This is a genomic window from Umezawaea tangerina (assembly GCF_003002815.1).
Lineage (GTDB): Bacteria > Actinomycetota > Actinomycetes > Mycobacteriales > Pseudonocardiaceae > Umezawaea > Umezawaea tangerina.
This window is the reverse complement of the sequence record NZ_PVTF01000011.1, coordinates 112,714-169,632: the sequence shown is the minus strand read 5'-3', so window position 1 is coordinate 169,632 and position 56,919 is coordinate 112,714. Positions and strand designations below refer to the sequence as shown.

53 protein-coding genes (1 of these 53 only partly in view) are annotated in these 56,919 nt (G+C 73.3%); 26 read left to right on the top strand and 27 right to left on the bottom strand.

Annotated features, from left to right (window positions below):
* Positions 1-266: 266 nt before the first annotated feature.
* The gene (locus CLV43_RS33095) at positions 267-707 is read right to left on the bottom strand and encodes a hypothetical protein (protein WP_106192202.1); all 441 of its coding nucleotides are present in this window, start codon (positions 705-707) and stop codon (positions 267-269) included.
* A 37-nt stretch (positions 708-744) separates the two neighbouring features.
* The gene (locus CLV43_RS33090; RefSeq protein ID WP_106192201.1) at positions 745-972 is read right to left on the bottom strand and encodes a hypothetical protein; all 228 of its coding nucleotides are present in this window, start codon (positions 970-972) and stop codon (positions 745-747) included.
* Between the two features lie 273 nt (positions 973-1,245).
* On the opposite strand from CLV43_RS33090, the gene CLV43_RS33085 reads away from it, so the two are divergent.
* The 3 genes from CLV43_RS33085 to CLV43_RS33075 are packed head-to-tail and all read left to right on the top strand — an operon-like array spanning position 1,246 to position 3,820.
* Entirely contained in the window at positions 1,246-2,430 is a 1,185-nt protein-coding gene (locus CLV43_RS33085) for a sensor histidine kinase (protein ID WP_106192199.1), read from the top strand.
* Positions 2,427-3,086 (top strand): LuxR C-terminal-related transcriptional regulator, encoded by a 660-nt coding sequence (locus tag CLV43_RS33080; protein ID WP_106192198.1) that lies wholly within the window; start codon positions 2,427-2,429, stop codon positions 3,084-3,086. Before CLV43_RS33085 ends, CLV43_RS33080 begins: the two co-directional genes overlap by 4 nt.
* Before the next feature lie 5 nt (positions 3,087-3,091).
* Positions 3,092-3,820 carry a carbohydrate-binding protein gene (locus tag CLV43_RS33075; RefSeq protein ID WP_106192196.1) on the top strand — a complete coding sequence of 243 codons (729 nt, stop codon included), beginning with the start codon at positions 3,092-3,094 and terminating at the stop codon, positions 3,818-3,820.
* Positions 3,821-3,829: 9 nt separating this feature from the next.
* Here CLV43_RS33075 and CLV43_RS33070 read toward each other — a convergent pair whose 3' ends face one another.
* Positions 3,830-4,852, bottom strand: coding sequence for a DUF1996 domain-containing protein (locus CLV43_RS33070; RefSeq protein ID WP_211304672.1), 1,023 nt, complete (start codon positions 4,850-4,852; stop codon positions 3,830-3,832).
* Between the two features lie 143 nt (positions 4,853-4,995).
* On the opposite strand from CLV43_RS33070, the gene CLV43_RS33065 reads away from it, so the two are divergent.
* Entirely contained in the window at positions 4,996-5,799 is an 804-nt protein-coding gene (locus CLV43_RS33065) for a hypothetical protein (RefSeq protein ID WP_106192195.1), read from the top strand.
* Positions 5,800-5,809: 10 nt separating this feature from the next.
* On the opposite strand, the gene CLV43_RS33060 is transcribed toward CLV43_RS33065, so the two are convergent.
* Positions 5,810-6,382 carry a DinB family protein gene (locus CLV43_RS33060; RefSeq protein ID WP_106192193.1) on the bottom strand — a complete coding sequence of 191 codons (573 nt, stop codon included), beginning with the start codon at positions 6,380-6,382 and terminating at the stop codon, positions 5,810-5,812.
* 47 nt (positions 6,383-6,429) lie between these two features.
* Entirely contained in the window at positions 6,430-7,374 is a 945-nt protein-coding gene (locus tag CLV43_RS33055) for an SMP-30/gluconolactonase/LRE family protein (RefSeq protein ID WP_106192191.1), read from the bottom strand.
* Between the two features lie 366 nt (positions 7,375-7,740).
* Here CLV43_RS33055 and CLV43_RS33050 point away from each other — a divergent pair, with 366 nt between their 5' ends.
* A complete protein-coding gene (locus CLV43_RS33050; protein ID WP_106192190.1) occupies positions 7,741-8,433 on the top strand; it encodes an RraA family protein in 693 nt (230 codons plus the stop codon).
* Positions 8,434-8,608: 175 nt separating this feature from the next.
* Here CLV43_RS33050 and larE read toward each other — a convergent pair whose 3' ends face one another.
* The 9 genes from larE to CLV43_RS33005 all read right to left on the bottom strand — a co-directional run bounded on the left by larE (position 8,609) and on the right by CLV43_RS33005 (position 16,857).
* Complete coding sequence (gene larE / locus CLV43_RS33045) at positions 8,609-9,418, bottom strand: ATP-dependent sacrificial sulfur transferase LarE (protein ID WP_106192188.1); 810 nt, start codon at positions 9,416-9,418, stop codon at positions 8,609-8,611.
* Positions 9,418-10,566 carry a nickel pincer cofactor biosynthesis protein LarC gene (gene larC, locus CLV43_RS33040; RefSeq protein ID WP_245887156.1) on the bottom strand — a complete coding sequence of 383 codons (1,149 nt, stop codon included), beginning with the start codon at positions 10,564-10,566 and terminating at the stop codon, positions 9,418-9,420. Before larC ends, larE begins: the two co-directional genes overlap by 1 nt.
* Complete coding sequence (gene larB, locus CLV43_RS33035; protein ID WP_106192186.1) at positions 10,563-11,246, bottom strand: nickel pincer cofactor biosynthesis protein LarB; 684 nt, start codon at positions 11,244-11,246, stop codon at positions 10,563-10,565. Before larB ends, larC begins: the two co-directional genes overlap by 4 nt.
* A 12-nt stretch (positions 11,247-11,258) precedes the next feature.
* Positions 11,259-12,530 carry a nickel-dependent lactate racemase gene (larA, locus tag CLV43_RS33030; protein ID WP_106192184.1) on the bottom strand — a complete coding sequence of 424 codons (1,272 nt, stop codon included), beginning with the start codon at positions 12,528-12,530 and terminating at the stop codon, positions 11,259-11,261.
* Positions 12,530-13,381, bottom strand: a complete 852-nt coding sequence (locus CLV43_RS33025) for an amidohydrolase family protein (RefSeq protein ID WP_245887155.1) — start codon at positions 13,379-13,381, stop codon at positions 12,530-12,532. Before CLV43_RS33025 ends, larA begins: the two co-directional genes overlap by 1 nt.
* On the bottom strand, positions 13,378-14,223 hold the full coding sequence (locus CLV43_RS33020) for a fumarylacetoacetate hydrolase family protein (RefSeq protein WP_106192183.1): 846 nt from the start codon (positions 14,221-14,223) through the stop codon (positions 13,378-13,380). The genes CLV43_RS33025 and CLV43_RS33020 overlap by 4 nt, the downstream gene beginning before the upstream one ends.
* 50 nt (positions 14,224-14,273) lie before the next feature.
* A complete protein-coding gene (locus CLV43_RS33015) occupies positions 14,274-15,239 on the bottom strand; it encodes an aldo/keto reductase (protein WP_106192181.1) in 966 nt (321 codons plus the stop codon).
* A 17-nt stretch (positions 15,240-15,256) separates the two neighbouring features.
* Positions 15,257-16,009 (bottom strand): SDR family NAD(P)-dependent oxidoreductase, encoded by a 753-nt coding sequence (locus CLV43_RS33010; RefSeq protein ID WP_106192179.1) that lies wholly within the window; start codon positions 16,007-16,009, stop codon positions 15,257-15,259.
* An 86-nt stretch (positions 16,010-16,095) separates the two neighbouring features.
* Positions 16,096-16,857, bottom strand: a complete 762-nt coding sequence (locus CLV43_RS33005; RefSeq protein ID WP_106192178.1) for a FadR/GntR family transcriptional regulator — start codon at positions 16,855-16,857, stop codon at positions 16,096-16,098.
* A 142-nt stretch (positions 16,858-16,999) separates the two neighbouring features.
* On the opposite strand from CLV43_RS33005, the gene CLV43_RS33000 reads away from it, so the two are divergent.
* The 5 genes from CLV43_RS33000 to CLV43_RS32980 are packed head-to-tail and all read left to right on the top strand — an operon-like array spanning position 17,000 to position 21,628.
* The gene (locus CLV43_RS33000; RefSeq protein ID WP_106192176.1) at positions 17,000-18,271 is read left to right on the top strand and encodes an ABC transporter substrate-binding protein; all 1,272 of its coding nucleotides are present in this window, start codon (positions 17,000-17,002) and stop codon (positions 18,269-18,271) included.
* A gap of 5 nt (positions 18,272-18,276) precedes the next feature.
* Positions 18,277-19,236, top strand: coding sequence for a carbohydrate ABC transporter permease (locus tag CLV43_RS32995; RefSeq protein ID WP_245887154.1), 960 nt, complete (start codon positions 18,277-18,279; stop codon positions 19,234-19,236).
* Positions 19,236-20,063 (top strand): carbohydrate ABC transporter permease, encoded by an 828-nt coding sequence (locus CLV43_RS32990; protein WP_106192174.1) that lies wholly within the window; start codon positions 19,236-19,238, stop codon positions 20,061-20,063. Before CLV43_RS32995 ends, CLV43_RS32990 begins: the two co-directional genes overlap by 1 nt.
* 1 nt (position 20,064) lies before the next feature.
* Positions 20,065-21,246: a mandelate racemase/muconate lactonizing enzyme family protein gene (locus CLV43_RS32985; RefSeq protein WP_106192172.1), complete on the top strand. Its 1,182-nt coding sequence runs from the start codon at positions 20,065-20,067 to the stop codon at positions 21,244-21,246.
* Between the two features lie 22 nt (positions 21,247-21,268).
* Entirely contained in the window at positions 21,269-21,628 is a 360-nt protein-coding gene (locus CLV43_RS32980; protein ID WP_106192171.1) for an L-rhamnose mutarotase, read from the top strand.
* 58 nt (positions 21,629-21,686) lie between these two features.
* On the opposite strand, the gene CLV43_RS32975 is transcribed toward CLV43_RS32980, so the two are convergent.
* Positions 21,687-22,424 carry a FadR/GntR family transcriptional regulator gene (locus CLV43_RS32975; RefSeq protein WP_106192169.1) on the bottom strand — a complete coding sequence of 246 codons (738 nt, stop codon included), beginning with the start codon at positions 22,422-22,424 and terminating at the stop codon, positions 21,687-21,689.
* 280 nt (positions 22,425-22,704) lie between these two features.
* Here CLV43_RS32975 and CLV43_RS32970 point away from each other — a divergent pair, with 280 nt between their 5' ends.
* The 5 genes from CLV43_RS32970 (at position 22,705) to chvE (ending at position 28,910) form a co-directional block, all read left to right on the top strand.
* A complete protein-coding gene (locus CLV43_RS32970; RefSeq protein WP_106192167.1) occupies positions 22,705-24,012 on the top strand; it encodes an enolase C-terminal domain-like protein in 1,308 nt (435 codons plus the stop codon).
* Between the two features lie 38 nt (positions 24,013-24,050).
* Positions 24,051-25,106: a sugar ABC transporter substrate-binding protein gene (locus CLV43_RS32965; protein ID WP_106192166.1), complete on the top strand. Its 1,056-nt coding sequence runs from the start codon at positions 24,051-24,053 to the stop codon at positions 25,104-25,106.
* Positions 25,107-25,125: 19 nt separating this feature from the next.
* Positions 25,126-26,631, top strand: coding sequence for a sugar ABC transporter ATP-binding protein (locus tag CLV43_RS32960; protein ID WP_106192164.1), 1,506 nt, complete (start codon positions 25,126-25,128; stop codon positions 26,629-26,631).
* On the top strand, positions 26,624-27,667 hold the full coding sequence (locus CLV43_RS32955; protein WP_211304671.1) for an ABC transporter permease: 1,044 nt from the start codon (positions 26,624-26,626) through the stop codon (positions 27,665-27,667). Before CLV43_RS32960 ends, CLV43_RS32955 begins: the two co-directional genes overlap by 8 nt.
* 109 nt (positions 27,668-27,776) lie before the next feature.
* Complete coding sequence (chvE, locus tag CLV43_RS32950) at positions 27,777-28,910, top strand: multiple monosaccharide ABC transporter substrate-binding protein (protein ID WP_170156124.1); 1,134 nt, start codon at positions 27,777-27,779, stop codon at positions 28,908-28,910.
* 94 nt (positions 28,911-29,004) lie between these two features.
* Here the strand turns inward: chvE and CLV43_RS32945 are convergent, their stop codons facing one another.
* Positions 29,005-29,928 carry an alpha/beta hydrolase gene (locus CLV43_RS32945; RefSeq protein ID WP_106192161.1) on the bottom strand — a complete coding sequence of 308 codons (924 nt, stop codon included), beginning with the start codon at positions 29,926-29,928 and terminating at the stop codon, positions 29,005-29,007.
* 87 nt (positions 29,929-30,015) lie between these two features.
* Here CLV43_RS32945 and CLV43_RS32940 point away from each other — a divergent pair, with 87 nt between their 5' ends.
* The 4 genes from CLV43_RS32940 (at position 30,016) to CLV43_RS32925 (ending at position 37,067) form a co-directional block, all read left to right on the top strand.
* The gene (locus tag CLV43_RS32940; protein WP_245887153.1) at positions 30,016-30,504 is read left to right on the top strand and encodes a MarR family winged helix-turn-helix transcriptional regulator; all 489 of its coding nucleotides are present in this window, start codon (positions 30,016-30,018) and stop codon (positions 30,502-30,504) included.
* A gap of 109 nt (positions 30,505-30,613) precedes the next feature.
* Positions 30,614-30,916 carry a hypothetical protein gene (locus CLV43_RS48065; protein WP_170156123.1) on the top strand — a complete coding sequence of 101 codons (303 nt, stop codon included), beginning with the start codon at positions 30,614-30,616 and terminating at the stop codon, positions 30,914-30,916.
* A 412-nt stretch (positions 30,917-31,328) separates the two neighbouring features.
* The gene (locus tag CLV43_RS32930) at positions 31,329-33,644 is read left to right on the top strand and encodes a beta-L-arabinofuranosidase domain-containing protein (protein ID WP_106192156.1); all 2,316 of its coding nucleotides are present in this window, start codon (positions 31,329-31,331) and stop codon (positions 33,642-33,644) included.
* Between the two features lie 309 nt (positions 33,645-33,953).
* Complete coding sequence (locus CLV43_RS32925; protein ID WP_106192154.1) at positions 33,954-37,067, top strand: ATP-binding protein; 3,114 nt, start codon at positions 33,954-33,956, stop codon at positions 37,065-37,067.
* Positions 37,068-37,070: 3 nt separating this feature from the next.
* Here the strand turns inward: CLV43_RS32925 and CLV43_RS32920 are convergent, their stop codons facing one another.
* From CLV43_RS32920 to CLV43_RS32900, 5 genes are read right to left on the bottom strand one after another with little or no spacing between them, the layout of a single operon-like run.
* Positions 37,071-38,198, bottom strand: a complete 1,128-nt coding sequence (locus tag CLV43_RS32920) for an FAD-dependent monooxygenase (protein ID WP_106192153.1) — start codon at positions 38,196-38,198, stop codon at positions 37,071-37,073.
* Positions 38,199-38,250: 52 nt separating this feature from the next.
* Positions 38,251-39,201 carry an amidohydrolase family protein gene (locus tag CLV43_RS32915; RefSeq protein ID WP_211304670.1) on the bottom strand — a complete coding sequence of 317 codons (951 nt, stop codon included), beginning with the start codon at positions 39,199-39,201 and terminating at the stop codon, positions 38,251-38,253.
* Between the two features lie 8 nt (positions 39,202-39,209).
* Positions 39,210-39,806 (bottom strand): NADPH-dependent FMN reductase, encoded by a 597-nt coding sequence (locus tag CLV43_RS32910; RefSeq protein WP_106192151.1) that lies wholly within the window; start codon positions 39,804-39,806, stop codon positions 39,210-39,212.
* Positions 39,807-39,839: 33 nt separating this feature from the next.
* On the bottom strand, positions 39,840-40,724 hold the full coding sequence (locus tag CLV43_RS32905; protein ID WP_106192149.1) for a cyclase family protein: 885 nt from the start codon (positions 40,722-40,724) through the stop codon (positions 39,840-39,842).
* Positions 40,725-40,731: 7 nt separating this feature from the next.
* Positions 40,732-42,066, bottom strand: coding sequence for an MFS transporter (locus CLV43_RS32900; protein WP_146174987.1), 1,335 nt, complete (start codon positions 42,064-42,066; stop codon positions 40,732-40,734).
* Positions 42,067-42,167: 101 nt separating this feature from the next.
* On the opposite strand from CLV43_RS32900, the gene CLV43_RS32895 reads away from it, so the two are divergent.
* Both CLV43_RS32895 and CLV43_RS32890 read left to right on the top strand, forming a co-directional pair.
* The gene (locus CLV43_RS32895; protein ID WP_106192479.1) at positions 42,168-42,950 is read left to right on the top strand and encodes an IclR family transcriptional regulator; all 783 of its coding nucleotides are present in this window, start codon (positions 42,168-42,170) and stop codon (positions 42,948-42,950) included.
* A gap of 190 nt (positions 42,951-43,140) precedes the next feature.
* Positions 43,141-44,076: a cyclase family protein gene (locus CLV43_RS32890; protein ID WP_106192146.1), complete on the top strand. Its 936-nt coding sequence runs from the start codon at positions 43,141-43,143 to the stop codon at positions 44,074-44,076.
* On the opposite strand, the gene CLV43_RS32885 is transcribed toward CLV43_RS32890, so the two are convergent.
* The gene (locus CLV43_RS32885) at positions 44,009-46,993 is read right to left on the bottom strand and encodes an AfsR/SARP family transcriptional regulator (protein WP_170156122.1); all 2,985 of its coding nucleotides are present in this window, start codon (positions 46,991-46,993) and stop codon (positions 44,009-44,011) included. The two genes, CLV43_RS32890 and CLV43_RS32885, sit on opposite strands and share 68 nt — an antisense overlap.
* Positions 46,994-47,102: 109 nt before the next feature.
* On the opposite strand from CLV43_RS32885, the gene CLV43_RS48060 reads away from it, so the two are divergent.
* The gene (locus CLV43_RS48060; RefSeq protein WP_170156121.1) at positions 47,103-47,276 is read left to right on the top strand and encodes a hypothetical protein; all 174 of its coding nucleotides are present in this window, start codon (positions 47,103-47,105) and stop codon (positions 47,274-47,276) included.
* 31 nt (positions 47,277-47,307) lie between these two features.
* Here the strand turns inward: CLV43_RS48060 and CLV43_RS32880 are convergent, their stop codons facing one another.
* Together CLV43_RS32880 and CLV43_RS32875 are read right to left on the bottom strand one after the other, a co-directional pair.
* The gene (locus CLV43_RS32880; protein ID WP_170156120.1) at positions 47,308-48,801 is read right to left on the bottom strand and encodes an alpha/beta fold hydrolase; all 1,494 of its coding nucleotides are present in this window, start codon (positions 48,799-48,801) and stop codon (positions 47,308-47,310) included.
* A 261-nt stretch (positions 48,802-49,062) separates the two neighbouring features.
* Positions 49,063-50,070 carry a helix-turn-helix transcriptional regulator gene (locus CLV43_RS32875; protein ID WP_106192142.1) on the bottom strand — a complete coding sequence of 336 codons (1,008 nt, stop codon included), beginning with the start codon at positions 50,068-50,070 and terminating at the stop codon, positions 49,063-49,065.
* Between the two features lie 53 nt (positions 50,071-50,123).
* On the opposite strand from CLV43_RS32875, the gene CLV43_RS32870 reads away from it, so the two are divergent.
* Both CLV43_RS32870 and CLV43_RS32865 read left to right on the top strand, forming a co-directional pair.
* The gene (locus tag CLV43_RS32870; RefSeq protein WP_106192140.1) at positions 50,124-51,248 is read left to right on the top strand and encodes an epoxide hydrolase family protein; all 1,125 of its coding nucleotides are present in this window, start codon (positions 50,124-50,126) and stop codon (positions 51,246-51,248) included.
* 163 nt (positions 51,249-51,411) lie between these two features.
* Complete coding sequence (locus tag CLV43_RS32865) at positions 51,412-52,545, top strand: hypothetical protein (RefSeq protein ID WP_106192138.1); 1,134 nt, start codon at positions 51,412-51,414, stop codon at positions 52,543-52,545.
* A 58-nt stretch (positions 52,546-52,603) separates the two neighbouring features.
* Here CLV43_RS32865 and msrA read toward each other — a convergent pair whose 3' ends face one another.
* The gene (gene msrA / locus CLV43_RS32860) at positions 52,604-53,101 is read right to left on the bottom strand and encodes a peptide-methionine (S)-S-oxide reductase MsrA (RefSeq protein ID WP_106192137.1); all 498 of its coding nucleotides are present in this window, start codon (positions 53,099-53,101) and stop codon (positions 52,604-52,606) included.
* 198 nt (positions 53,102-53,299) lie between these two features.
* Between msrA and CLV43_RS32855 the strand changes: the two genes are divergently transcribed.
* On the top strand, positions 53,300-54,511 hold the full coding sequence (locus CLV43_RS32855) for a PP2C family protein-serine/threonine phosphatase (protein WP_245887152.1): 1,212 nt from the start codon (positions 53,300-53,302) through the stop codon (positions 54,509-54,511).
* A gap of 157 nt (positions 54,512-54,668) precedes the next feature.
* Positions 54,669-55,796 carry a glycosyltransferase gene (locus CLV43_RS32850; protein ID WP_106192135.1) on the top strand — a complete coding sequence of 376 codons (1,128 nt, stop codon included), beginning with the start codon at positions 54,669-54,671 and terminating at the stop codon, positions 55,794-55,796.
* Here CLV43_RS32850 and CLV43_RS32845 read toward each other — a convergent pair.
* Together CLV43_RS32845 and CLV43_RS32840 are read right to left on the bottom strand one after the other, a co-directional pair.
* Positions 55,793-56,677 carry a patatin-like phospholipase family protein gene (locus CLV43_RS32845; RefSeq protein ID WP_106192133.1) on the bottom strand — a complete coding sequence of 295 codons (885 nt, stop codon included), beginning with the start codon at positions 56,675-56,677 and terminating at the stop codon, positions 55,793-55,795. The two genes, CLV43_RS32850 and CLV43_RS32845, sit on opposite strands and share 4 nt — an antisense overlap.
* Positions 56,678-56,742: 65 nt before the next feature.
* Positions 56,743-56,919, bottom strand: the end of a protein-coding gene (locus CLV43_RS32840) for an amidohydrolase family protein (protein ID WP_106192132.1). It continues 807 nt past the right edge of the window; 177 of the gene's 984 nt are visible here — the last part of the coding sequence; its start codon lies beyond the right edge, outside the window — the gene reads right to left on this strand; it ends in the stop codon at positions 56,743-56,745.

The following is a 56,919-nucleotide window of genomic DNA, read 5'->3' as shown; positions in this document are numbered from 1 at the left end:
CCCGGTGACGGGTCACAAGCATTCGGATGGGCCACAACCACCAGGTGGCGAAGAGATGCCGCCGTGCACCTGGCGACGGGCCGCGCCCCCAAAGTCGGGACGGATTCCGATGCGCCGCAAGGAATGCACCCGACTTGTCACACCGGTGACCCGTAGTGGTGGCCGAGCCGAAGTCCCGGCAGAGGATCGTGGAGATCCAGGGACTGCTCGCCAAGAGCGAGAACGACGGGTGCCCGTCGCGCGACGGACACCCGCGGGCAGGTGGGTCAGCGGCGCCCGGTGGCCAGGACGACGAGGAACTGGCCGCCGCCCGGCTCGACGTTCGCGGTCACCGGCAACCCCGGTGCGAGCCGGGAGAACCGGTCCACCAACCACTCCGCCGCCTCGTCTGCGTCCTGCCGGGTCGGGCAGCGGGCCACCATCTCGCGGCCACCCTTGCGCTCCAGCCGCCCGGCGACGGTGATCAGCGGCGCGGGCTCGACCACGTGCAGGCGGTCCGGCCAGGCGATGACCACCTTGACCGCGCCCTTGCGCGTGTTGCACCCGCGGTGCGCGAGCCGTTCGGCGACCTTCGCCTTCCGGTCGGCGGTCCGGGCGTCGACGCTGGGCCCCCGCGGGTCGTTCACCGACATGTCGGGGTCCACCGGTTCGTCGCACACCCAGCAGCGCCAGCCGTCGCGTTCGGCCACATCATCGAGGAGACTCACCCCCGCAAACTAGCCTGCGCGGCGTCGCGGGCGCGGGTCAGGCCTGTCCGGCGGCGGGGCGCCGACCGCGCCGCTTCGCCGTGTAGGGCAGCACGAACAGGTACAGACCGGTGAGCAGCAGCAGGGCCAGGGGGAGCAACGGCAGGTAGGACACCCAGACCAGCGGTTCCGCCTGCGCCAGTGCGACGAAGGTGGCGACGACGGTCACCGTGAAGATGACCGACAGCCAGCGGTGGACCTGCCTGACCCGCTTGTTCCAGTTCACGACGATCTCCTTCGAGACGTGCGGCCCACGGCGTCGTGCCGGGGCGGCGACGGTGCTCTGTCCGAGATCAAGCTAGGTGCGGCCGCGGCAGGGGTGCTTCTCGATTCCTGACCGGTTGCACCGCGAGCGGGCCGCAGGCGCCGACCCACACGGTCGCGCCGGCGAGCCAAGAGAGCGCTCTCTCAGACGGTCGTTTTGCGCTACAGTGCTGTCACGCTCAGTGCTGGCGCCTTGACGACGTGGTCATGTGGAGTGGCGGGAGGTGGTAGGCGCGTGGCTCTCCCCGCCAACCGGGTCGTAGCCGCGGCCGCCCTGGGCCGCGCCGTGCTGCTCGGCCGGGCCGCGCTCACCCTGACGGCCGCCGGTGTCGGGCTCCGGGTGCTCCCCGACCCGCGGACCGCGCTCGCCGTCGCCGTCGTCGTCGTGGTCTCCACGGCCACCGGGCTCGTGGTCCTCGCCCGCCGTCCCGAGGTGGTGCGGCGCCCGGTGCCCGTGGTCCTGGCGGACTCGGTCGTCGTGCTGGGTGTCCTGGTCGCCGCGCGGGGCGGTGTGGCGTTCTTCTGCTTCGCCGCCGGGGCCTGCGCGCTCGGCGGTGTGGTGCTCGGCATGCGCGGGCTGGCGCTCTGGGTCCCGCACGCCGCGCTCGGCTACTCCGTGGCCGCCCACCTGCTCCGGACCGGCACCCCGAGTCCGCACGTCGCCGTGTTCCCCCTGGCCTTCCCGCCGATGGACGTGCTCGCCGGGGTCGCGGCCGCGGTCGCCACCGGCGCGCTCGTGCGCTACGTCGACCTGTCCGTGGACGTGGTCGCCTCGGCCCAGCGCTCGGCGGCCGCCTCGGAGCGGGCCAGGCTGGCGCGCGAGCTGCACGACTCGGTCGGCAAGACCCTGCGCGGCGTCTCGTTCGCCGCGCTCGCGCTGCCGTCCTCGTTGCGCAGGCACCCCGAGCTCGCCGAGCAGTTGGCGGGCACGGTGTCGCAGGGCGCGATGGCGGCCGCCCGCGAGGCGCGCGAGCTGCTGACCGGCCTACGGCTCGACGCCCCCGACCAGGACTTCGCGGCCACGTTGCGGCGGATCTGCCTGCACTGCGCCGAGTTGTCCGGGGTGGCCGTCACCCTCACCGCCGCACCGGTGGACCCGCCCGCCGACGTGCGCTACGAGTTGAGCCGCATCCTCGACGAGGCGCTGCGCAACGCCGTGCGGCACGGCCACCCGCGGCGGATCGCGGTCACCCTCGCCCAGACCGACCGGCTCCGCCTGCGCGTGCACGACGACGGCGACGGCTTCCGGGTCCCCGGCGACCTCTCGGCCCTCACCGCGGGCGACCACTTCGGCGTCGTGGGCATGGCCGAACGCGCCCGCTACGCGGGTGGTGTGCTGGACGTGACGTCGACGCCGGGCCGCGGCACGACGGTCGAGGTGTCGGTGCCCGTCGTCCGTCCGGTTCGGATGGCTTCGTGATCGACGTCCTGGTCGTCGACGACAACCCGATCGTGCGGGCCGCGCTCCGCGGTTTCCTCGACAGCACCGACTCCGCGCGGGTCGTGGCCGAGGCCGGGGACGGTCGGCAGGGGCTGACCCTGGCGCGGCGGCTGCGTCCCGCCGTGACCCTGCTGGACCACCGCATGCCGGTCGCGGACGGGCTGTCGGTGCTCGGCGAGCTGTGCCGGTACACCGCCGTGCTCGTGCTGACCAGCGACGCCGATCCCGGCCTGGTGGGCGGGATGCTGCGCGGTGGCGCGCGCGGTTACCTGGTGCACGGCGAGTTCGACCCCGACGAGCTGCTGCGGGCGGTGCTGGCCGTCGCATGTGGACAGAGCTGGCTCTCCGCACCGGCGGCCGCCGTGGCCGTCACGGCCGTGCGCGAGCAGGCGGACCGCGAGCGGGCCCGGCACGAACAGCTGGAGTGGCAGCGGCAGGACCGGATCCGGTTGGGACTGACGCGGCGCGAGGAGGACGTCCTGGGGCTGGTGGCGGAAGGGCTGTCCAACGCGGCCATCGCCCGCAGGCTGGTGCTCACCGAGAAGACGGTGAAGAACCACCTGCACCACGCCTTCACGAAGCTGCGCGTGGGCAACCGCACCGAGGCCGCCCTGCGCTGGACGAGCAGGCGGTAGGCGGGGTGGACGAGGACGTGTCGGACCGGAAGGGCGTCGTGGACCGCCGGGTGGTGCTGCGGCGGCTGGGGTGGACGGTGCTCGCCGTCGGGATCACCGCGACCGCGGTGCTCGTGCCACCGCTGGTCGTACCGGACCCTCCGGTGGCGCTACCACCTCCGTCCGCCGCTCCCCCGTCCACCGGATCCCCTTCCGCGGCAACGCCTTCCGCCGTCATCCCGTCCGTTCCGGCCACCCGACCCGGTGCCACCCAACCCGATGCGACCCCGCCCGTTGTCACCGTGTCCGCGGCCCCGCCCGCCGGGACGACGGGGGCCGACCCGCCGGAGCCGGTGACCTCGTCCCCGCCGCCCGCGTTCCCGAGCACCACCGTGCACGCGGCCGATCCCGCGAACATCCGCACCGGCGCCCGTGTCATCGAGTGCGCGAGCTGCCGCGGCGGCAGCCGGGTGGGCTACATCGGCGGTCCGAACATCCTCGCCGTCCGCGTCGCCGGGGTGCCCGCGGCGGGCACCCGCACCCTGACCATCGTCTACGAGACCGAGGAGCAGCGGACGCTCATGGTCGCGGTCAACGACGGCACCCCGCAGACCCGGCGGCTGGCCGGTGCCGCGAGCCTGCTGATCCCGGCGACCACGTCGGTCGAGGTGTTCGTGCCCGCCGGGGACAGCTGGATCAAGTTCTTCAACGACACCGGCTCCGCGCCGGACATCAACGAGGTCGTGCTGAGCTGACGTCGGAGGTCAGAACCCGCCCGCGGTGTTGCACTGGACCACCTGGACCACGCAGTCCTTCACCCGGTGCCCCAACGCGTCCTCGTCCCAGGCGAAGAACCCGTCGCCGTGCATGGACGAGGCCATCCCCGACGCCAGTCGGAACCCGTCCACGCTGCCGCTGGTCTCGTAGGAGATGGAGAACGTGACCGCCGGGATGGGCACCGGGAACTGCTCGGTGCACTGGCCGCCCTGCCCCCACGCCACGTGGCTCTTGTGGTCGGGGCTGTCCAGGTTCCGGCCGTCCCAGCAGTCCGGGAAGCGCATCGTGAAGTGCAGCGTGCCGCCGTCGCACACCGGCCAGTTGCCGTCCCGGCTGCGGCTCTTGCCGTCCAGCGGGCCGCCCGCGCAGTAGAACTGGTTGACCGCGCCGACCGGCGTCGGCACCTGGCGCGTCGCGTCCCCGACGATCATCCGCAGCCCCTGCGGCATGGGGACGGTCTTCGACTTGTCGGTGAGCAGCGACCCGTAGTAGACCACCACCTGCTTGGGCTGGACGGGCTGGTCGTGCTCGAACAGGGTCGGCACCCAGTAGGCCGAGTGGTCCTGCAACGGCTGGCAGCTCGACGCGGTGAAGCGCATCAGGTCGTCGACCGTGGTCGCCGCGGCGGTGCGGTCGTTGCCGATGAACGAGTGCATGTGCGACGCGCCGGGCTGTCCGGGGAAGACGATCGGGTCGTCCTGCGCGGAATGGCTGTACGTGCACGTGGCGTTGAACTCGGGGTTGCGGTTCGGGTTGGGCGGAGCGGGCCTGGGCGTCATCGCCCGGAAGGCGGCCAGCTGCGCGTTCCACTTCGCCTGGTCGACCGGTATCCAGGTACCCGCCGCCATCGTCATCCCGCCGTGGTGCCCGGCCTGCGACCCCGCCGCCGTGCCACCGCCCGGCGCCAGCACCAGTCCGAGGACCGCCACCACGGCGGCCGCACCGGCCAACCCGATCCGCCCCTTGTCCACCAGCCGCAAGGCCCGAGGCGGGACTCTCCTGTCACCCAACACAGCTTCCTCCTTCACCCGCGGGAAACGGGACTACCAGCCGAAAGGTAGGAGGGGGCGAGGCCGCGGTCGTGAGCCGAAAGTCCCAGCGGGCGCAGGTGTTGGGCCCAATTCGAGCGCCCGTCCCCGGCTAGGATCCGGTCGTGGACCTTCGGCACGAGGTGGTGCGCGGCTGGGAGCTCGTCCGGCACGGGCGCGTCGCGAGCTACCGCAAGCACTTGGCCAACAACGTCACCGTGCTCGCGACGTGGGACGACGAGAGCGGGACCGGCACGGTGGAGGCTCGCGTGGAGCCGCTGGGGATCGGGCGGACGCTGACCCGCGGCCGCAAGGGGTTCCGGGACCAGGAGTCGTTCTGGACCGCCGCGCACTGCGTGGTGGAGATGGCCGCGAACCTGCCGTCCCTGGGCGCGGGCGACGAGAGCCCGGCCGCGTCCGAGCTGGTCGGTGAGGTCGCCGGGACCGTCGAGGCCGAGCCCGGCTCCGGCGGCGGGCCGGAGGCCGAGCTGACGTTCACGCTCACCGGGGGCCGCAAGGTCACCCTGGTCCTCTCCGACGAGCAGGCGTTCGACCTGTGCTCGCGCGTCCACTCGCTCGACAAGCACGTGTGGTCCGAGCAGCGCGACCACGACGAGCACACCGACGGCGGCACCACCGGGGTGGTCGAGGTGCCCGACGTCGACCACGTGGAGTCGGGGCCGGACACCGGCCACGACCTGGTCACCCTGCTGGAGTCCCGGTTCGGCGTCACCGCGGACCACCTCATGGCGCACGTCGACTGGTCCGCCCTGATCGTCGTGGGCGACCCCGCCGTGGCCTCGCTGGTCGAACGCGGCGACGAGCTGCACGCGGCGTTGCGGCCGCGGTGGTACCCGGTCGTCGTCGACCGGCCCGGCGAGCAGTGGGTCGTCCTGCGCCGCACCGGCCTCGACCACGGCGAGGGGTGAGCGGAGGCGGTCAGGAGCCGTGACGGCGATCGGCCGCCCTGGCCGCCCGCTCGACCTCCGCGCGCCGGTCCGCCCAGAAGGCCGCGTCCCGCCGGGCCGCGTCCACCTCGCCGTCCAGCTGTTCGCGCAGGACGTCGGCGTGCCCGGCGTGCCGGTTGGTCTCGGTGAGCACGTGGACCAGGACGGTGAACAGCACCACGTCCGGACGCGGCCACCACGGCACGTGACCCGGTGAGTCGACGGCCAGTGCGGCGATCGTCGCGTCGGAGTGCGCCCAGACGCGCCGGTAGCGGTCGACGACCTCCTCGCGCGTCTCGTGCTCGGTCGCCCACATGTCGGTGCCGCGCCGGTCGAGGTCGTCCCACCGCGGGACGGGCTCCGGGGACGGCCTGCCGAAGACCTCGCCGAAGTAGCGGGACTCCGCCACCGCCAGGTGCTTCACCAGGCCGAGGAGGTTGGTCCCGGTCGAGGTCAGCGGGCGGCGGACGTCGTACTCGGACAGCCCGTCGAGCTTGCGGAGCACCGTGTCGCGGATCTCCCGCAGGTCGGTGTGCAGGTAGTCCTTCGCGAAGTCGTCGATCACGGGTACCAGCCTGCACCACCGGGCACGGGGTCGGTGTCGGACACGGGCTAGCCGCGGCCGTCGAGCGCGGTCAGCCAGTACTCGGTGGTGGGCGACACCTGCACTTGGAACCGGGCGTTGGTGACGTAGAGCCGGTCGCGGGAGCGGGCGATCGCGGTGGGCACGTCGAACCCTTCCGCGGCAAGGGTTCGCGCGACCTCGCCGCGGGTGGCGGACTGGTCGAGCCGGACGACGGCGACCGAGTTCGCCGCGTTCTGCACGACGTAGAGGGTGCGGCCCTCGCGGAGCACGCCGTCGGGGTGGACGAAGGTCCGGCCGCCCAGGTCGACCTCGGTCGCGCGGCCGTCGTGCTCGACGCGGTAGAGCCCGCCCGTGGTGGAGTTCACGACCAGCAGGGCCCGGCCGTCGGGGGTGGTGGTGATGCCGTTGGCGTTGTACTCCGGCGTCTGCACCCACTCCCCGTGCAGCGGGACGTTCTCGACCCGGCCGTCCTGGACGCGGTAGAGGACGTCGTGCACCGAGTCGGTGAACACCGCCCCGCGCTCGGTCAGCAGCACGTCGTTGACGAACGCGGGCGTGCCCTTCGGGACCAGCTGGTAGGAGGCCAGCACCGCGCCGGTGCGCAGGTCGACCACCCGCGCGTCGCCCGCGACACCTCCCGCGACGTACAGCCTGCGCCTACGGCTGTCGACGGCCAGCCCGAGCGACTGCGTCCCCGGCCCCTGGCTGATCACCCCGCCCCTGCCGGTCGCGAGGTCCAGGGCGTAGATGTCGCCGTCGGCACGGGACCCGAGGTAGGCGGTCCCGTTCTCGATCGCGATGGACTCGGGCGGGAAGCCGTCGGGCAGGTCGACGCGGGCGGGGACCTGCCCGCCGCCGCGACCCGAGCCGCGGTCGGCGGCCACGGCCGGGACGAGGGAGCAGGCCACGAGCACGGCGGCCGTGGTGAAGGCGCCCGCGCCGAGGACGGCGCGGCGGAGGGAAGTGGTCAAGGCAGGGCCTTTCGGGTGCGGCGACGCGGAGGGTGCCCGGTGGACTGCGACGTCCGTCCGCCGACGGGCGGGAGCACGTGATCAAGCGTGCCGACCGGCCAGCGGCCCCGCCAACGCGGATCGGGGATACGGGCCATGCGCGTGGCGCATGGCCGTCCCGTTCGGAGCGGTCCTCAGTGGACGTTGCCCGGATCCCGCCGCTACCCGAGGCGCATCCGGCTGGTCAAGCCGTCATCCGCCGGACCCACCCGTGCAGGTCCTCCAGGTGCCGGCTTCGGCACGGCGCTGGACGGCATCAGGGCCACGCCCCGACCCCGTGCCCGCCGGTAGGGTCGGCTGGTTGTCCGAGCCGCAGGAGGAACCGCCGTGCTGCAAGCCTTCACCGACCTGTCCACACCGCTGGTGGCCGACGCCTGCGTCCGGCTCGACGTCCCCCTGCGCCTCGCGCCGCCCGGCATCGCCGCGGTCACGCCGGGCCACCGGGTCGCCGGGCGCGTGCTCCCCGCCCGCCACTACGGCAGCGTGGACGTGTTCCTCGAGGCCTACGGCCGGGCCGAGGAGGGTGACGTGCTGGTCGTGGACAACGCGGGCCGGTCGGACGAGGCGTGCGTCGGCGACCTCGCGGTGCTGGAGGCCAGGGCGTCCGGCGTGGCGGGGCTGGTGGTCTGGGGCCTGCACCGCGACACCCCGGAGCTGGTCGACATCGGGGTCCCGGTGTTCAGCTACGGCAGCTACCCCGCGGGCCCGACCAGGCTCGACCCGCAGGAGCCTGAGGCGTTGGCGGACGCCAGGTTCGGCCCGCACACCGCGACCGGTGCCGACATCGTCTTCGGCGACCGGGACGGCGTGCTGTTCGTCGCCGCCGACCGCGTCGAGGAGGTCCTGGCCACCGCGCGCCGGATCTGGGAGACCGAGCGCGCGCAGGCCGACCGGATCAAGGCGGGCGACACCCTCCGGCGGCAGACCGCGTTCGACGACTACCTGGCCCGCCGCGCCGCCGACCCGACCTACAGCTTCCGCCGCCACCTCCGCCGGGTCGGCGGCGCCGTCGAGGAATGACGGCCCCGCCCGACGCGGAGTCGCCGCCCAGCCGGCCACGACGGCGATCCGCAGCGGACGTGTCCGCTTCGCCTGTGCGACGGTCGCCGTCGGCACCATCGCCGCGAGGACCACAACCGGCGGGCCGGTTCCGCAGACGCCCATCGCCGAGGTTGTGCGGCGCCACCCGCGCGGTTCACTCGTGGTTGAGCGCCCCCGACCGGAACACCGCCAGCTCCGCGCCGTCGAACCCCGCCTCGCGGACGATCCCGGTCAGCGCCTCCCGGATCACGGGCACCTCGGCCAGGTGCGGGTCGAGCTCGACGCGGCCGACGTCGCCGAGGTCGCGCACGCGCAGGTCCCTGGTCGGCGTGCCCGCGTCCGCCAGCCACGCGCGGACGGCGACCTCGGCGCGTTCCACCCTGGCCAGGCGGGCCGGGGTGATCGCCACGCCGTAGCGCACCCGGCTCGCCAGGCACGGCAGCGCGGGCTTGTCTGCTGTGGACAGTCCCCAGAACGCGCTCACGCCGCGGACCTCGGCCTTGCTCATCCCGAGGTCGCGCAACGGGGTGTGCACGCCGATCTCGTCACCGGCGCGGATGCCGGGCCGGAACGGGTCGCGCGCGTCGTCGGCGTTCGTCCCGGTCGCCACCGCCGCCAGCCCGTTGTCCCGAGCGACCGCGGTGATGGCGTCCAGCACGGTGGACTTGCAGAAGTAGCAGCGGTCCCGGCCGTTGGCCGCGTAGTCGGGGTTGTCCAGCTCGCCGGTCTCCGGCGCCGCGTGCCGCACGCCCAGGTCGCGGGCGAACGCCACCGCGGCGGCCAGTTCGGCGGCGGCCAGGCTCGCCGAGTCGGCGGTGACCGCGAGCACCGCCGCGGGGCCGAGGGCGCGCACGGCGGCGGCGAGCACGAGGGCGGAGTCGGCGCCGCCGGAGAACGCCACGGCGAGCGGGCCGATCGCCTCCAGGTGGGTCACGAGCCGTGCGGCGGTGGCAGCGGTGCTCATCAGGGCTCCTCGGGGAGGTCGGTGACCATGGCCAGCACCAGGCGCAGCGGCAGACCGGTGCGCCGGGCGACGGCGACGGCGTCCTCGTACTCCGCCTTGCTGTGGTGCGGTCCGTGCTTGCGCCGCACCCGCATCCCGTGCAGGTGCACGGTGTCGGTGGTCCGGGGCAGGGCGGTGCGGCTCACCCCGGTGCGCCGCACGCCGAGGGTGCCCGACTCGGCGAACATCAGCCGCTCGACCTCGTCGGCGGTCTCCGGCGTGGCCAGGGCGTGCAGCACGTGCCCCGGTCTGCCCTTCTTCATCACCACGGGGGTGATCCAGCTGTCCAGCGCGCCCGCGTCGAGCAGGCGGGCGAGGAGGTGGCCCAGCACCTCCCCCGTCACGTCGTCGAGGTTGGTCTCCAGCACCACGAGGTCGCGCACGTCCGCGACCGCCCGGTCGCCGAGCCGGACCACCGCCACGTTGGGCCGGTCCGGGAGGGTGCGCGTGCCCACGCCGTAGCCGGTCGCCTCCATCCGCATCTCCGGCGCCGGGTGGTAGTCGGCCCCCAGCGCGCGCAGCAGCGCCGCGGCGGTCGGCGTCACGGTCTCGCCGGGCAGGTCGGTGCCCACGACGAGCGCGCCCCGCAGCAGTGCCGAGGTCGCCGGAGCCGGGCAGGGCAGCACGCCGTGGGCCGTGCGGACCGTCCCCGAGCCGATCGGCAGCGCCTCGCAGTGGACGGTCCGCACGTCCAGCGCGCGCAGGGCGGCGACCACTCCGACGACGTCCACGAGGGTGTCGTGACCGCCGAGCTCGTGCAGGTGCACCAGATCGGGGTCCTCGCCGTGCAGGTGCCCCTCGACCTCGGCGATGGCCTTCAGCGCCGCGACCGCGGTGTCGGCCACCACCCGGTCGCGCACCCGGTCCGCCATGGCGATCAGCTCGCCCGCGCCGCGGCTCGTGGCGTCGTCGGTCACCGACACGACGGCGCGGCTGCCGGTGAGCCCGTGGGTGAGCACCCGCTCGACCGTCAGGTCCCAGCCGCTCAGACCGGTGTCGGCCACGGCGGCGCGGACGGCCTCCAGCGGCGCGCCCGCGTCGACCAGCGCGGCCAGCAGCATGTCCCCGGCCAGCCCGGTGAACGGCGAGATGACGCAGACCCGGCTCACGTCGTCCCCCGGCGCGCCACGCGGGACAGCCGGAACGCGGCCATCGCCGCCCCGAACCCGGAGTCGATGTTCACCACCGTGATGCCCGCCGCGCAGGACGCGTGCATCGCCAGCAGCGCCGTGATGCCCTCCAAGCCCGCGCCGTAGCCGGTGGACGTCGGCACGGCGACCACCGGGCACGCGACCAGGCCGCCGACCGCGCTCGCCAGCGCTCCCTCCATCCCCGCGACGACGATGACGGTGTCCGCGGCGCGCAACCGGTCCCGTTCGGCGAGCAGCCGGTGCAGACCCGCCACGCCGACGTCGGTGACGGTGGTGACGCCGATCCCCACCGCGGTGGCCACGGCGGCCGCCTCGTGGGCCACCGGCCGGTCGGCGGTGCCCGCGGCGGCCACGACCACGCTGAACCCCGTCGGCGCGGCCGGGCGCCACACCAGCAACCGCGCCCCGCTGTCGTACTCGCCCGCCGGGACGGCCCGCAGCACGGAGGTCGCCGCGGTCGGGTCCACGCGGGTGACGAGCACGGGACCGTCGTTGTGCCGCAACAGGGTCCGCACGATCTCGACGACCTGGCCCGGTGTCTTGCCGGTGCCGTAGACCACCTCGGGCAGCCCCTGGCGGGCTTCGCGGTCGACGTCGACCCTGGCGAACCCGAGGTCGACCGCGTCCTGTCCAACCATGCCGGTTCCTCCTCAGGCGACGTACGGGATCGTTTGCGGGCCCTCGGGGAGCACGCACAGGCGGGCCCCCGGACCGGCCGCGGCCAGGGCCTCGGCCACGGTGGCCGAGACGTCCGCGGTCTGCCGCAGGTGCGCGGTCGCCAGCTCGGCGTCGCTGAGGTGCGAGGTGTGCACGACCACGCGGCAGTCGTTCTGGATGCGCGCCTGGATCTGCACCTGCCACTGGTCCGGCACGGTGACCGTGCGCGCGGAGATCTCCGCCAGCAGCGCCGCGGGCGAGTCGGCGGAGGCCAGGACCTCGCGGTAGGAGCCGTGGTCGGGGAAGCCGTCGCGGCACTCGGCCGCGCAGACGATCACACCGCCGGGCTTGGCCACCCGGTAGGCCGCGGACATGCCCTTCACCGACTGGTAGAGGTTCTGGTCGAGCGGGTAGCCGGAGTTGGTGGTCACGACCACGTCGAACAGCCGCGGCACCGGCCGCATGGCGACCTCGCGGGCCGTGCGCACGGCCTCGGCGTGCATCGCGAGGATGTCCCCGCCGAACGCGGCGACGACCTCCTTGTCCTGGTTCAGCACCACGTCGAAGCCGAAGGTCACGCCGGTGGCCTCCGCGATGGCGCGCACGTCGTCGTGGACCGGGTTGCCCTCGATGATCCCCCACGTCGCGCGCGGGTGGCCGATCCGGCGCGCGTCGTGCAGCACCAGCACCGTCTCCAGCGCGGCGAGGCCGGGGGCGACCAGCTTCGGGCCGCCGGAGAACCCCGCGAAGAAGTGCGGTTCGACGAACCCGGTGGTGATGCGCACGTCCGCGTCGACCCACTCGCTGTTGAGCCACACCGGGACGCCCGCGCCGAACTCGCCCAGCCACGTCAGGCTCGCGCGGTCGCGGGAGTCGTGGTTGACGATCCGCACCGCGTCGACCACCTCGTCGCCGAACATCGCGCGCAGCTCGGCCTCGGAGTTGCCCCGGTGGGTGCCGGTCGCGACCAGCACCACGACGTCGCCGGGGTCGACCAGCCCGTCGAGCTCCTCCAGGATCGCCGGGATCATCAGCTCGCGCGGCTGCGGACGGGTGATGTCGCAGGCGGAGATCGCCACGGTCTGGCCGCGCCGCACGCGCTCCCGCAGCGGTGGGCCCGCGACCGGTGACCGCAGCGCCCGCCGCAGGAGCTCCCGCGGCGGTTCGGCGGCCTGGTGGTGCCGGGGTGTCACGATGGTGGTGACCGCGGGGTCGAAGCGCAGGTCGAGGCCCGTCTCCCCGTAGGCGAGGCGCACGGTGTCCATCAGCGGTCCTCCAACCGGTAGACGCGGGTGGCGGTGCCGCCGAAGACCTGGTCCCGCTCGGCGGCGGTCAGGTCGTCGGTCATCCGCCGGGCGGAGTCGAGGACCTCGGCGTAGGACGCGGCGAGCAGGCACACCGGCCAGTCGGTGCCGACCATCAGCCGGGACGGGCCGAACTCCTCCAGCGCGACGTCGACGAACGGCCGCAGGTCGTCCACCGTCCACCGCGGCCCCGCCTCGGTCACCAGACCGGACACCTTCGCGACCACGTTGGGCAGGGCGCCGAGCTCCGCCAGCCGGGCCGCCCACGGTTCGAGCACCCGACCCGCGATGTCCGGTTTGGACAGGTGGTCCAGCACGAAAGCCAGGTCCGGCAACGCCTTCGCCACCGCCACGACCGCGGGCAGCTGGTGGGGGCGGGTCAGCACGTCGTAGACGAGCCCGGCGTCGCGCACCGCGCGCAGTCCGGCGAGCACGTCGGGGCGCGTCAGCCACTCCGGGTCCGGCTCGGGCTCCACCAGGTGCCGGACGCCGACCAGCCGGTCGCCGCCGGGCCCTCGGCGCAGCCGGTCCAGCTGCTCGGCGACGTCGGGCGCGGTGAGGTCGACCCACCCCACGACTCCCGAGATCAGGTCGGACTCCCCCGCCAGGGCCAGGAACTCCGCCGTCTCCTCGACGTCGGGGAGGACCTGGACCAGGACGGTGGCGTCGATGCCCGCGGCACCGGTCGCCGCGCGCAGGTCGGCCTCGTGGAAGTCGCGGCGGATGGGCTCCAGCCCGGCCAGCCAGTCCTGCGGCCGGGCGGCGAGGTCCCACAGGTGCTGGTGGGCGTCGATCCGGCGCACCGCGGTCACGCCTGCCCGATCCGCTGCCGCTGGCCGCCGAGGCGGTCGATGCCCAGCTCGACGACGTCGCCCTCGCGCAGGTAGCCGAAGTCGTTGACGCCGAGCCCCACCCCGGCGGGCGTGCCGGTGTTCACCACGTCGCCGGGTTCGAGGACCATGAACTGGCTGAGGTACCAGATGACGTGGTGGACGCCAAACAGCATGTTCTTCGTGTTGCCGTCCTGCCTCGGCTCGCCGTTGACGCTCAGCCGCAGCCCGAGGGACTGCGGGTCGCCGACCTCGTCGGCGGTGACCAGCCACGGCCCCAGCGGGTTGAACGTCTCGCAGGACTTGCCCTTGGTCCACTGGCCGCCGCGTTCGAGCTGGAAGTCGCGTTCGCTGACGTCGTTGGAGATCGCGTAGCCCGCGATGACCGCCGCCGCGTCGTCCGGGCTGTCCAGGTAGCGGGCGGTCGCTCCCAGCACGACCGCCAGCTCCACCTCGTAGTCGGTGGTCGTGCTCGTCCTGGGGATCAGCACGGTGTCGTCCGGTCCGACGACGGTGTTGGTGGCCTTCATGAACACGACGGGCTCGGCGGGTGGCCGCGCCCCCGTCTCGGCGGCGTGGTCGGAGTAGTTGAGCCCGATGCACACCAGGGCGCCGGGGCGGGAGACTGGAGCGCCGACCCGCATCCCGGTGATGTCCAACGCGGGCAGGCCGTCCAGCGCGTCGCGCACCCGGCGCACGCCGTCGTCGGCGAGGAAGTCGCCGCCGATCCCGGCCGTGACCGGCCGCAGGTCCCTGGCCCGACCGTACTCGTCCAGCACGACGGGGACCTCCGAACCGGGGTCTCCAACTCGCAGCAGTCGCATTCCGCGCTCCTCATCCGTGTCGAAGCTGTTCGGGTCGTCGCCGGGTGTGGTCAGGGGGTAGGCGCGCCCGCCGCGAGCAGGCCCTCGGCGCGCAGGTCCGCCCACAGCCCGGCGGGTGGTGGGGTGGTGAGCGCGGCGACGTTCGCCCGGATCTCCTGAGCGGTGCGAGCCCCGACGACGGCGCCGGTCACCGCCGGGTGCCCGAAGGGGAACCACAGCGCGGCGGCGGGCAGGGTCGTGCCGTGCCGGGCGCAGACCGCGGCGATCCGCCGGGCGCGGTCGACCAGCCCGGCGGGCGCCGCCCGGTAGTCGTGGGTGGCGTCGTCCGGGACGTCGTGGCGGGCCAGCAGCCCGGAGTTGAACAGCCCGGCGATGACGACGTCGACCCCGCGTTCGGCGCACAGCGGCAGGAACTCGGCCAGCGCGGGCTGCTCCAGCAGCGTGTAGCGACCCGCGAGCATGACGACGTCCACATCGGACTCCCGCACGAACCGGGCGGGCAGCTGCCACTGGTTCATCCCGACGCCCACGGCCCCCAACACCCCCTGCTCGCGCAGCTCCACGAGCGCGGGCACCGCCTCGGCCACCGCCTGGTCGGCGTGGCCGTCCGGGTCGTGCACGTAGACCACGTCCACCCGGTCGAGCCCGAGGCGGCTCAGCGAGGACTCCAGCGAGCGCCGCACCCCGTCCGCGCTGAAGTCCCACACGCGGCGCAGGGTGGCCGGGACCACGAACCCGTCGTCGTCCAGGCGCCCGGCCCCGGACGGGTCGGGCACCAGCAGCCGTCCCACCTTGGTGGACAGCACGTACTCCGAGCGCGGTCGGTCCGCCAGCGCCGCGCCGAGGCGCTGTTCGGCCAGCCCCAGCCCGTAGTGGGGAGCGGTGTCGAAGGTGCGCACACCCTCGTCCCACGCGGCGTCGACCACGGCGCGGGCCTGGTCGTCGGTCACGGCGGTGTAGAGGTTGCCCAGCGGGGAGGTGCCCAGTCCCAGCCGCGGCAGGGGGTCGGTCGTCATGGTCGCTCGCCTCCCGGTCAGGTGCGGGGACGCAGCCGGAGCGCGTCCATGCCGCCGTCGACGGCGAGCACGGTACCCGTGGTCGAGCCGGACGACGGGCTCGCGAGGTACGCGATCGCGGCGGCGATCTCCTGGGCGGTGACCAGGCGGCCGTGCGGCTGCCGCGCCTCCAGCGCGGCGCGCTCGGCCCGCGGATCCGGTGCCGAGTCGAGGAGCCTGCGCACCCACGGCGTGTCGGCGGTGCCGGGGGCGACGGCGTTGACCCGGATGCCCTCCCGCACGTGGTCGGCGGCGAGCGCGCGGGTCATCGCGTGCACCGCGCCCTTGCTCGCCGAGTAGACCGCCCGCTGCGGCAGGCCCGCGGTGGCCGCGATCGAGCCGGTGTTCACGATGGCGGCGGCGCTGGACCTCCTCAGGTGCGGCAGGCAGGCGCGGGTCACCCTGGCCATCCCCACGACGTTGACGTCGTACACCCGGAGCCACTCGTCGTCGGTCGCGGCGGTCACGTCGCCCTGCGCCCCGATGCCCGCGTTGTTGACCACGATGTCGAGGCCGCCGAAGTGGCCGACCACGGTCTCCACGGCGGCGCGGACGCTCCCGTCGTCGGTGACGTCGGCCCGGACGTGCAGCACGCCCTCCGGCAGGTCGTCCGCCGCCAGGTCGAGCACGGCGACCCGCGCCCCGCGCTCGGCCAGCAGCTCGGCCGTGCTGCGTCCGATGCCCGAGCCGCCGCCGGTGACCAGTGCCACCAGTCCGTCGAGTTCACCCATGGAGTCCGCTCCGTTCGTCCGCTTCGTTCGACCTGCCGGTGTGGTCCGCGTCGGCGGGACCTTTGTCCGCCGACCGGTCTGGGGGCCTAGCGTTCGAGGCGGCCCGGTTCCCCCGCGTCGCTGCGGCGGACGAGCCAGGCCTCGGTGATGTGGGTCGACATGGCCTCGGCGGCACCCGCCGGGTCCCGCGCCGCGATCCGCTCGTAGATGCGGCGGTGCCCCTGGTTGGAGGCCGCGCACAGGTCCCGGTCGGTCCGGCCCATGTAGCGGGCCGTGTTGCCGACCTGGCTCTCCAGCGCGCGCACCACCCCCCTGGCGATGCGGTTGCCGGAGGTCCGCATGACCGTGTCGTGGAAGAGCCGGTCCTGCTCGCGGTAGGCGAGCGGGTCCTCCACCAGCTCGTCCATGCGGTCCACGAGCGCGCGCAGCGCGTCGACGGTGGCCTGGTCGGCGGTGCGGGCGGCGACGTGCGCCATGTCCGACTCGAGCAGCCGGCGGGTGACCACCAGGTCGTCCAGCACCCCCAGGGTCTCGTCCTCCGCGACGACGGCCCCGAGCACCACCTCGTCGAGGGTGTTCCACATCGCCTGCGGGGTGACCTGCGTGCCCGCGCCCTGGCGCACCTGGACCATCCCCTTCTCCTGGAGGACCTTCACGGCCTCGCGGACGACCGTCCTGCTCACCGAGAAGGCCTCGCACAGCGCGGGCTCCGGCGGCAGCGACGTCCCGGCGGGGTGGTCGCCGCGCACGATGCGCCCCACGAGCTCGGCGGTGACCGCGCTGGCCAGGTTCGCGGGCCGACGTGCCCAGCTCGGGGCGGTGGTCGGTTCTTTGCCTGGCGCCTTCATCGGTCCTCCGGTTCGTCCACACCTCGGTGTGCGGCGAGTGTACTGACTCCTGCCGGTTGACGTCATACGTCATACGAATTATGTTCACCGCACCTCGTCGGGCCCTCCACCGCCCGACACCCTCTCGGGAAGTGAGCCGGCAATGAAGCAGCGCACACTGTGGTCCGCAGTCCTGGTCGCGGGGTTGATGGCGACCGCGGGTTGCGGCAGTGCCGCCGGACCGGGTTCTCCGGCGGGCGGATCGGGCGACAAGCTCGTGGTCTGGGACTGGAAGTCCGGTGACGCGAAGGCGGCGGGCTACGTCGAGAAGGCCAAGGCCGACTTCGCCAAGAAGCACCCCGGTGTGGACGTGCAGTTCGTGGCCCAGCCGTTCGACCAGTACTACACGCTGCTCGGGACGGCCATCCAGTCCGGCAAGGGGCCCGACGTCATCCTCTTCAACGGCGGCGGGCAGATCCGCGACCGGTCCGACGCCCTCGCCCCGCTGGACTCCTACGTCGCCGAGGACAGGCAGCGGCTGGCGGGCTGGGAGGCGTTCAGCAAGGCCGGGAAGGTCTACGCCGCACCGGTCACCCTGCAGGGGCATCCGTTCTACTACAACAAGGACCTCTACCAGAAGGCGGGCCTGAACCCGGACGCCCCGGCCAAGACCTGGGCCGACTTCGTCAAGAACTGCGGCACCATCACCGAGAAGACCGGCGCGAAGTGCTTCGCCCTCGGCAACAAGGAGGGCTACGGCATCCAGTTCTTCCTGTCCGCCATGGGATCGGCGACGCTGACCGCGCAGGAGTACGACGACTGGGTCGCGGGCAAGCGGAACTGGACCTCGCCGGACGTGAAGCGGATCTTCGAGCTCTGGAAGGAAGCGGGCGACTCCGGCCTGAACAACGACGGCGTCAACTCGACCGCGATGTTCAACGACGAGTTCGCGCTGTTCCAGTCCGGCAAGGCCGCCAACGTCATCGGCCTGATGTCGGACGTGGGGCACTGGAAGGACTTCGCCGAGTTCATCGCCCCGGACAAGATCGGCGTCATGCAGGCGCCCGTGGTCAACACCGCGGCGACGCCGAGCCTGCCCTACGACGGCGGCATCGGCTACGCGGTCGCCAAGTGGACCAAGGACCCGAAGCTGGCCGCGGACCTGGTGCGCTCGCTGACCTCGACCGACGCCCTGAAGACCTTCTACGCCGACGGGGGCGCCATCACCTCCGACACCTCGATCGACGTGTCCGCGGGCGGCCCGTCCGTCAAGACCATCGTCTCAGAGGTCAAGGCGGGCAAGCCTGCCCTGCACGTCGCGCTGTCGTCGAAGACGCTGGACCTCATGGGCAGGCTCTCCCAGCAGCTGCTCAGCGGGTCGACCACCGTCGACGACGCGGTGGCGCAGCTGGCCGCCTCCGACACGACGGGATGACCGACGTGGCCCCACCGTCCTTGTCGCCCAGCGGTCTGGCCGCCCCGACCACGGGTGTCCGACCGCAGGCCACCGCCCCGCCCCGGCGCAACCGCGTCGGGTCGCGGGCGGAGCGCCTGGCGCCGCTCGTCCTCGTGGCACCGGCCGTCCTGGTCATCGTGGTGCTGCGGTTGTGGCCGCTGCTGCTGGGGATCAACTTCTCGTTCACCGGCGACGGCGACCGCAACGGCACGGCGGTCGGCCTCGACAACTACCTCACGCTCCTCGACGACCCGCTCTTCCGCACGGCGCTGGGCAACGTCGGCCTGCTCGTGCTGCTCCTCCCGGTCGCCGTCGCGATCCCCGGCCTGCTGGCCACGTTCATCCACCTGAAGGTGCCGGGGCACCGGCTCTACCGCGGCGTCTACTTCTTCCCCGCCGTGCTCTCCCCGGTGATCGTCGGGGCGATCTTCACCCTGCTGCTGGCCTACGACGGTCCGCTCAACTCGCTGCTCGGCGGCCTGGGCATCGGACCGGTGGACTGGCTCGGCGACCCCGACGTGGCCATCTTCGCCGTCGTCGGCGTGCACGTCTGGGCCACCTTCGGCATGGCGCTGGTCGTCTTCCTGGCCGGGTTCGCCACCCTCGACTCCTCGCTGCTCGACGCGGCCAAAGTGGACGGTGCCTCGCTGCCCCAGACCATCCGGCACGTGATCGTCCCCGGCCTGTCCCGCACGATCCAGTTCGTCTTCATCACCACCATGATCGGCATGCTCACCTCGATGTTCGGCCTGCTGTTCGTGATGACCAGCGGCGGACCCGAGGGCTCGACGTACCTGCCCGAGTACTACATCTGGACCCAGCAGGGGCAGATGAACCGACCCGCGCTCGCCTCCGCGGCGTCGACGGCCCTGTTCCTGATCATGCTCGTGGTGGGACTGGCCCAGATCGCCGTGCTGCGCCGCGCCGCGGGGAAGGAGGACTGATGTCGGGCACCCGCTGGGCGAGGTGGGTCGTCGCGGTGCCGATGGCCGCGCTCGCGCTGGCCACGATCTACCCGCTGCTGTTCACCGCCAACGTCTCGATGAAGACCCGGCGCGACTACACCCTCGACCGGTTCTCGCTCACCGACTCCCCGCGCCTGGACAACGTCGTCAAGGCGTGGACGAGCGTCGGGATGTCCCGTTACTTCCTGAACTCGGTGGTCGTCGTGGCCTGCTCGGTCGCGCTGTTGCTGCTGCTCGGGTCGATGGCGGGCTTCGCGCTCGGCAGGCTGCGCTTCCGCGGCTCCTCGGCCCTCTTCCTCGGGATCCTGGCCGCGCTGTTCGTCCCGTTCCAGGTGATCATGGTCCCGCTGGCGCGGATCATGGCGGACACCGGCCTCGTCGACACCTACCCCGGACTCGTGCTCGCGTACGTGGCGCAGTTCCTCCCGTTCACGATCTTCCTGATGGCGAGCTACTACTCGACCGTGCCGCCGGAGATCATCGACGCCGCGCGCATCGACGGGAACACCGTGTACGGCGTCTACTGGCGGATCATGCTCCCGATCGGAGCCCCCGCGCTGCTGTCGGTGGGCGTGCTCAACGCCCTGTTCTGCTGGAACGACGTGCTGATCTCCCTGCTGATGATGCCCTCCGCCGAGCACCGCACGCTCATGGTCGGCGTCACGTCGTTGCGCGGGCAGTACTCCGACGACATCCCCACGTTCGCCTCGGGCGTGCTGATCGCCGCGATCCCCGTCCTGGTCGTCTACCTGTTCCTGCAACGCCAGATCGCCGACGGCGTCACCGCCGGGTCCACGAAGGGCTGACATGCGCATCACCGGGTACCGGACCCTCACGACGGTCCAGGACTGGGGCCGACCGATCGGCGACGCCAACGGCGTCTACGCCGACGGCCGGGTCCGGGTGCCGATCGTCGTCGTCGAGACCGACGCGGGCTTCACCGGCGTCGGTCTCGGACCGCACGTGGAGATCGAGAGCGTCTTCGCCGCCATCGAGGGCGAGGACCCGCGCGGCGTGACCGCCCTGTACGACCGGATGCTGCGCCGGACGTTCAAGGCGGGGCACGCGGGGCAGGTGTTCGGCACCATCGGCGCCCTCGACACCGCGCTGTGGGACATCAAGGCCCAGGCGGCGGGGGAACCGCTGTGGCGGCTGCTCGGCGGGCGCGACCGCCGGGTGCCCGCCTACGCCTCCGGCCTGGACATCGGGCTCGACGACGACGAGTTCGTCGCGGTCTACCAGGCCTACGCCGACCGCGGCCTGCGGGCGGCGAAGGTCAAGGGGGGCCTCGACGTCGACCGGGACCGGCACCGCCTCGCCCTGGTCCGCGACGTGCTCACCGAGGCGGGGCGCGGGGCGCGGCCGAGCCTGATGCTCGACGTCAACGAGACCTGGACGCGCAAGCAGGCCGTCCGCCACGTCGGGGAGATCGAGCGGACGCTCGACCTGACCTGGGTCGAGGAGCCGGTCCGGCGCTGGGACGTGGAGGGCCACCTCGCCGTCGGCCGCGGCGTCCGCGCCTCGGTCGCCACCGGCGAGAACCTCACCGGGCTCGAACAGCACCGCCCGCTCATCGCCGCGGGCGCGGTCGACGTCGTCCAGACGGCCGCGGTCTGGGGCATCACCCACTTCCTCCGGGTCGCCACCCTCGCGCACGCCCACGACCTGCCCGTCAGCCCCATCGGCACCAGCCCGATCGGCCTGCTGCACGCCGCCACGTCGGTGCCCAACCACCTCGTCAGCGAGCTCCAGGACCTCGAACCCGCGCTGGGCGTCGTGCTCGACCACCACGTCGAGGACGGCGCGTTCGTCCTCGGCGACCGCCCCGGCCTCGGCCTGCGGATCGACGAGGACGCGATCGCCGCGTCGGTCCACCTGCTCCCCCACCCGATGTCCGGCGGCGCGCACATCCGGCCCGAACGCGCGGGCCACCGCCTGCACCCGGTCGAGGCGGGCCGGGAGGCCGCGGGCGCCGCCCTCAACGCCTGACCCGACACTCCAGGAGACCCGCATGGGCGACGCACAGCGCTACGGCATGGTGATCGGGCTGCGGCCGGAACGGCGCGAGGAGTACCTCCGGCTGCACGCGGCGGTCTGGCCCGCCGTCGAACGGACGATGCTGGACGCCAACATCCGCAACTTCACGATCTTCCTGCACGGCGACCTGCTGTTCGGCTACTACGAGTACACCGGCGACGACCACGCCGCCGACCAGGCCCGCATCGCCGCCGACCCGGAGACCCGCCGCTGGTGGACGTTCACCGACCCGTGCCAGGAGCCGCTGGCCGAGCCCGGCTCCGGCGGCCGGTGGGCGCCGATGCGCGAGGTCTGGCACCTGGACGACCCCGACACGGGACCACCCGCCGGGTGACGGGGCGGTGGGCGCCGTCGACAGGGCGGGCCGAGCGGAGGACTGTACCCGCCCGACGTCAGCGGGTGCCGCCCCGGTGGAGGACCGGGAGGTCGGCGTCGGGCAGGAGGTCGGCGTCGCGGCCGACGTGCTCGCGCAGCCAGCGCTCGGTGGTGTTGATGTGCAGGAGGGCGGCGGCCTGGGCGAGCCCGGCGTCGCGCAGGACCAGCGCCTCGTAGATCGCCTCGTGCTCGGCCAGGGTGCGGCTGGCCGCCTTGTCGTCGACCAGCCCGCGCCAGACCCGCGCGCGGACCGTGCGGCTGGAGATGCCCTCCAGCAGGGTCGTCAGCGTGGCGTTGCCGGTGGCGGCCACGACCGCGCGGTGGAAGGCGGCGTCGTGCTGGTTGAGCAGCTCGACGTCGTCGCGCGCCGCCCGCATCGCGTGCAGGTGCTGTTCGACCTCGAAGAGCTCGCCTGCGGAGATGCGGGTGGCGGCGAGCCCCGTCGCCACCGGCTCGAACAGCCTGCGCACCTCGGTGATCTCGAGCAGGGTGTCGCCGCGCAGCAGCTCCACGGCGGAGGAGATGCCGCCCAGCAGCACCTCCGGCTCCAGGCTGGTCACGTAGGTGCCGTCACCGCGCCGGATCTCGAGCACCCGCGCGACCACCAGCGCCTTGACCGCCTCCCGCATCAGGTTCCGGGACAGCCCCAGCTCGGCCGCCAGCTGCTGCTCGGGCGGCAGCTTGGACCCCGGCGACAGCTCGCCCGACCCGATCAGGTCCCTGATGCGGTCGATGGCCTTGTCGGTCAGTGACATCGATCGCTCTCCCCGGTCGTCTCGCGCACCACGGGAGGCTAGCAATACATCCCATCTCTTCGGAAGAGATGGGATGTCCGTTTCCACGCCACGGCGACAACACTCCTGATCCAGCCCCGAATTCTGACCAATTGAGCTGTGACCATGGACACAGGAACGTTCGTGGCCTATAAATCCATCCCATGTCCTCATCCTCCTGTTGCACAGCGGACACGCCGTTGACACACGACCAGGAGCGGACCCGACACCCCAGCCGTTCCGCCCGAGGGAGCACCGGACGATGACCGAGCTGATCACCGCCGTCGACGCGGTCGACGTGCGGTTCCCCACCTCGCTGGACCTCGACGGCTCCGACGCGATGAACCCCGAGCCCGACTACTCCGCCGCCTACGTGACCATCCGCACGAGCGATGGCGCCGAGGGGCACGGGCTCGCGTTCACCGTGGGGCGCGGCAACGACGTCGAGGTCGCCGCCGTGCGGGCCCTCGCGCCCCTGGTGACCGGCCTGTCCGTGGACGACGTGCTCAGCGACCTCGGCGCCTTCTCCCGGCGCCTGACCGGCGACAGCCAGCTGCGCTGGCTCGGCCCGGAGAAGGGCGCCATCCACATGGCCGCCGCCGCGGTCGTCAACGCGGTGTGGGACCTCTACGGGCGCAGGCAGGGCAAGCCCGTGTGGCGGCTGCTCTCGGAGCTGGCGCCCGAGCAGCTCGTCGACCTCGTCGACTTCCGCTACCTGGAGGACGCCCTCACCCGCGACGAGGCGCTGGACATCCTGCGCCGCGCCGAACCGGGGCGCGCCGAGCGCACGGCCCACCTGCTCAGCGACGGCTACCCCGCCTACACGACCACGCCCGGTTGGCTGGGCTACGACGACGAGAAGCTCGTGCGCCTGTCCAGGGAGGCCGTCGCCGACGGCTTCACCCAGATCAAGCTCAAGGTCGGCGCCGACCTCGCCGACGACGAACGCCGCCTGCGGCTGGCCCGCGAGGCCGTGGGACCCGACATCAGGATCGCCGTCGACGCCAACCAGGCGTGGGGCGTGCGGCAGGCGATCGACTGGATGTCCGCGCTCGCCCGGTACGACCCGTACTGGATCGAGGAGCCCACCTCGCCCGACGACATCCTCGGCCACGCCGCCATCCGGCGGGCCCTGGCGCCGATGAAGGTCGCCACCGGCGAGCACACGCACAACCAGGTGATGTTCAAGCAGCTGCTCCAGGCGGAGGCGATCGACGTCCTGCAGCTCGACGCCAGCCGCACCGCGGGTGTCACCGAGAACGTCGCGGTCCTGCTGCTGGCCGCCAAGTTCGGGGTCCCGGTCTGCCCCCACGCGGGCGGGGTGGGGCTGTGCGAGATGGTCCAGCACCTGGCGATGTTCGACTACGTCGCCGTCAGCGGCAGCACCGAGGACCGCGTCGTCGAGTACGTCGACCACCTGCACGAGCACTTCACCGACCCGGTGCGCATCCGCGACGGCCACTACCTCGCGCCGACGGCACCCGGCATCAGCGCCCAGCTGCACGCCGCGTCCATCACCGCCCACACCTTCCCCGACGGGCCCGTCTGGAACAGGCAGGCCACCGCGTGAGCACCCCCGACCTGCCCCACACCCGTTAGGAGACCGCCGTGAAGACCAGACCCCTCGCAGGCTTCGGCATCGTCGCCGCGCTCGCCGCGGCGCTCAGCGGCTGCGGCACCACCGCGGGCTCGGGCGCGGCGGGCGGCGCACCCGTGGTCGGCGTCGACTACCCGCGGTCCGACACCGACTTCTGGAACTCCTACATCAAGTACACGCCGGAGTTCGCCAAGGAGCTGGGCCTGGACCTGAAGACCACGAACTCGCAGAACGACGTCGCGAAGCTCACCGCCAACGCCCAGACGTTCATCAGCCAGGGCGTCAAGGGGGTGGCGATGGCCCCGCAGGACACCGCGGCCATCGCGCCGACCCTGGACCAGCTGTCGGCCAAGAAGATCCCGGTCGTCACGGTGGACACCCGACCCGACAGCGGCGACGTCTTCATGGTGGTCCGGGCCGACAACCGGGCCTACGGCGAGAAGGCCTGCCGGTTCCTCGGCGCGAAGCTGGCGGGCAAGGGCGCGGTCGTGATGCTGCAGGGCGACCTCGCCTCGATCAACGGCCGCGACCGCACCGAGGCGTTCAACGACTGCATGAAGTCGAACTACCCCGGCATCACCGTCTACGGGGAGGCGACGAACTGGGACGGCGCGATCGCCGCGCAGAAGCTCCAGACCGACCTCACCGCCCACCCGGACATCCGGGGCGTCTACATGCAGTCCAGTTTCGCGCTCGCCGGGACGCTCCAGGTGCTCAAGCAGAAGGACCTGCTGGTCGGGCCGCAGGACCCCAAGCACGTGTTCGTGGTCTCCAACGACGGCATCCCCGAGGAGCTCAAGAACATCGCCGAGGGGCACGTCGACGCGACCGTCTCCCAGCCGGCCGACCTCTACGCCAAGTACGCCCTGCAGTACCTCAAGGCCGCGATCGACGGGAAGACGTTCGCGCCCGGCAAGACCGACCACGACAGCACGATCGTCCAGGTCCGCGACGGGTTGCTGGAGGACCAGCTCTCCGCGCCGCTGGTCACCTCGGACGGCGGCACCTACGACGGCGTCCCCAGCCTCAAGAACGACGACAAGTCCTTGTGGGGCAACAAGCTCTAGCAGGAGGGAGACGAGCGACATGGTCGCGGCCCCACCCGTCGCCGAGGCGACGGGAGTGACGAAGCGGTTCGGGTCCACAGCGGCGCTGCTGGAGGCCTCCATCAGGATCGAGGAGGGGCAGACGCACGCGCTGGTGGGGCGCAACGGGGCGGGCAAGTCCACCCTGGTGTCCATCCTCACCGGGCTCCAGGCGGCCGACGAGGGCGCGGTCGCCTTCGGCGGCGAGCCCGCTCCCCGGCTCACCGACCGCGACGCGTGGCGGCGGCGGGTGGCGTGCGTCTACCAGAAGTCCACGATCATCCCCGAGCTGACCGTCGCCGAGAACCTCTTCCTCAACCGGCACGACCGCGGCCGGGGCGGGCTGATCAGCTGGCGGACGGTCCGCGAGCGGGCGCGGGAGCTGCTGGAGACCTGGTCGGTCGACGTGGACGTGCGGGTGCCCGCGGGCGACCTCGACGTGGAGCAGCGGCAGTTCCTGGAGATCGCCAGGGCGCTGTCGTTCGGGGCGCGGTTCATCGTCCTGGACGAGCCGACCGCCCAGCTGGACGGCGCGGCCATCGCCCGGCTGTTCGCCCGGATCAGGGACCTCCAGCGGCAGGGCGTCACCTTCCTGTTCATCAGCCACCACCTCCAGGAGGTCTACGAGATCTGCGACACCGTCACGGTGTTCCGCGACGCCCGGCACGTCCTGACCGCCGCGGTCGGCGACCTGCCGAGGGCGGAGCTGGTGGCGGCCATGACCGGCGAGGCCGCGGCGGAGGCGGGCGCGGCGCGAAGCGGTCCCCCGGCGGGGGCGGCGACCGTGCTCGCCGTGACCGGCGCGTCCCTGCCCGGCCGCTACGAGGACGTGTCGTTCCAGGTCCGGGCCCGCGAGGTCGTCGGCCTGGCGGGCGCGGCGAACAGCGGCCGCATCGAGGTGGCGGAGACCGTCGCGGGCCTGCGGGCCGCCGCCGACGGCGTCGTGGAGATCGACGGCGTGCGCCCCGCGCCGGGCAGCGTGCCCGCGGCGCTGGCCGCGGGCGTCGGTTTCGTGCCGCAGGACCGGCACCACCAGGGCTACGTGCCGCGGATGTCCATCGCCGACAACGGGACCCTGACCATCCCGGACCGGCTCGGCCGGGCGGGCTTCATTGACGGCCGCCGCCGGGACTCCTTCGCCCGGTCCATGATCGGGAAGCTCGCGATCAAGACGCCGGGGCCGGAGCTGCCGGTCTCCGGCCTGTCCGGCGGCAACCAGCAGAAGGTCGTCATGGCCCGCGCGCTGGCGAACGACCCGAAGCTGCTGGTGCTGGTCAACCCGACCGCGGGTGTCGACGTGCGGTCCAAGGAGTTCCTCCTCGCCAAGGTCGAGGAGATCGCCGAGTCCGGTGCCGGGGTGCTCATCGCCTCCGACGAGCTCGACGACCTGCGCCTGTGCGACCGGGTCCTGGTGGTGTTCCAGGGCCGCGTGGTCGCCGAGATCCCCCGCGGCTGGCACGACCACCAGCTCGTGGCCGCCATGGAAGGAGTCGACCTCGATGGTTGAGACCAGCACCGGGACCGCGGTCACCGCGAGCACCCCGGCCGAGGACGGCCCGCCGCCGCGCGCCGGGGGCAGGCGGATCGCCTTCGCCCGGCTGCGCGACCTGGCGCTCATCCCCGCGATCATCGTGATCGCGGTCGTGGGGCAGCTGGTCAGCCCGGTCTTCCTGCGCGGGGACAACCTGCTCAACGTGCTGCAGACCATGTCGGAGATCGCGATCCTGGTGCTGGCGCAGACGCTCGTGCTGGTCGTGAAGAAGATGGACCTCTCGCTGGAGTCCACCGTCGGCCTCGCCCCCGGTGTCGCCGCGTGGCTCACGGTGCCCGTCGGCGCGGGCCACGGGCTGGGCCTGCTGCCGGGCGGCTGGTCGGTGCCGGTCACGCTCGCGGTCGGGGTGCTCGTCGGCGTCGTCAACGCGCTGTTCATCATCCGGTTCGGGCTCAACGGGTTCATCGTGACGCTCGGCATGCTGATCGTGCTGCGCGGCATCCTGACCGGGATCTCCGGCGGCCAGACGTTCTTCCGGCTGCCGGGGTCGATGCTCTACCTCGGCACCACGCAGTGGCTCGGCGTGCCCGCGTCGGTGTGGCTGTGCCTGGCCCTGTTCGCGGTCGGCATCGTGGTGCTCGGCTTCACCAGCTTCGGCCGGTCCCTGTACGCGATCGGCGGCAACGTCGACGCGGCCAAGGCGGCGGGCATCCGCACCGACCGGGTGCTCTGGATCGTGATCGTCACCGCCAGCCTGCTCGCGGCCGTCGCGGGCCTGCTGCTGTCCGGGCGGCTGGCGTCGGTGGCCTCCGCGCAGGGCAACGGCTACATCTTCACCGTGTTCGCCGCGGCCGTCATCGGCGGCATCAGCCTCAACGGCGGCAAGGGCACGGTGTTCGGCGCCTTCACCGGCATCCTGCTGCTGTACATGATCCAGAACGTGCTCACCCTCGCGGGCGTCCCCGCGCAGTGGATCGGCGCGCTCAACGGCGCGATCATCCTGATCGCGCTGGCGCTGTCCCGCGTCACCGGGGGCAAGGTCCAGGACTGACCCCCGACCCGCGTCACCAGTCGACCGACACGGCGTCGGGCGGCCGGGCCCGCACACCGGCTCGTCCTGGTCAGCCCCCGCCGGAGATGGCACCAACGAGGAGACGACGATGAAATCCACTTCCTTACGCCTCGCCGCGATGGGCGGCGCCCTGGCGCTGATCGCGGCGACGAGCGCCTGCGGCTCGTCCACGAAGACCGTGGACCAGCAGGCGGGAACCGGGTCCGGCGCGGGGTCGCTGGTCGGCGTCACGATGCCGACCATGTCCTCCGAGCGGTGGATCCACGACGGCGACAACATCAAGGCGGCACTGGAGAAGCAGGGCTACCAGGTCGACCTGCAGTACGCCCAGGACGACATCCCGACGCAGGCCAACCAGATCGAGAACCAGATCACCAAGGGCGCCAAGGTGCTCATCGTGGCCTCCATCGACGGCAAGTCGCTCACCAGCCAGGTCCAGCAGGCGGCGGACCGCAAGATCCCGGTCATCTCCTACGACCGGCTGATCCTCAACAGCCCGAACGTCGACTACTACGCCACCTTCGACAACTTCAAGGTCGGCGTCGAGCAGGCCACGTCCCTGCTGACCGGTCTCGGGCTGAAGAAGGCCGACGGATCCGCGGGCGACGCGACGGGTCCGTTCAACGTCGAGCTGTTCGCGGGCTCGCCGGACGACAACAACGCCACGTTCTTCTTCAACGGCGCCATGTCCGTCCTCAAGCCGTACCTGGACAAGGGCACCCTGGTCGTCAAGAGCGGCCAGAAGGACTTCGGCACGGTCGCCGTCCTGCGGTGGGACGCGGCCGCCGCGCAGCGGCGCATGGAGGACGTCATCACCTCCAGCTACGGCGGCGGCGCGCACGTGCAGGGCGTGCTCTCCCCCTTCGACGGCATGTCCATCGGCATCCTGTCCGCGCTCCGGAGCAACGGCTACGGCAGCGCCACCCAGCCCTACCCGATCGTGACCGGCCAGGACGCCCAGGTCCCCTCGGTCAAGTCGATCATCGCCGGTGAGCAGTACTCCACCGTGTACAAGGACACGCGCCAGCTCGCCGACGTCGCGGTGAAGATGGCCGACGCCGTCCTGAAGGGCGGCAAGCCCGAGATCAACAACCCCGGCGACTACGACAACGGCAAGAAGGTCGTCCCCACGTTCACCCTCCCCGTGGTCACCGTCGACAAGGCCAACTACCAGAAGGTCCTGATCGACTCCGGTTACCTGACCGCGGACCAGATCAGGTAACCACCGCGCCCCGTCGAGCACGGGGGCGACCGGTGCCGCCGCCACCGGTCGCCCCCGACCAAGCAGTCCACTGTGGACTTCCACCGGACCCCGGCTACACCTCCACGGAGTCCACAGCGGCCGCCGCGAGGTGGCCGCGGACGAAGCGCCCCGCCCGGTGCAGAGCCTCGGCGCCTTCCTCCAGGACGGCGGCGAACGCCTGGAACACGTGCGGCACACCGGGGACGACGTCCAGGACCACCGGCACGTCGTCGGCGGCGGCCCGGACCGCCAGGCGGGTGGCGTCGTCGAGCAGCACCTCGCTCGACCCCGCCTGCACGAGCAGCGGAGGGAGCCCGGTCAGGTCCGCGAAGACCGGGCTCACCCCGGGGTCGGCCGGGTCCACGCCGGTGCCGTCCAGGTAGTCGGCGATCCTGGTGCGGATCGCCGCGGCGGTGATGTTCGGGTCGACCGCGGCCTTGGTGCGGAAGCTCTCCCCGCTCACGGTCAGGTCGGTCATCGGGGAGAACAGCACGGCCGCGGCGGGGCGGGCGAGCCCTTCGTCCCGGACGGCCAGGAGGAGTTCCAGTGCGAGGTTCCCACCGGCCGACTCGCCGGACACGACGACGTTCGCCGCGCTCCCCTCGCGGTCGAGCAGCGCCCGGTACGCGGCGACCACGTCCTCGACCGCCGCCGGGTACGGGTTCTCCGGCGCCAGTCGGTACTCCACCGCGACGACGTCGAGCCCGGCCGACCGGGCCAGGCTCGACGCGAGCCCGATCGAACCGCCCGCCGAGCCGAGCGCGAACCCGCCTCCGTGCAGGTGCAGGAGCGTCCCGAGAGCCCGCGTCCCGACCAGCTCGGCGAACACCACGGGCACACCGCCGAGCTCACCGGTGGACGTGCGGACGTCCTCGGGCAGGGGGTGTGCGGTGAGCAGCCGCTCCAGCCGCGGCCGCTGGGCCAGGACATCCCCGCCGAGGTCGAAGTCCGCGTCCCGGAGGAGGCGGTGGACCACTTCCCGCTGTTCTTCACCCATGACCGTTCCCGTCGTAGACGTCCCGCAGTTGCATCAGCGCTAACCAGATTAGCACTAAGCTAGTTGCCGTTAAGCTAACCTGACGCCGTGGGAGACGCGCGAGTGCGAGGAACGAAGCCGGTCACGGACCTGCGGAAGGTCTTCGACGACCTGGTGCGGTTCGAGACGGTCCTGTGGAACACCGTCGACGCCCGGCTGCGCCGCGACCACGACTTCACCCTGGGCGGCCTGAACGTGCTGATGGTGGTCGACGCGACGGCCGGGTGCCGGGTGCACGACATCGCGCGGGCCCTCGCGATCACGGTCGGCGGCACCAGCCAGGCCGTGGACCGGCTGGAGAAGGCCGACCTGCTCGCCCGCAGGCCCAACCCCGAGGACCGGCGGTCATCCATCGTCGAACTGACCCCGACGGGCCGCACGATCCTCGATGCGGCACGGGCCACGTTCGACGACGAGCTCGAACGGCACCTGCGCGCACCGCTGTCCGCCGACACCCTGGCGCAGCTCGCCGGCGCGCTGGACACCGTCCGCCGGGCCACGACGACGCCGTCCGAGCCCTTCGGCACCGCGCCCTGACCGGAGTTCGACCGACCCCCACGGGCCGCCCCCTGACGCCGCGGCCTCGAACTACCCCGTACAGGTGGCCTGTCATGCAGGGTGGACCGGTCGCCCCGACGATGTGGAGGTGGAAATCGACACTGCCTGCGACCTGTGCGACGGCACCGGCGTGATGACCTGGCAGCAGCCCGTGCCCGACGCCGGCGGTCACGTGGTGCTCAGGCAGATGAGCCACCCCTGCGTGCGGGGCTGCGCGGGGTGGTGGAAGGCCCCCGCCGCGGAGAGCGGCGGCGTGGTGGACGTCGGCGTGCCGGACGGCGACGGCGACGTGCGGACCGGCAACGTCGCCGAGGCCAACCGCCTCCACCGCACCGACTGGTCCTCCCCCGTTGGGATCGAGCACGAGGACGGTCCCGCGACCGCGGGGTGAGACCTGTCCGGGGATCACCAGGGGAACCCCGGCGGCGGAAGCCCCGCCCGCGAAGGCGATCGTGGTCGCCCTGCCCGGCATGGCCGTCCCCGCGGTGGCGCCTACCGCACCACGTTGTGCGCCAACGACGTTCCGGCACGCCCCCGTGTGCGCGCGGGGAAGCGGTTGACACACGATGTGTTATCGCTAACATGCTGTGTTACACGCACGTGACAACGTCACCACCCGCAGGTGTTCCGGTGAAGACAGCTCCATCCCGCCGCTGACGCACTCCGCCCCACTCCACCTCCCGCATCGACGGGCGCTAAATGTTAGCGATAACAACCCTGTGGTGCTGTCCGCCCCGGTGAGGAGTCCCGGCACCGGCGGCGGTCAGGCTCGGCGCGCCTGTCCCGGTCGACCTAGGAGCCCCATGTCCTCGTCGTTGAGTCGTCGCAGGCTGTTGCAGGCCGCCGGGGTCGCGGCCGCCGCGAGCGCCGCGCCCGCGGTGTTCCGGGGTAGCGCCGAGGCCGCGGTGGTGCCCCCGGTGCGCGCGGACATCGGCGCGTTGTCCCAGCCGTTCGACCTGGGCCAGGTCCGGCTGGGCGCGGGTCGGTGGCTGGACAACCAGAACCGCACGCTGACCTACCTGAGGTTCGTCGACGTCGACCGGCTGCTCTACAACTTCCGCGCCAACCACCGCCTGTCGACCGGCGGCGCGGCGGCGCTCGGCGGGTGGGAGGCGCCGGACTTCCCGTTCCGCACGCACAGCCAGGGGCACTTCCTCACGGCCTGGGCGCAGGCCTGGGCGGTGCTGGGTGACACGACGTGCCGCGACCGGGCGGCCTACGCGGTCGCCGAGCTGGCCAAGTGCCAGGCGAACAACGCGGCCGCCGGGTTCACCTCCGGGTACCTGTCGGGGTTCCCGGAGTCGGACTTCGACGCGATGGAGGCGGGCAGCCCGAAGTCGGTGTCGTACTACGCGCTGCACAAGACCCTGGCCGGCCTGCTGGACGTGTGGCGCTTCGCCGGCAGCACGCAGGCGCGGGACGTGCTGCTGCGGTTCGCGGGCTGGGTGGACCGGCGCACGGGAAGGCTGTCCCAGAGCCAGATGCAACGCGTGCTGGGCACGGAGTTCGGCGGCATGAACGCCGTGCTGGCCGACCTGTACCAGCAGACCGGGGACGGCCGGTGGCTGGCCGCGGCGCAGCGGTTCGACCACGCGGCCGCGTTCGACCCGTTGGCCGCGAACCGGGACCAGCTCAACGGGGTGCACGCCAACACGCAGGTGCCCAAGTGGATCGGCGCGGCGCGCGAGTACAAGGCGACCGGGACCACCCGCTACCGCGACATCGCCACGAACGCGTGGAACACCACCGTGTCCGCGCACACCTACGTGATCGGCGGCAACAGCCAGGCCGAGCACTTCCGCGCGCCCAACGCCATCGCGGCCCACCTCGCCACCGACACGGCCGAGGCGTGCAACACCTACAACATGCTCAAGCTGACCCGCGAGCTGTGGCTGCTCGACCCGAGCCGGGCCGCCTACTTCGACTTCTACGAACGCGCCCTGCTCAACCACCTGATCGGCCAGCAGAACCCCGCCGACCCGCACGGCCACATCTGCTACTTCACCGGTCTCAACCCCGGCCACCGGCGCGGGAACACCGGTCCGGCGTGGGGCGGCGGCAACTGGAGCACCGACTACGGCACGTTCTGGTGCTGCCAGGGCACCGGTCTCGAGACGAACACCAAGCTCGCCGACTCGATCTACTTCCGCGACGGCACCACGTTGACCGTCAACCTCTACGCGCCTTCGGTGCTGACCTGGTCCGAACGCGGCATCACGGTCACCCAGAGCACCACCTACCCCGCGAGCGACACCACGACGCTGACCGTGTCGGGAAGTGCGGGCGACTCGTGGACGATGCGCCTGCGCATCCCCGCGTGGACCACCGGCGCGACGGTCGCCGTGAACGGGACCGTCCAGAACACCGCGACCACTCCCGGCACGTACGCGGCGCTCACCCGCTCGTGGGCGTCCGGCGACACCGTCACCCTCCGGCTGCCCATGCGGGTGGTCGCGGTGCCCGCCAACGACAACCCGGACGTCGTCGCCGTCACCTACGGTCCCGCCGTCCTGGCGGGGAACTACGGCAGCACCGCGCTGTCCGCGCTGCCGTCGCTCGACGTCGCCTCGGTCACCCGCACCAGCGGCTCGACGCTCGCGTTCACGGCGAAGGCCGACGGCGCGACCGTCGGCCTCGGCCCGTTCCACGACGCGCACGGCTACAACTACACCGTCTACTGGAGGACCGGCGGCAGCGTCACCACCCACCGCCTGGTCAACGCGGCCAGCGGGCTCGTGCTGGGCATCAGGGACATGTCGACCGCCGACGGCGGCCTCGCCCTGCAATGGGGTGACACCGGTACCGCCGACCACGACTGGGAGCTGGTCCCCGACGGCGGGGACGTGCGCCTCCGCAACGCCAACAGCGGCAAGGTCCTCGGCGTGGAGAACATGTCCACCGCCGACGGCGCCCGCGTCCTGCAGTGGTCCGACACCGGCACCGCCGACCACCGGTGGACGCTGCTCGACAACGGCGACGGCACCCACCGGATCCGCAACGCCAACAGCGGCAAGCTGCTCGGCATCCAGGGCGGCTCGACCGCGCAGGGCGCACAGGCGGTGCAGGACTCCGACAACGGCTCCGCGGACAACCGGTGGAGGCTGGTGCGCAACGGGTGAACGCGGTGCGGTCCGGCTGGGAACCGCCACCCGCCGACGCGGCCCGGTGACCTGCCCCTGGCAACGGGCAGGCCCCGGTCCGGTCGGTGGGCTCACAGCAGGACGCCCGCGATGAAGCCGATGACCAGAGAGCAGCAGCACAGCCTGACGACGAACTTCGACGTGAGGACCAACGTCATCTCCACGCACCCCCCTTCGGGCACTCGCCGGCGGCCATTGGGGTGTCGGCCGGCCTGATCAGGGTCGTCCGCCCGCGGGTCGGAGCACCATCGGAGTCGAAGAACCGAACGATTCCGAGCGGGGGCGGCCATGCCCGAGCAGGATCCCGACGACCACGTCCGGCGGCAGCTGCGCACCTTGCAGCGGGTGGTGGGCGGTCCCTCCGACGCGGTGCTGGCCCGGCGCAGCGGGGTGGCCGCCGCGACGTTCTCCGAGGTGATGTCGGGCAAGCGGCGGCCGCGGGAGGAGTTCGTGGCGAAGGTCGTGTCCGGTTGCCTGGTGTCCGCCCGCGCCTCCGGCCACGCGCCGCTGGACGAGCGGCGGCTCCTGCGCGCGCTCCGATTACCGGGGCACACCGCGTCCGACAGCGGCATCCTGGAGCGCGACGACGACCTCGACCGCTGCTCGGCGGTGCTGGAGTCGGTGCGCGCGCGGATGGGCGCCACCATCGTCGTCGAGGGGCCAGCGGGGATCGGCAAGTCCGAGGTGGTCGCCCACGTGTGCGCGGAGGCGGCCGCCAGGGGGATCGTGCCGCTGGCCGCGCGCGGCAACCAGCAGGACCGGACGCTGGCGTTCGGGGCCGTCCGCTCGCTGCTGGCCCGCTGGGTCGCGGGCCGCGACCCCCGTGAGCGGGAACGCCTCTTCGCGGGGGCCGCGGCGTTCGCGCGCGTCCCGCTCGGTCTGCCGCACCCCGGCAACACCGGCGCGTCCAGCGTGATCGGGCTGACCGAGGCGTTGTACTGGCTCGTGGTCAACGCGACCTCGCTGGTCGGCGCGGGCCACCCCGAGGACGGCCTGCTGCTCGCGGTCGACGACGCGCACTGGGTGGACGAGGAGTCGTTGCACTGGCTGGAGTTCCTCGGCGACCGGCTGTCCGGGCTGCCCGTCGTGCTGCTGCTCGCCCACCGGCCCCACCACGGGACGCCCGAGCTGGCGCGGATCGCCCTGGACGCCGAGGAGGTGGTGCGGCCGTCGCCGCTCGGGCCCGACGCGGTGCGCACGATCGTCGGCCGCGTCCTGCTCCCCCGCCTCACGACCCGCGAGCCCGACGAGCGGTTCTGCGCCGAGCTCCTCCGGCACAGCGGCGGCAACCCGTTCTACCTGCGCTGGATGCTCGACGTGGCGCGGGAACGCGGTCTGACCCCGACGGCGGCCAACGTCGGGCTGGTCGGCACGCTGACCCCGCGGCACGTCGTCCTGCACGTCACCGAACGGCTCCACGACCTGGGCCCGGCCGCCCGGCGGCTGGCCCACGCCATCGCCGTGCTGGGCCCCGGCTGCGCGCTGCGGCACGCCGCGCGGCTGGCCTCCCTGACGCCCGAGGAGGCCAAGCTCCAGTACGACCGGCTGTGCGCCGCGGCGGTCCTGCACCCCGGCCCCGCCGTGGACTTCCGCCACCCGATCATCCGCACCGCGGTCCACGACGCCATCGAGCCGTCCCGGCGCAGCGACACCCACCTCGCGGCGGCCCGGCTCCTGCACGGCGAGGACGCCGACACCTACGCCGTGGCCGCGCACCTGCTGCGCGTGCACACCGCCGCCGACCCGTGGGTGGTCGACCGGATGACCGCGGCGGCCGCCTCCGCGGCGGAGTCCGGTCTGTCCGCCACCGCGGCCCGCTACCTCAAGCGCGCGCTGGACGAGCCGCCACCGGCCTCGCGGATGTGCCGGGTGCGGCTGCGCTACGGCCAGGCGCTGGCACTGGGCGAGGTCGCGACGGCGCTGCCGGAGCTGCGCGCGGCCTACGACCAGGCGCCCGACGACGTGCTGCTCACCGAGGCGGCCATCGCGCTGGCCAAGACCCACGGCTACGCCGACCGGCTCGGTGACGCGGTCCGCCTCCTGGACAGCGCGCTCGACCGCTGCGGCGACGAGCCGTCGCGTGAACAGCTGCTGGCCGAGCAGGTGCTGTGGGCGACCTGGTGGGCCGACGACCCGCTCCGGTCCGACCGGATGGACCTGCTCGACCGCATCGCTCCCCCGCTGCCGGGCACCACCCACCCGCAGCGGCTGCTGATCACGGCCCACGCGTGGAGCCTCGTGCTGCGCGGCGAGCCGCCGTCCAGGGCGCTGGAGGCGGTGGAACGGGTCGTGCGGCGCGGTGTCGTGTTCGCCGACGCGGACCAGGGGATGGAGGTGGCGACGATGACCGCGTTCGTCCACCTGTACACCGAGCACCAGGACATCGCCCACGGCCTGTTCGACCAGGGGGTCGACGAGTTCGACCGGCACGGCTGGCACGGCACCCACCTCGCCTTCGCCCACACCAACCGGGGCCAGTCGGCACTGCTGGCCGGTCGGACGGCCGACGCGGTCGCCGACGCCGACATCGCCCTGCGCATCGCCGACCGCGGCGGCACGGGCACACCGGCGCAGTGGTTCGCGACCGGCACGCTCGTCCAGGCCCTGCTCGCCCGCGGCGACGTCGAGCGGGCCGCGGCCGTGTGCGCCGCGCGGAGCTACGGGGAGCGGCTGCCGGACGCCCTGATCCTGCCCGTCCCCAGAGCGGTGCTCGGCGCGCTGCGCCTGGCCCAGGGCGACCACGACCGGGCCGTCGCGGCGCTCCGGGAGGCCTGCCGGTGGCTGGACTCCGCTCCCGTGGCCAACCCCGCCGTGTGCCCGGCGCACCTGGACCTGGCGCTGGCGCTGCGGTTCTCCGCACCGGAGGAGGCGCACGAGATCGCCACCGCGGCGCACGCGCGGGCCGACCGGCTCGGCACCCCGACCACGAAAGGCCGGGCGCTGCGGGTGCTCGCGGAGTTGGCCCCGGACAACGGGATCGACCTCCTGGAGGAGTCGGCGCGTCTGCTGGAGAACTCCCCGGACCGGTGGCAGCGCCTGGTCACGCTGGCCGAGCTCGGCTCGGCCCTCCTGCGCGCCGACCACACCGGGGACGCCCGTCGGGCGTTGTCCCTGGCGCTCACCGCGGCCGACGAGTGCGGCGCCCTCGCGCTGCGGGACGTCATCGTGGGACGGCTCGTGCGCACCGGGGTCGTCGCGGGCGGCCCGAGCCTGGTGAACCTCGTGTCGCCGCGCCTGCTGCGGATCGCCCACCTCGCCGCCGAAGGCCGGTCCGAGGCCGACATCGCGCACCGGACAGCGCTCGGTCTGGACACCACGACCGCGCTCGTGCACGAGGCCTACGAGCGCTTCGGCGCCGCGTCGCGCGCCGAGCTCCGGCACGCGCTGGGCCCGACGACCTGAGCGTCAGTAGGGCCTGCCGAGGGTCTGGAAGGCGGTGCTCAGCAGCTCCACGTTCGCGGACGCGGGAGCGCCTTCCCGTTCCAGGCGCGACAGCTCCACGCTCGTCTCGACGACCGTGGTGACCCTGGCGCGGCGGCGGTCCATGAAGGTGTCGAAGGCCTCCGCCACCGTGGTCGCCGCGGAGACGCACCGCGCCAGCACGACGGCGTCCTCGATCGCCATGCCACCGCCCATCCCCATGTGCGCGGTGGTCGCGTGCGCGGCGTCGCCGATCAGGATCGTCCGGCCCCGGTGCCACGCGGAGGACAGGAGGATCCACTCGAACGGCCTGCCGATCAGGTCGGCGTCCGGGGTGAGGCGGCGCCTCATCTCCACGACGGCGGGCGCGGTGTAGGAGTCGAGGAGGCGGGTGAACAGCGCGTGCACGTCCTCGTCGGTCAGGTGCACGCGCTCCGGGATGGCCACCACGGCGGGGACGTAGATCAGCCCGCCGGGGAGGTGGTAGAAGCCAAGGCGGCCAACGGGTCCGAGGTACCACCCCTCGCCCTCGATGGGCGGACCGGACGTCATCCAGCGGAGGCTGTACTGCCCCGCGTAGGCGGGTTCGGGTCCGTCGGGGAAGAGCCGGGCGCGGGTGCGCGAACCGATGCCGTCCGCGCCCACGACGAGGTCGTAGCGGGCCTCGCGGCCGTCCGTCGTGGTGACGAGCACGCCGTCGTCGCGGTCGTCCGCGGTCAGGGTCGTCACGCCCCGGCGGATCTCGACACCCAGCCGCCGCGCGGCCTCCTCCAGGATGGTCAGGAGCACCGGGCGGTGGATGCCGACCGGCGTCTTCGCCCCCGGCCACCGCGGTCGGGTCGGTCCCCTGCTGATCAGCCGTCCGGCCGCGTCCAGCTGGTCCGCCGCGGTCGTTCCGGGGTGGAACGGCGTGCCGCGGGCGCAGCACTCGTCGTAGACGCCTAGCTCGTCCAGCGCCTCGGTCGCCCGGCCCGACAGGGCGAGCGACGCGCCCCCCGGCGCTTCGGCGAGCTCCACGACGTCGCAGTGCACGCCCGTCTGGGAGAGCGCGATCGCCGCCGACAGGCCGGCGATGCCGCCGCCGACGACCAACGCGGTCGAGACACAAGCCATGTGCGGTGAGCCTTTCCGGTCGGACCACGGGTGGTCCAAGTGGGGATGTCGGTCAGGGGTGCTGGGAGCCCAGGCGCGCGAAGAGGCGCTCGGCGTTACCGGTGGTGAGGCTCCGCCAGCCGCCAGGGGCGGCGTCGACGGTCGCCAGCTGGCCCAGGACCAGGTCCGCGGGCGTCCAGCAGTAGTCGCTGCCGTACAGGAGCTTTCCCGTGCCGAAGGCGCGGTCCACCGCGGGGACCTGGTCGGGGAACGGGGTTCCCGCCAGGTCGAACCACAGGCCGCGCAGCCGGTCCCGCACCGGGTCGCCTCCCAGCCCGAGGGCGAGGCGGAACATCTCCATCCGGCCCGCGAGCAGCGGCAGCGCCCCGCCGCCGTGGGTGAAGATCCACTCGATCCGCGGGTACCGGGCCTGCACACCGGCGAACACGAGGTCGGCCGCGGCGCGCGCGGAGTCGAACACGAACTCCAGCATGGGACGCGGGCGGCCCGACGTCACCGCGTCGGCGTGCGGAGGGGAGGTGGGGTGCACGAACACCACCGCCGCCCTGGCGTCGAGCTCCCGCCACAGCGGCTCGTACCGCGCGTCGCCGAGGTACACCCCGCCGTGGTTGGTCAGGACGACGACCCCGTCCGCGCCCAGCACGTCCAGGCCGTGCACCGCCTCCTCCAGCGCGCCTTCGGTGTCCGGCAACGGGAGGGAGGCGAAGAACCCGAACCGCGTCGGGTGCTCCTCGCGGACACCGGCGGCGAACTCGTTGACCTCGCGGCTGAGCAGCCGTGCGGCCCGGTCATCGCCGAAGTGCGTTCCCGGCGAGGAGAGGGACAGCAACGACGTCCGGATCCCCCCGCGGTCCATGAGGTCCAGGTGGTCGGCACTGCTCCACGTCGGCCACGACGGCATCCCGTCCGGGTGCAGGACCCCGGCCGCCTCGGCGGCGGCGACGTAGCTTCCGGTGACGAAGTGGGCGTGCACGTCGATCAGCGGTTCGGACGACAACGGCATGGGATTCCTCACCGGGGTGGGTTCTGAGCGGATCGGGAGGCGGTGCGCAGCCCGCGCAGCGCCTGGTTCACGAGCACGAGCCCGTCGAGCATCGACGTCGCGGCCGCGGTCATGCCTTCGTTCGGGACCAGGGACCCGCCCGCGTCGACGAACCGCCGCACGAAGGGGATGGACACGGCCTCGGGGATGGGGGTCATCCCCAGCGTGGTGACCACCTGCGTGATCATCTGCGTCGCCCGCGTGCCCGCCGACACACCCCCGTAGGAGACCAGGCCCACCGGCTTGTGGCGCCACTCGTGGTGCAGGTAGTCGATGGCGTTCTTCAGTTCGGCGTTGTAGCCGTGGTTGTACTCCGGCATGACGAACACGAACGCCTCGGCCGCGGCGACCTTCGCGCTCCAGTCCCTGGTGTGCCGGTGCACGTACCGGGCCAGGCGCGGGTGGTGGGGCTCGTCCATGAACGGCAGGTCGACCTCCGCCAGGTCCAGCACCTCGACCTCCGCGAACCCGTTGTGCGCCTTCGCCTCCGCCTCGACCCACCGGGCGACGACCGGACCGACCCTGCCGGGCCTGGTGCTCGCCGCGATGATCGACAACCTGGACATCCGCCACTCCTCCCGTCGACGTCGACCGCGGTGTCAGAAGATGGCCAGCGGGTTGACCGGCAGGCCGGTGGCGCCGGTGATGGCCGCCGGGGCGACCACGAGCAGGAAGCTGTGGCGGTCGAGCTCGCGGCAGGTCGCGGCCAGGGCGGTCACGTCGGCGTTGTCGACGAGCGGCATGCCCAGCCGCGCGAGTGCGACCTGGTGCAGGACGTGGGCGCCGCCGGGACGGACCGGCGGCGGGTCGCCGATGTCGCCCGCGTACAGGCTCACCTCGCGGTCGGCCAGCCACCGCACGGCGCTGACGGCGAGAGCGGGCACGGGGTCGGTCAGGTGGTCGGCGATCCTCCAGCCGCCCCGGACGACGAGCGCGTCCCCCGATTCCAGCCGCACGCGGGCGCGCCACTCGGCGTCGGCGAGGTCCTGCCCGGTCACCGGGTGACCGGGTTCGAGACGGCCGTCCGGGGCGAGGTCGAGGAAGACGCCGCGGGTGGTGATCCCCGCCGCGAACGGTGTGGTGGAGCCATGCCGGACCGTCCCGCCGACGACCGCCCGCGCCACCGGCACGCCGGGGTACACCTGGTCGCCGACCGGGACGTGGACCAGGGCGTCGACGTGCGTGACGGCGCCGTGGTGGGTGTTGACGACCAGGACGTCGGTGAGGGCCCGCGCGGGTGAGCCGGTGAAGCACATCATCTGCAGGACACCCGTGGGCATTCCGCTGGTGCCGAAGGGAACGGGCCCGGCGACCGGCGCGGTCGGCACGGGGAGGCCGAGCGGGACGACACGTCCCGTCGTCGCCTCGGCCACGCCTCGGGCGCGCGCGTCGTCCGTGATGAAGTTCAGGGTGCCGTGCTCGTCGTCGAGGCCCCACCGGCCCCAGTTGGTCGGCAGGTCCTCGGTGCTGTCCGGTGACGTCATCGTCCGGTCACTCGCTCTTCCTCGTCGCTGGAGTGGAATCGTTGGGGCGCAGGGCTTCGACGAGCTCGTCGCGAGCGGCGACCCGGTCGAAGCCCGCGACCGCGGGGTAGCGGTAGGGGCCCAGGCGCAGCACGAGGGCCGCGCACACGACCAGCAACCCGGCCAGCCAGGGCAGGACGGCGTCGTAGCCGCCCAGCACGTCACGGCCGAGGTTCACGGCCGGCGGGCCGAAGGCGGAGGTCAGCATGACGGCGGCCTGGAGGATCCCGAGCAGGCCGCCGAAGCGGCGCATGCCCAGGTACCGGCTGACGAAGAAGGGCAGCAGGTCCACCTCGACGCCGAAGGCGACGCCGACCAGCGCGGTCCCGGCCGCCGCGCTCGCGAACGGGCCGTGCAGCAGGAACACCCCGACGGCCGGGCACAGGACCACGACGGCGCACACGACCGGTGCGTGGAAGCGGTCCAGGAGCGCGCCGCCCACCACCCGGCCCAGCAACGAGGCCAGGCCGAACACCGTGAGCAGGGAGGCGGCGCGGCCGGGTGCGACGCCCTGGTCGAGCATCATCGGCACGATGGACACCTGGATGCCGACCACGGCGACACCGGTCGCGCAGAGGTTGACCGCGATCATCCAGAAGTGCTTGTCGCGCAACGACTCCCGGACGTCCAGCCCCGGCGGTTCCAGGCTCACCACCCGGTCGTCCGCGACGACCACCTTGACCAGCCGACCGCGCAGCGCCCGTTCGGCCCGGACCCGGACGAGGGCGAACACCGCGGTCAGCGAGACGACGAACGCGACCAGGGCCAGCCACCGGTAGGTGACCCGCCAGCCGTGCGCGGTGAGCAGGGCGCTCACGAGCAGCGGGGTCGTGGCCGCGCCGAGCGCGGCGAACGCCGCGGTCACGCCCACCGCCGCTCCGCGCCTGTTGTCGAACCAGCTGAGCGTGGCCTTGACGAACGGGATCATCGTGCCCCCGGCGAAGACGCCGGTGAGGAAGAACAGGCCGTAGAACAGCGGCAGGGCACGGGGAACCGCGGTGACCAGCGCCAGGCACGCGCAGTACAGCGCCCAGGACGGCGCGACGACCCACCGGAACGCGAACCGGTCCAGCAGGTGGCCGACCACCGGTGTCCCCACCGCCTGCCCCAGCGCCATGGAGGTGAACGCGGCGGTGACCGCGGTGCGGCTCCACCCCGTGTCCTCGGCGATGGGGACGACGAACAGGCTCAGCGTGCTCACGACCATCGGGCCCGCGCTGACCGCCATGGCGAGACCGGCCCCCGTCGCGACCCACCAGGGGCCGCGCGGGCGGTTCGGTCGCTGTGCGACGACTTCGTTCACCGGAAGGACTTTCCCGTCGGTAGGGGCCTGGGCAGGGCTCCTAAGCTAGGAGCGACCGCGGGGAATGGCACCGTCGATGCCACTGAGTGGAACGGAAGACCATGTCGTCATCGAATCCGGGGAGCGGTTCCGGCGCGGGCGAGGCGCTCATCGAGCGGGCGTTCGCCCTGCTGGGCTCGTTCGACTCCGAGCACCGCGCGCTGCCGCTCGCGGGACTCACCCACCGCACCGGCATGCCGCGCAGCACGGTGCTCCGCCTGGCCCGTCAGCTGACCGCCGTCGGCGCGCTCGAACGCCTCGACGACGGCCGCTTCGTCATCGGCCTGCGCCTGCTGGAGGTGGCCTCGCTCGCGCCGCGGGGGCACGGGCTGCGCGCCGTCGCGATGCCGTTCATGGAAGACCTCTTCCACGTCACCGGTCAGCACGTCCTGCTCGCGGTGCGCGACAACGACGAGGCCCTGCTGGTGGAACGGCTCTCCGCGCACGACGCCGCCCCGGTGCGGTTCCGGGTCGGCGAGCGCGTGGCCATGACCACCACGGGCGTGGGGCTCGTGCTCCTGGCGAACGCCCCGGTCGACGTGCAGGAACGCGGCCTGCGCGCCTTCGTCCCGGTCGACACCGACGACACCCTCCGCACCGCCGACGACCTGCGCCGCGGCCTGGCCGAGATCCGGCGGGGCGACTACGCGGTGGCGCGGCGCACCGACCCGAGGGCTCCCCGCACCACGGTCGCCGCACCGATCCGCAACGGCCGCGACGTCGTCGCCGCCCTCTCGGTCGTCGTACCGAGCCCGGAGTTCGACCCCGCGGCCTACGTACCGGCCGTCCGCGCCACCGCCCGCGCGATCTCGCGCCAGCTGACGACCACCGACGCGTTCGGCTGAGCCGTGACCGCGCAGCGCCGCCCAGCCGAGACGGGCCGCGGTCGATCGAGCACCTCGCCGGATCCGGTCGTGCGCTGTCGCCGTGGTGTCGCCCGCGTGTCCCACCGCGGCGGGTACGAACTACCCGCCGCGCGACCGCGACGGCCGTCCACACAGGACCGGTGGACGTCAGGCCGACGAAGGAAGACCGATGACGGAGATCGCCAGGACGACCGCGCACCCTCCCGCCGACCAGGAGGCGCTGCTCCCGCCCGGCTACGAGGAGCTGCCGAGCAACTGGGGTCGGTGGGGCCAGGACGACGACCTCGGCACGTTGAACCTCATCACCGACGAGGCGCGGGCCAGGGGTGCCGCCGAGGCGCGGACCGGGCGCGTGGTCTCGCTGGCGCACCCGGTCGACCCCGTCGTCGTGGCGGGTGGGCGGCCCGGTCCGCCGCGGCTCGTGCCGATGCCCGCACCGCTGCTCCAGACCATGGTCTACGTGGGGTCGCCGTCCCTCGCCACCGTCGACACGATGACCGTGACCACCCACCACGTCGCGCTCACGCACATCGACGCCCTCGGGCACGTGACAGTGGACGGCCGGGTGTACCCCGGCGTCCCCCTCGACGAGGCGACCGCGGGCGGGACGCTGAACCGCGCCTCGACCACCGCCTTCGTGGACGGTGTGGTCACCCGCGGGGTGCTGCTCGACCTCGCGGTGGGCGGCAGGCTGGACCCCGCCACGGCGGTCACCGCGGCGGACCTGGAGGAGGCCGAGACCAGGTCGGGCGTGCGGGTCACGAGCGGTGACGCGCTCGTGGTGCGCGGCGGCTGGACGCGGCACCTCCCGCGGCCGGAGCCCGCGCCCTGGTTGTCCCTGGGGGCCGTCCTCTGGATGGCCGACCGCGGGGTGGGCCTCATCGCGAGCGACATCGGGGACCGGCCCCCGCAGCTCGGCGAGGTGATGCCGCTGCACGCGGTCGCGCTCGCCCGGCTGGGGACGCCGCTGGTCGACAACGCCGCCGTGGACGCCCTGGGGGACGTGTGCGCCGAGCTGGACCGGTGGAGCTTCCTGTTCACGTTGGGCGCGCCGCCGTTCCGCGGGCTGACGGGCGTGCCGGTGAACCCGCTCGCGGTGTTCTAGCCCTCGGCGTTCCGGTGCCGCTCGGGGTGGCGGCGACCTCGGCGAGGCCGCTGAGGGCCGCCGCCTCGCCGGAGGGGTGACCGATCTCGCGGGACAGGTCGAGGGCGAGCCGGTAGTGGGAGGCCGCGTCCTGGTGGCGGTGGCGCGCGGCGGCGAGCGCACCCAGGTTGACCAGCGCACGGGCCTCCCCCGCCCGGTCCCCCAGCTCGCGGAACAGCTCCGCGGCCCGGCGGTGGTGCTCCTCGGCCTGCTCGTGCCCGCCCTGGCACCGGTGGACCACGCCGAGCGCGTCCAGGCCGCGGGCCTCCCCCGACCGGTCGCCGACCTCACGGCTCAGCGCGAGTGCCAGGCGGAGGTGACCGGTCGCCTCCTCGTGCCGACCTTCCCGCGAGCTGAGCTCACCGAGGCCGACCAGGGTGTGCGACTCACTCGTCCGGTCGCCGATCTCGCGGAACAGGTCCAGGGCCAGCCGGTTCCGGTCGGCTGCCTCGCGGTGGCGGCCCTGCTCCAGGGCGAGCGCGCCGAGGCTGCCCACGGCCTTGGCCTGCCCGAGCCGGTCGCCGGTCTCCCGGAAGAGGTCCAGGGCCTGCTCGAAGTGGGCCGTGGCCTCCGGGACGTGCCCCTGCTCCTTGGCGACCAGCCCGAGGTAGAGCAGCGCACGGGCCTCGCCGAGGCGGTCCCCGACCTCGCGGAACAGCTCCAGCGCCCGCCGCGCGGAGAGCAGGGCACGGCGGAAGCGGCCCTGCCGGTGGTCGATGATCGCGATGCGGGCCAGCGCCGTGGCCTCGGCGTGGGAGTCGCCCGTGCCGTGGGCGGCGCGACGGGCGGCGTGGTGGATCGCCAGGGCCTCGGCGTGCACGCCGCCCATGAGGTAGCGCGACAGGGTGGCCGACAACCGGATGGCGTCCTCGGGGCGACCGTGCTCGGCGATGGCGGCGAGGGTGGCGCGTTCGGCGTCGAGCCACGCCCGTGCCCCGGCGGCGTCGTGCACGGGTGGACCGGGTGCGGGTGGCGGGTCGACGCGGGGACGGCGGTGGCCCTCGAAGGGGAACAGGGTGTCCATCGCGGTGGCCGCGGTGCACAGGTAGTGGTCGGACAGCCGGGACAGCGCCGCCCGCCGCTCCTCGTGCGGGGTGGTGAGGTCGCGGGCGTGAGCGCGCAGCAGGTCGTGCATGCCGAACCGGTCGGGCCCCGCGGTGTGGACGAGGTGGGCGCGGGTGAGCCGGTCGAGCAGCAGGTCGACCCGGTGCACGGGCAGGTCCGCGAGTGCGGCGGCCGCGTACCGGTCGAGGTCGGCGCCGGGGTGCAGGCCGAGCAGCCGGAACAGGCGGGCGGCGTCGGGGTCGAGGTCGCGCGACGACCAGGAGAGCACCGCGCGCACGCTGCCCGCGTCCTCGCCGGTGTCCAGCTCGGACAGCCGGTCCGGGGTGTCGCGGAGCCTGCCCGCGAGGGTGGCCAGGGGGACGTCGGGGCGGGCGAGGGCGTGGGCGGCGGCGATGTTGAGCGCCAGCGGCAGCCGCGCGCACAGCCCGACCAGCTCGTCGACCGCCTCCGGTTCCGCGGCGACGCGGTCGGCTCCGAGCCGGTGCGCCAGCAGGGCGCGGGCCTCGGTCGTGGTGAGCAGGTCCAGCGACAGGGGGTGCGCGCCGTCGACGGCGACCAGTCCGGTCAGCGCGTCGCGGCTGGTGACCAGCACCAGGCAGCCCGGTGTCCCCGGCAGCAGCGGGCGCACCTGGTCGGCGTCGCGGGCGTTGTCCAGCACGACCAGGACCCGCCGCCCGGCCAGTTCGCTGCGGTACAGGGCGGACCGGGCGTCCGGGGTGGCCGGGATCCGCGCGGCCGGGACGCCGAGTGCCTCCAGGAAACCCAGGACCGCCGTCCCGGCGGGCACGGGGACCCCGGCGGGGTCGAAGCCGCGCAGGTTCGCGTACAGCTGACCATCGGGGAAGCGGTGCGCGTTCTCCTGGCCCCAGCGCAGGGCGAGCGCGGTCTTGCCGATCCCGGCGGCACCGCCGATCGCGGAGACCACCACCGCGCTCCGGTCTGCCTCCGCGCGTGCGGCGAGCCCGGTCAACGCCCGGAGCGCGCCGGCGCGGCCGGTGAAGTGCGGACCGCCCGCCGGCAGCTGGCGCGGCACCGACCTCGCCACCGCTCCCGCCGGTGGTCCGTCGAGGGCCGGGTCGCCTGCCAGGATCCGCTGGTGCAGCTCGCGCAGCGGACCGGCGGGCTCGACCCCCAGCTCCGCGACCAGCACCCGTCGGGCGTCGCGGTAGGCCGCCAGCGCCTCACCCTGCCTGCCGCCGCGGTACAGCGCGAGCATCAGCAGCCCGTGGACGTGCTCGCGCAACGGGTGCTCCTCGACCAGCCGCGACAGCTCGGGCACCAGGTCGTCGTGGCGGCCCAGGTTGAGGTCGGCCTCGATCCGCCACTCCAGGGCCTGGGCCCGCAGCCGGTCCAGGCTCGGGACGTGGACCTCCCGCAGCACCCGCGACGGGGCGTCCTGCAACGGCGTCCCCCGCCACAGGGCCAGGGCACCACCCAGCAGGTCCGCCGCCCGCGCCCAGTCGTGCGCCCGCACCGCCGCCCCACCTCGGGCGCAGCACGCCTCGAACCGGAGCAGGTCCACCTCGTCCTCACCCGCCAGGAACGCGTAACCGGGGCTGCGCGTGACGATCCGCCCGGCCACCTCCGGGCCCACCGCGCGGCGCACCCGCGTCAGGTACCGGCGCACCGTCCGCGCGGCCGCGGGTGGCGGTGCGCCGTCCCAGACGACCTCCGCCAGCTCGTCGGCCCCCACCACCTGGTTCGCCCGCGCCACGAGCGCCGCCAGCAGCACCCGCGGACGAGCCCCCACCACCGGGATCTCGACGCCGGACCCGTCGGTCACCAGCAACGGCCCCAGGATCCCGAACCGCACCACGCGACTCCTCCTCCGTGCGATCGACCACCGCGCCGCGAACGGCGGCTCGCCCACCAGGGTAGGAATCGGCTGGCCTCGCCGCGTCGGGGCGTACCACGCTCGGTGGGTGAGCTGGGACGAGGCATTCGCGGTCTGCGACGAGGAGTGGTCGGCCCACATGACCGAGGACGTCGCGTTCTCCACGGGCCTCGCGGGCGAGGCCGACGGGCCGGTGGTCGAGCCGGCGGTGGGAACGGCCGGGTCGCGATCCCGGTCGCGCGCTCGACCGGGCGCCGGGTGATCGGCCTCGACCTCTCCCCCGCGGCGAACGGTCAGGGGTGGTCGCGCGCGATGAACTCCATGGCCAGCTTCGCGCCCTCGTCCGTGATCGTGGGCGTGTGGCCCGCGCCCGCGACCTCGACGAGCCGGGCGTTGGGGAACTGCGCGGCCGCCTCCTCGCCGGACGCGGTGGAGGTGTTGGCGTCGAGGTCGCCGGACAGCACCAGCACGGGGACGTCGGCGAGCTTGGTGCCCTTGGCGACCGGGGCGGTGGCGGTCGGGTCCGCGGGCCAGTCCAGGCAGGCGCCCGCGTCGTAGGAGTCCCTGGTGACCCAGGCCTTCGGGGAGAACGGGGCGAAGTCCTCCGCCTTCAACCGCGCCAGGGCGTCGGCGAAGGCGCGCTGCCGTTCGGCCGCGCTGTCGGCGTAGGAGAAGTCGCGCTGGTAGTCGTGGCAGGTAGTGGCCCAGGCGAGCGGTTCCGACACGAGCCCCACGCCCATCGCGGGGATGGAGGCCATCTCCAGCAGGTGCGCCTTGACCAGCTCCTGGACCGGGGCGAGGTCACCGGCCCTGGCCGCAGCCAGCGCGGCGGCCAGCGCCAGCTTCGTCTCGACGTCCGCGGCACCGGAGTAGAGCTTCCCGACCGTCCCGGCCAGTTGCCACTCGTCGAGCACCACGTCGAAGGACCTCCCCTCGAACGGCACGGTGAACGCCACGGGCGCGGTGCGCAGCCTCGCGGCGAGGGCCGCGAGGTCGGCCAGGACCGTCGGGCCGGAGCACGACGTGGTGCGCTCGCACACCAGCCCGATCGCACGGCGCAACGCGGCCGCGGCGAACGCCCCCGAGGAGTCGTGGTCGGTGTTGACGGGGTAGGCCCCGGACAGGACCACCGACCGGACGTGATCGGGGTGGCGGGCGGCGTAGGTGGTCATCAGGTACGTGCCGTAGGAGTCGCCCAGCAGGTCGACGCGGTCCACGCCCACCGCGGCGCGGACGTCGTCGAAGTCGTCGGCCACGGCGGCCGTGCCGTAGTACCCCGCCTTGTCCCCCAACGCTTCGCCGCACCGCCCGATGGCGGCGCGCTGGACCTCCACCGCCGCGAACACCCTGGCGGGGTCCTCCAACGACGGGCAGCTGATCGGGGCGGACCTGCCGACCCCGCGCGGGTCGACGAGCAGCAGGTCGCGGCGGTCGAGAACGGGCCGCAGCCCTTCGGCGTAGCGGAAGCCGACCAGGTCCACGGTGCCGGAGCCCGGCCCGCCGGGGTTGGTGACGATCGTGCCCAGCGACGGCAGCGCCTGGTTCGCGCGGGGCACGAGGGCGAAGGCCACCTCCGTGGTCCCCGCCTCCGGGTGTGACCGGTCCAAGGGGACAGTGATGCTGCCGCACCGCGCCGTCGGGATCTTCGGGACCGCACAAGGCGTCAGCGCGACGGCGGAGGAGGTCGGCGAGGTCTGCGGTGGTGCCGACGGCGGGTCGTCCTCAGCGCAACCGGCCGCCACCAAGGCGGTCGCGACGACGATGGCGGTGATGCGCTTGCACTCCATGGTGATCCCTCGGCCGGTCCGTGAACCGGTGCCCGGCTCAGGACGTCGACGACCGCGCGGCCGTCGGACTCGCCACGACCGACCGCCACGGTCCTTTCCCTTGTCAGGACCAAGGATCGGCGACCGCGCTCCGCGGGACATCGGCCCACAGGACCGATCTCCGGTCGGCCCGTGGTGGTACGCCGACGCGGCACCCGCCGCCGGTGCACCCGTGGACGTACGAGCGGGGTAGGACGGCGGGATCCGGTCCGGCGACGCCCGTCAGGTCACCGCACGGGTGTAGCGCTCGCCCAGGACGCGGAGGTGCTCGACCAGGCCCGGCGGTTCGGCGACGCGGAAGTCGAGGCCGAGCATCCCGATGTAGACGGCGACGAGCTCCAGGCTGTCCGCCCCGGTCAGCAGCACCGACGTCGACTCGTCGACGGCCTCCACCACGCCGACGGTCGGGTTGATCCGCGCCAGCACGTCCGCCGCGGGCGCGAGCACGGTGATCCGCGCGTGCACCTTCCAGCCCGCGGTGGCCACGTCGCGCAGGACGAAGCCGGGGTAGTCCCCGCCGGGCAACGGGTCCGGGGTGAAGCGGCGGCCGGTCGCCATCCGCAACGAGACCCAGTCGACGCGGTAGGTGTGCCAGGCGCCCGTCTCCGGACCCCGTGCGACGAGGTACCAGTGCCGTTCCCAGCTCACCAGCCGGTACGGCTCCACCAGCACCGGCCAGTCCCCGAACGGCGCCGAGGCGTCGTTGCGCCGAGGCGCGTCGTCCGCGCGGACCGGGGCGGTGTAGTCGAACCGGACGAGCTCGCGGTCGCGGATCGCCGCCGCGATCGCCGCCAGCACGGCCGCGTCCACCACCGGGTCCTCGACGTTGCTGCCGGTGTTCGCCGGGCCCTCCGCCATCGCCTGGTGCACCGCGCTCACCTGCCGCCGCAACCGGTGCGGCAGCACCTGCTGGAGCTTCGTCAACGCCCGCGCCGCGCTGTCCTCGATGCCCGCGACCCCGCGTCCGGCCCGCAGCCCGATCGCGACGGCCACCGCCTCCTCGTCGTCGAGCAGCAGCGGCGGCAGCTTCGCCCCGGCGCCCAGCCGGTAGTACCCGGCGGTTCCGCGCACGGCCTCGACCGGGTACCCGAGCCCGCGCAGGCGGTCGACGTCGTTGCGGATCGTCCGCCCGGTGACGTCCAGCCGCGCGGCGAGCTCCGAGCCCGGCCACTCCGGCCGCGACTGCATCAGGGCCAGCAGGGCGAGCAGTCGTGACGAGGTGTCGAGCACCCCGCCATCATATAGGAACCAAACGTTCCTATATGGCCTCTAGCGTGAGTGCCATGACGAACACCGAGATCCGCCCCTTCCGCGTCGACGTCCCCCAGGTCGAGCTGGACGACCTCCAGGAGCGCCTTGCCCGCACCCGGCTGCCGCGGCCCGCGCCCACCGACGACTGGGAGTACGGCACCCCGAACAGCTACCTGGGCGACACCGTCGAGCACTGGCGGACCGCGTTCGACTGGCGCGCGCAGGAGGCCCGGATGAACGAGCTCCCGCAGTACGTGACCGAGATCGACGGGCAGACCGTGCACTTCGTCCACGTGCCGTCGAAGGAGGCGGACGCGACCCCGCTGCTGCTCGTGCACACCTACCCCGGTTCGTTCGCCGAGTTCCTCGACATGATCGGCCCGCTCACCGACCCCGTCGCCCACGGCGGCGACGCGGCGGACGCGTTCTCGGTAGTCGTGCCGTCGATCCCCGGTTTCGGCTTCAGCACGCCGCTGGTCGGCCGCGGCTGGACGATCCGGCGGGTCGCGGAGACGTTCGACAAGCTGATGCGGCGCCTCGGGTACGACTCCTACGGCTCGCACGGCAGCGACGCGGGCGCCCTGGTCTCCCGCGAGCTCGGACTGATGCGGCCGAAGGGCTTCCTCGGTCTGCACGTGCTCCAGCTGTTCTCGTTCCCGACCGGGGACCCCGCGGAGTTCGAGCGGCTGGAGCCGAAGGACTACGCCGCGCTCGAGCACATGCGGTGGTTCCAGTCCGTCGGCGGCTACAACCAGATGAACGCGACGCGCCCGCAGACCGTTGCGGTAGGCATCGCAGACTCACCGGTCGGGCAGCTGGCCTACAGCGAGCTGTTCAACAACTTCGGCGACGGCACGAGCCTGGTCACCACCGACCAGATCCTGACCCAGGTCTCCCTGTACTGGTTCACCAACACCCAGGCGACCGCCGGGCGCTACCACTTCGAGGAGGCCAAGGCCGCCCGCGAACCGGAGGTGAACCGGTCGCGGACCGGCGTCGCCGTCTTCGCGGACGACTTCAAGTCGATCCGCGCGTTCGCCGCGCGGGACAACTCCGACATCGCGCACTGGTCGGAGTTCCCCGACGGCGGGCACTTCGCGGCGCTGGAACGCCCGGACGTGCTCGTCGAGGACCTGCGGACCTTCTTCCGCTCCTGACTCGGCCCCGCTCGTGCCGGGCGCTCCGGAGGTGTTCCGGGGCGCCCGGCTTCCCGCGGTCCGGCTTCCCGCGGTCTGACTCCACAGTGGACCGGGTTCGCGGTGGACCGGCCGTCCGACGCGCGAGGCCCGGCGGGTCCGGCCATGGGGGATGATCGCGCGCATGACGGCTTCACGGCTCCTGGTGCTGCGGACCGAGCGCTGGTTCGTCCGGCAGGGCGCACCGACGATGATCGAGGGCTACGGGTTCTTCTCGCACGTGCTGCCCCGCATGCTGCCCGCGTTGGCCTTCGTCGCCATCGCGAGCCTGGTGTGGCTGGTGCCGCTCGGCGCCGCCGGGTACGGGCGGTGGGTGCTGCTCGCGGTGGTGCTGGTGAGCATGGTCGTGGTGTCCACGGTGCTATCGCTGTTCGTGCGGCGGCTGCCCGTGTTCACCCGCGACCGCACGATCGCCGTCCTGGTCGGCTACGCCCTGGTCCCGGTGGTGGTGCCGGTCCTGCAACGGGCCATCGAGGACACCCCGGACAGCGACCCGGTGCAGCTGGCCGTCTTCTTCGCCGGTGTGTTCGCCGCGACCGGGCTCGCCGTCACCTACGGTCTCGCGTCGCTGCTGAAGGCCGCCATCCGGCACACGCTGGCGGACCTGCGCAACAGCGTGAACCTGCTGGGGCGGGCGTTGCCGCCGCTGCTGTTCGTGACGCTGTTCCTCTTCTTCACCGGCGAGCTGTGGCAGGCCATGAACCGGCTCGAGTGGCGTCGGCTCAGCCTGATCGTCGCGCTGTTCGTGGCGATCACGGTGCTCGCCGCGGCCGCCCGGCTGCGCGACGAGATCGGCCGGGTCGAACACGACCTGACCCCGTCGGTGCTGTCGGACGCGTGCCGGGGCACCCCGCTGGCCGAGGTGTCGCCGACCGAACCGCTGCAGGCGCGGAAGCTGAGCGGCCGCCAGCTGCGCAACCTGCTCGTGATGCTCGCGATCCGCCAGCTCGTGCAGGCCGCGGTGGTCGGCCTCGCGCTGTTCGGGTTCTTCGTGGTCCTCGGCCTGATCGTCGTGCTGCCCGAGACCGCCGAGCAGTGGATCGACGGGCCGGTGGCGTACGCGAAGTGGCTGCCGACCGTGCCGGTGGCCCTGCTGCGCAACGCCACCCTGTTCGCGGCGTTCGGCAGCATGTACTTCGCGGTCGTCTCGATGAGCGACGCCGAGCACCGCAAGCAGTTCTTCGCCCCCGTGGTCGAACAGGTCGAACGCACCCTCGCCGTCCGCGCCGTGTACCTGTCCGTCCGATCCCGCCCCTAGCGCCGACGGGGGCCGTCCGGTGGACGGCCCCCGTTCACGCGCCTGGCGCGACTACCGGTCAGCGCTCGCCGAGCTGCCACTCCGGTCGCACGTAGTGGCACGTGTAGCCGTTCGGGTAGCGCTCCAGGTAGTCCTGGTGCTCCGGCTCGGCCTCCCAGAACGCGCTCGCCTGCGCCACCTCGGTGACGACCTTGCCCGGCCACTTGCCGGAGGCGTCGACGTCGGCGATCGTCGCCTCGGCCACCTGCTTCTGCTCGTCGGTCTCGTAGAAGATCGCCGAACGGTAGCCGGCCCCGATGTCGTTGCCCTGGCGGTTGCGGGTCGACGGGTCGTGGATCTGGAAGAAGAACTCCAGGATCTGCCGGTAGCCCAACCGCTCCGGGTCGAACACGATCTCGATGGCCTCGGCGTGGTTGCCGTGGCGGCGGTACGTGGCGTTGGGCGTGCTGGGATCGCCGGTGTAGCCCACGCGGGTGGACACGACGCCGGGGTGGCGGCGGAACAGGTCCTGCATGCCCCAGAAGCAGCCGCCCGCCAGAACAGCCTTCTCCGTCACGGTGATACTCCTCTGCTCGGTGTTCACCCAGCACAACGTACGGACACGGGCCGTTCATCCCCGCCGGGTTGTGACGTACCCATTACGGCGGCCACCCAACCAGGCCGCGAGGCGTCCCGCTCGTCCACCGGGTGACCGCGTGGTCGTTCACGACGCGTGATGATGTGGTTGGCTGCCCCCGACTACTCGGAGGCTGCCGTGAACGGTGATGTGTTGCGACCGGGTGATGTGCTGGCGGCGGCGGAGGGCGCGCCGCCGGTGGGGTCGATCGACGTCGTCGCGCGCGACCTGGCGGAGCGGTTCGACGCCTCCGACGTGTCGTTCCTGCTGATCGACGTCGGCGACGAGCAGCTGGTGCGACTGGCCTCGGCCGCCGGTGAGCCCGGCACGGGTCGCGCGGAGAGCGTCGGCCTGCGGGACAGCGTCTACGAGGAGGTGCTGCGCACCCAGCGGCCGTGGCGGGGGCAGGACGGCGACGAGGTGCGGGTGGTGCTGCCGGTGACCAACCGCGGCGACTGCGTCGGGGTGCTGGAGGTGACGGTGCCCTCGCTCGACGAGGAGGTGCTGGCCCAGCTGGGCGAGGCCGCGCACGCGCTGGCCTACGTCATCGTGACCGACCGCCGCTTCACCGACCTCTACCACTCCGGCAGGCGCACCACGACGATGAGCCTGGCCGCCGAGATCCAGCACCAGCTGCTGCCCACGGCGTCCTGCTGCGAGGCCGCCCAGTTCACCGTCGCGGGCGCGCTGGTGCCCGCGCACGACATCGGCGGCGACACCTACGACTACGCCGTGGACCGCCGCGCCCTGCACCTGTCGATGACCGACGCCGTCGGCCACGACGTGGGCTCGGCGCTGACCGCGACCCTGCTCGTCGGCGCGCTGCGCAGGGCCCGCCGGGCGGGCGACGACCTGGCGGAGCTGGCGCGGCAGGCCAACCAGGCGCTGCTGGACCACGGGCGGGGGTCGCTGGCGACCGGACTGCTCGCGCGGGTGGACCTGCTCGACGGCGCGATCGACCTCGTCAACGCCGGTCACCCCGCCCCGCTGCTGCTGCGCGACGGCGTGGTGCGACCGCTGGAGCTGGAGATCGACCTGCTGTTCGGCGTCACCCCGCGCTCCTACCGGGTGCAACGGCTGGACCTGCGTCCCGGCGACCGGCTGCTGCTGCTCACCGACGGCATGGTCGAACGCGAGGCGGAGGCGGTCGACCTGCCCGCGCTGCTCCGCGACACCGCGGCGCTGCACCCCAGGGAGGTGGTGCGGACCGCGACCAGGGCCGTGAGGCGCGCCTACCAGGACCACCTCAAGGACGACGCCACCGTGCTCTGCCTGGACTGGCGCGGAGCGGACCGCACCGAACGCCGGGCCGACAACGGCGCCGACCCGGACACCGCCTCACCCGCCTAGGATCTCCACGCCACCACCCACCGCTTGGGGTTTGCCCTTCTGCCGAACCGCTCGTCATGCGACGTCCCGCAGGAGCGGGATAAGCTCGATCCCGCCAGCCGTAACGGCGCCGCCCTGACCCCGCGGACACCAACCGACCCGGTTGCGGGGTCAGCACATGCGGATCGCGATGGTCGCCGCGTCCTGGGATCTGGACGCCGACGAGGACAGGGCTTACGTGGCCGAGCTGTGCTCGGTGCTCAGCCGGGACGACCACGACGTCGTCCTCTACACCCGGCGGGACTCCCCCGGTCCGCGGGAGCGCAGGCGGACACCCCACGGATACGAGATCGTCCGGGTATCAGCAGGGTCCGACACGGGTGATGAGGCCGTCGACGGGTTCGCGTCGTTCCTGGAGCGCGAGTGGGACGAGCGGCCGCCGGACGTGGCGCATCCGCACGGCCGGGCGTCCGGGTTGGCAGTGGGGGCGGGTCGGGTCCCGGTGGTGCAGACGTTCCACCACAGCGCGGGCTCCCGGATCTCCCGCCCGACGCCGCTCGACCGCTCCGTCTGCGCCTCGGCCGACCGCGTGATCGCGATGAGCCGGTGGGAGCAGGTGAAGCTGCTGCACATGGGAGTGCGCAAGCCGAAGAGCGCGGTCGTGCCCCGCGGGATCGACACCGCGCTGTTCCACCCGGACGGCCCGGTCGCCCCGCGTGGCCACCGGACCAGGGTGCTGGCGCTGGGCGACGTCGTGCCGACGAGCGGGTTCCACACCGCGATCAGCGCCCTGCGCTGGGCCCCCGGCGCGGAACTGGTGATCGCCGGGAGGATCCGGCACCCCGCCCCGATGGAGGACGTCGAGGTGCGGCGGCTGGTGGAGCTCGCCGACCGCGCGGGGGTCGGCGACCGCGTCCGCTTCACCGGCCGGGTCACCCGCGCACGGCTCCCCCGGCTGATCCGCTCCGCCGACGTGGTGCTGCGGGTGCCGCGGTTCGACCCCTACGGCTCGGCCGCGGTGCAGGCCATGGCGTGCGGCGTCCCGGTGATCGCCGCCGACGTGGGCGCGCTCGCCGACGTCGTCGTCGACGGCGTCACCGGGGTGCTCGTGCCACCCCATGACCCGCGGGCCCTCGGGCACGTCCTGCGCGACCTGCTGGCGGACGCCACCCGACGCCAGATCCACGCGATCGCGGGCCGTGACCGCGCGTGCGCCCGCTACTCGTGGGAGCGGGTCCTGCCCGAACACCTGGCCGTGTACCAGGACGCGATCACCGGCTCCCAGGCGGTGTCGTCCCGGTCTTAGCCCCACGCGGAGGCCAGCCGGGCGTGCTCCCGGTCGGCCTGGGCGAGACCCGCCTCGATCGCGTTCCCCGCGCGGGAGATGTCCATCATCCCCATCGGCCCGGAGGCGAGCCGCCAGAAGTCCTCGTCGGGCTCGACCGTCTCGACGCGGCTCCGGTCCGCGCGGAGCGAGGCCAGCTCGGTCCGGTCGAGGTCGGAGCCCGGCAACGCACCCGACTCCCCGGCCCGGGGCGAGAGGGACAGGCAGGAGATCGCGATGACCCGGCTCGCACCGGTGGCCACACCGGCGTTCAGGCTGCCGCGCAGCCCTCCGTCCAGGTAGCGCCTGCCGTCGACGGTCACGGCCGGGGACAGCGTGGGGATGGAGCAGCTGGCGGCGACGGCCCGGCCGAGGTCGACGCCCGAGTCCCGGTCCCACACCCGGAGCTCCCCGGTGTCCACGTCGACGCCGGTGCACGCGAAGTTCGTGGGCCACACCTGCCCGGCCAGGAAGGAGAAGACGTCGACGTAGACGTCCTCCGGCGCCGTGACGGCATCGTCGACCGCCCGCCCGACCACCTTCCACCCGACCTCGGGATCGGCGGCGCCCGCCACCTCGCGCATCGACCTGAACATCTCGCCGAGCCGCCGTTCGTCCACATCGGACTTGATCGTGGCGCCGAAGCGCAGCAGCGCGGGCATGAGGGACGCCGGGTCCAGCCCCAGGAGGTTGCGCGCGCCCGAGAGCGCGCCCGCGGAGGTGCCGATGACGACGTCGGCGTCGGACAGCCGCAGCCCACGGCGTTCCAGGCCGGCCAGGAGGCCGTTCTGCCAGCCTGCGCCGAGCGCGCCGCCTCCGCCGAGGACGACCGCGCGCGAGTCGGGGGACGGGAGTTCGATCATCGTGCTGCTCCGATCGGGATCTGCCGCCCTGCGGCAGGAACGAGTTCGGCCGACGGCCGGGGACGTCAGGTGAGCCGGAACAACGCCTCGGCGTTGCCGGAGGCGATCTTGGCGCGGTCCGACGGGTCGGGGACGGCGGCGAAGAACCGCTCGACCTCGGCCGCGTCGGGCCGGTGGAAGGGGTAGTCGGTGGAGAACAGCACCCGGTCGGCGGTGGTGAAGTCGAGGGTGTGGCGCAGCAA

Coding starts and splice junctions, on each gene's coding strand:
- larE (WP_106192188.1), bottom strand. CDS start 9,418: ATGAGCACCGCTGCCACCGCCGCACGGCTCGTGACCCACCTGGAGGCG.
- larB (WP_106192186.1), bottom strand. CDS start 11,246: ATGGTTGGACAGGACGCGGTCGACCTCGGGTTCGCCAGGGTCGACGTC.
- larA (WP_106192184.1), bottom strand. CDS start 12,530: ATGGACACCGTGCGCCTCGCCTACGGGGAGACGGGCCTCGACCTGCGC.
- CLV43_RS33020 (WP_106192183.1), bottom strand. CDS start 14,223: ATGCGACTGCTGCGAGTTGGAGACCCCGGTTCGGAGGTCCCCGTCGTG.
- CLV43_RS33015 (WP_106192181.1), bottom strand. CDS start 15,239: ATGACGACCGACCCCCTGCCGCGGCTGGGACTGGGCACCTCCCCGCTG.
- CLV43_RS33010 (WP_106192179.1), bottom strand. CDS start 16,009: ATGGGTGAACTCGACGGACTGGTGGCACTGGTCACCGGCGGCGGCTCG.
- CLV43_RS33005 (WP_106192178.1), bottom strand. CDS start 16,857: ATGAAGGCGCCAGGCAAAGAACCGACCACCGCCCCGAGCTGGGCACGT.
- CLV43_RS33000 (WP_106192176.1), top strand. CDS start 17,000: ATGAAGCAGCGCACACTGTGGTCCGCAGTCCTGGTCGCGGGGTTGATG.
- CLV43_RS32990 (WP_106192174.1), top strand. CDS start 19,236: ATGTCGGGCACCCGCTGGGCGAGGTGGGTCGTCGCGGTGCCGATGGCC.
- CLV43_RS32985 (WP_106192172.1), top strand. CDS start 20,065: ATGCGCATCACCGGGTACCGGACCCTCACGACGGTCCAGGACTGGGGC.
- CLV43_RS32980 (WP_106192171.1), top strand. CDS start 21,269: ATGGGCGACGCACAGCGCTACGGCATGGTGATCGGGCTGCGGCCGGAA.
- CLV43_RS32975 (WP_106192169.1), bottom strand. CDS start 22,424: ATGTCACTGACCGACAAGGCCATCGACCGCATCAGGGACCTGATCGGG.
- CLV43_RS32970 (WP_106192167.1), top strand. CDS start 22,705: ATGACCGAGCTGATCACCGCCGTCGACGCGGTCGACGTGCGGTTCCCC.
- CLV43_RS32960 (WP_106192164.1), top strand. CDS start 25,126: ATGGTCGCGGCCCCACCCGTCGCCGAGGCGACGGGAGTGACGAAGCGG.
- CLV43_RS32955 (WP_211304671.1), top strand. CDS start 26,624: ATGGTTGAGACCAGCACCGGGACCGCGGTCACCGCGAGCACCCCGGCC.
- chvE (WP_170156124.1), top strand. CDS start 27,777: ATGAAATCCACTTCCTTACGCCTCGCCGCGATGGGCGGCGCCCTGGCG.
- CLV43_RS32945 (WP_106192161.1), bottom strand. CDS start 29,928: ATGGGTGAAGAACAGCGGGAAGTGGTCCACCGCCTCCTCCGGGACGCG.
- CLV43_RS32930 (WP_106192156.1), top strand. CDS start 31,329: ATGTCCTCGTCGTTGAGTCGTCGCAGGCTGTTGCAGGCCGCCGGGGTC.
- CLV43_RS32925 (WP_106192154.1), top strand. CDS start 33,954: ATGCCCGAGCAGGATCCCGACGACCACGTCCGGCGGCAGCTGCGCACC.
- CLV43_RS32920 (WP_106192153.1), bottom strand. CDS start 38,198: ATGGCTTGTGTCTCGACCGCGTTGGTCGTCGGCGGCGGCATCGCCGGC.
- CLV43_RS32915 (WP_211304670.1), bottom strand. CDS start 39,201: ATGCCGTTGTCGTCCGAACCGCTGATCGACGTGCACGCCCACTTCGTC.
- CLV43_RS32910 (WP_106192151.1), bottom strand. CDS start 39,806: ATGTCCAGGTTGTCGATCATCGCGGCGAGCACCAGGCCCGGCAGGGTC.
- CLV43_RS32905 (WP_106192149.1), bottom strand. CDS start 40,724: ATGACGTCACCGGACAGCACCGAGGACCTGCCGACCAACTGGGGCCGG.
- CLV43_RS32895 (WP_106192479.1), top strand. CDS start 42,168: ATGTCGTCATCGAATCCGGGGAGCGGTTCCGGCGCGGGCGAGGCGCTC.
- CLV43_RS32890 (WP_106192146.1), top strand. CDS start 43,141: ATGACGGAGATCGCCAGGACGACCGCGCACCCTCCCGCCGACCAGGAG.
- CLV43_RS32880 (WP_170156120.1), bottom strand. CDS start 48,801: ATGGAGTGCAAGCGCATCACCGCCATCGTCGTCGCGACCGCCTTGGTG.
- CLV43_RS32870 (WP_106192140.1), top strand. CDS start 50,124: ATGACGAACACCGAGATCCGCCCCTTCCGCGTCGACGTCCCCCAGGTC.
- CLV43_RS32865 (WP_106192138.1), top strand. CDS start 51,412: ATGACGGCTTCACGGCTCCTGGTGCTGCGGACCGAGCGCTGGTTCGTC.
- CLV43_RS32850 (WP_106192135.1), top strand. CDS start 54,669: ATGCGGATCGCGATGGTCGCCGCGTCCTGGGATCTGGACGCCGACGAG.
- CLV43_RS32845 (WP_106192133.1), bottom strand. CDS start 56,677: ATGATCGAACTCCCGTCCCCCGACTCGCGCGCGGTCGTCCTCGGCGGA.